Genomic DNA, 45,248 nt, shown 5'->3' on the forward strand with positions numbered 1-45,248 from the left:
TTCAGGTAAGAGTGAAAGATGCGAAATGTAGCACTTCAATATCTTTCTTTACTTTCGTTGTTATCAATGCCATTACTCCGAATTCTGACGGTAAAAACGATATTGTAGATTTTACGGGAATCAGCACATATAATAATTTTGCAGCCTCTATTTTCGACAGATACGGACAGGAAGTATTTAAAGCATCCAAAAACCAGACTTTCTGGAACGGAATGTTGCGGGGAAGTTTAGTGTTGCCAACTGCTACTTACTGGTACAGAGTACAATGGGAAAATCCCGCCAGTAAAAAACTCGAGCAGAGAAGCGGATGGATTTTACTGAAAAACAGAAATTAAAAGATATTAAAATTGAAAACCTTTCTTATGAAAGGTTTTTTTGCTTTTTTAGCATAAAAATGCCAAATAAATGTGTGGTATATTCAAAAAAAAATTAAATTTGTTAAAACAAAAATATTATGAAGAGATATCTACTATTGTTTTCTTTATTCGCGGTCTCCTCATCGAGTCTCTTTTATTCACAAAAAAATACAAACAGAAAGCCTCAGCAAGAAAAGGCTTCCTCTCTTACAATGAAAGCGGGTGCTTTTATTGATGTGAATACTCCTACATATCCTGCATCAGCTTATACCCCTTTGCAGCTGGTAAAAGATGTGTTGATTTCATCAGGAACCAATTCCTGTGTTACACCTAACGTTTCCAACGTGCAGGTGAGCCCGAATCTTCCGGCAACGAATGCAAACAGATCTTGGGGATATTTCAACAGAGGAACAACCAGTTTTCCTTTCAAGGATGGTATTGTTCTTTCTACGGGATATGCTCAGAAAGCCGGAAACAGCTATATTAGCTCTACTTTAGGAGATGATTTGCCGACGGGTAGTGATCCGGATCTTGTTGCGGCAACGAATCCTTCTGCAACACTTAATGATGCCGTTATTCTGGAGTTTGATTTCGTGCCTACTTCCAGTCAGGTGAAATTTAATTACCTTTTTGCTTCTGAAGAATATACAGGAACTTTCCCTTGTAGCTTCTCAGATGCATTTGCTTTATTATTAAAACCTGTAGCCGGCGGACCTTATGTTAACATGGCTGTATTACCGGCTCCGGGAACAGGACCGGTGAGTGTAACCAATATTCACCCGCAAAACAGTTTTGCGGGAACCAATATGGGATGCGGTGCTCCAAACGTTGCCTTTTTTGGAGGGTACAATACTGCTAATATAGAAACCAACTTTAACGGAAGAACTGTTCCTTTACAGGCAACCGCTACAGTAGTTCCAGGACAGGCATACCACTTTAAAATGGTTTTGGCAGATGCTATAGACAGCAGCTATGATTCTGCAGTATTTTTAGATGGTGGATCTTTCAATATTGGAGTAGAATTATTAGATCCTTCCGGAGCAACATTACCGGAGCAAATTAATGTATGCGACAATGTTCCTCAAGTAATTACTGCATCGGTTAGTGATCCGAATATGACGTATCAGTGGTTCTTCAACGGAGTTGCAATTCCGGGAGCTACCTCTCCTACGATTACAGCAACACAGCCGGGGAATTACGAAATTCAGGTTTCATTCCCTGGAAGTCCTTGTCCGGGTAAAGCCAATATCAAAATAAACGGAGGAACAACACCAGCCGCAGTAGATGCAACATTACTGCTCTGTACAACTCCGGATGTCACCTGGTTTGATCTTACCAATTCAATGGCGTCAATCAGTACAACGCCGGGTGCAGTATTCTATTTTTATGTAAATCAGGCAGATGCAATTGCCCAGAACAATAATTACATTCAGGATATTCTTCACTACAATGGTAATGATGGACAGATTCTTTATGTCGTGGTATCGAATGGAGGTTTCTGTAGTAAAATGGTAAAATTAACATTATCAAAAGAAGCAACTCCTGTTGCAAGTGTTGTGGCATCGAAAATTAAAGTCTGTCCGGGAACTGTAGTAGATCTTACGGCAACCGGCGGGGTAACTTATCAATGGGCAAACTTCTCAGGAACAGGCAATACCCAAAGTGCAACAGTATACAATACAACAACGTTCTCTGTATATGCATTGGGAACAAAAGGATGTAAATCTTTACAGCCTGCAAAAATCACCGTTGAGGTAGTTCCGGAAATCACTTCGACATTAATGGATGTAGAAATGTGTCAGGGAGACAGAGTAACTTTAGACGCAGGAGCAGGACCGAATTACACTTATCTGTGGAGTACAGGTGCGGTGACCAGAACAATAGAAGTAGACCAGTTGGGTATTTATTCTGTAACCATTAAGAACGGATTTTGTCAGGAAACTTTCACTGCAAAAGTGATGGCAGCAGCTTCTCCGTTTGTTTCTAATATTGATTACAGCAACAATACGTTAACAATTACTGCGCAGGTTCCTATGATCAATAATATTCCTCAGACAGCGGAATATTCTGTGGACGGTGGTATTTCATGGCAGCAGTCTAATGTATTTACAGGACTTTCCAACAATACCCACTACGACATTCAGGTAAGAACTGTAGGAACACATTGTGTAGGAGCTTTAGAATTCTTCACACTGAATATTGCAAATATGATTACTCCAAATCAGGATGGTGTTAATGATACATTGGATCTTACTGCTCTTGGAAACTTTAATAACTTCACAGGTTCTGTGTATGACAGATATGGCTCAGAATTATTCAGATTCTCCAAAGAAAACCCAATCTGGAACGGAACTTTAGGAGGCAAAAAGCTGCCAACTGCAACGTACTGGTATAAATTTAACTTCCAGTATCCGAAATCAAAAACAAGCATGAGCCAGTCTGGCTGGATTATGTTGAAAAACAGAGAATAAAAAATCAATCGATAATGCAAAATGAAAGCCCTTCAAGAAATTGAGGGGCTTTTTTAGGATTAATTAAGTTATATCTCTTCTGAACTTTTATTACTAAACACTTTCTTTCCAGAGCTGTGTAAATGAGATGAAATCTGCCACGCTGAGTTCTTCAGCTCTTTTATCCATAAACTCATGGGTTTTTAAAGCTTCCGGAATATTTAAAATTTTTAAGGCATTCGACAGCTTTTTTCTTCTCTGGTTAAAACCTGCCTTTACGATTTGTTTAAACAATACTTCATTTCCTGCCAAACCTTCTTTAGGATTTCTGGTGATTCTGATAACGCCGGATTTTACTTTTGGCGGCGGATTGAAGACGTTTTCATGAACGGTAAACAAATATGAAGTATCATAATAAGCCTGAATCAGGACAGAGAGAATTCCGTAATCTTTCGTTCTTGGAACGGCGGCTGTTCTTTCCGCTACTTCTTTCTGAAACATTCCCACCATTTCCGGGATTAGCTCATAATGATCGATAATCTGAAACAAAATCTGCGAAGATATGTTGTAAGGAAAATTTCCGATAATGGCAATCTGCTCTCCGTTGGTAAACTGAAAGTCCTGCTTCAGAAAATCTCCCACAAAAGTTTCTTCGGTTACTTTAGAATAGTTTTCCTTTAAATATTCTATGGATTCTTTATCGATTTCTGCAAGGTAAATCTGCTGTTCTTTTTCCAGCAGATATTTGGTGAGAACTCCCATTCCGGGACCCACTTCCATTACCTTATTGTAGCCCTCAAAACTCAGACTTTCTACGATTTTTCTTGCGATGTTTTCATCCGTCAGAAAGTGCTGACCAAGATGCTTTTTTGCTTTTACACTCAATGTTTTTTATGATTTTATTAACAGTGATTTTCTCTTTTTCGTTCCCAAATTTCGGAAGATTTTTTCTATTTTAGCCAAAAATTTTAATATTAATGGCTAAATCTGTAGATGAATTTAATAAGAAAAGGCTTAGGTCTAGCAATATTACAGTAGTAATAAGTATTGCCTTAGTGTTATTTTTGTTGGGATTAATGGGACTTATTTTAATCAATGCCCAGAAATATTCCGACTATATCAAGGAGCAACTTGTGGTAAATGCTTACTTTGATGAAAACTATGATGCAAAGGATTCTGTAAAAATTGCGAAAATGGAAGCTGAGGTTTTCAAAGAAATTCAGACACTGGCTCCGGTAAAGAAAGCAACGTATATTACCAGAGAAATGGCTTCCAAAGAAGCTAAAAAAGCAATGGGGATTGATACGGATGCGCTTTTCGAAGAAAATATTTTCCCTTCATCTGTAGAAATTGCCCTAAAACCGGAATATGTAGATCCGGCAAAGATCGATGAAGCCATTAAAGCCATTAAAGCCGTTCCGGGAATTATCGACGTAAAGAACGACAGTACTTTAATGGTAGATGTGTACAACAACCTGAGCAGAATTCTGAAATGGATCTTAGGATTTTCCATCCTGTTTTTAATTCTGGCGGTTGTATTAATTAACAACTCCATCCGTCTGAAAATATTCTCCAAGAGATTTATTATTAAAACCATGCAGCTTGTAGGAGCGAAGAGAAGATTCATCCTGAAACCTTTCATCATCGAAGCGGTAGTTTTAGGGGCAATTGGTTCTGCAATCGGACTTCTGGTTCTTTTCGGAGCATGGTATTACTTTACAAGCCAGATCGGATCTGCCTTTGTACAGGACAACAACCAATACTTCTGGCTGGTTCTGCTGGTATTCGGAGTAGGAATTTTTATTACGGTTTTAAGTACGATTGTAGCTACCTGGAGATTCTTAAGATCAAACGTTGACGACTTATATTACTCTTAAAAATGAGCAAAAAAACAAATAAATTTTCCGCAGATAACTTCGGGAAAGAAACAACCGAAGTTCCAAAGGAGAACACTTTTTACTTCGGAAAAGAAAACTTTAAATGGATGTTGATCGGCTTGGCATTCATCGTGGTAGGGTTTCTTCTGATGATGGGAGCCGATGCCAATACAGTAGACGGAAAATACGATCCGAACTCATGGAATGAAGATATTTTTTCTATCCGAAGAATCAGGATTGCGCCATTATTTGTGGTGATTGGTTTCGGAATCGAAGTTTACGCGATTTTAAAAAGAAAGTAGAAATAAATTTTATTTGAAGATTAAGAAATTCGGAAATTTAGATCAGTCTAAATCTCTTGGTTTCTTAATCTTTTAATTTTGGATAAATTATGGATTTAATCAAAGCAATTATTATTGCGATCATTGAAGGCTTAACAGAGTATCTGCCCATTTCGTCAACTGCACATATGGGTTTCACGGCAAATTTGCTGGGACTTGAAGAAACCGAATTTTTAAAAATGTTTCAGGTTTCCATACAGTTTGGGGCAATCCTTTCTGTGGTTGTGGCATACTGGAAAAAGTTTTTTGATCTGAAAAATTTACAGTTTTACTTTAAACTGGCTTTTGCAGTGGTTCCGGCTTTGGTTTTAGGGTATTTATTTGATGATAAAATTGAAGCGGTTTTAGGAAATCAGATCGCTATTTCTTCAGTTCTGGTTCTTGGAGGTGTTGTTTTACTGTTTGCCGATACATGGTTTAAAAATCCAAAAATTGATGATGAAAAAGGCATTACCATAAAAAAAGCAGTAACCATTGGTTTTTGGCAGTGTCTTGCAATGATGCCGGGAACGAGTAGGAGTGCAGCTTCCATCATCGGAGGTATGACACAGGGATTGACCAGAAAAGCAGCGGCAGAATTTTCATTCTTTTTGGCGGTTCCTACCATGTTGGCGGTAACGGTATATTCAGTTTTTGTAAAAACATGGGGTAAAGAAACACCTAATCCGCAGAAAGGTTATGAAATGATTATGGAATCTCAGGATCACATCATGATTTTCATCGTAGGAAATGTTGTTGCATTTATCGTTGCATTAATCGCCATCAAAGCATTCATCGGAGTTTTGAATAAATATGGTTTCAAACCTTGGGGTTGGTATCGTATTTTCGTTGGAATTGCTTTGCTGATTTATTTTTATTTCTTTAAATAAGAATGGACGAAAGAGTTTTTAGGAGTAAATTATTGCATATAGTTTCTATTGTTTTTTTTAATAACAACATTATTTCTAATTTTAGGAATGATGAATGAAATTAAAACTTTAAACTTGATTTATTTGTTAATTTTATCCATATTATCTCTAATTGTTTGCATTAAATTATTTAATAAGAAGCGAAATGTAATTGTTTTAATAAATACTTTTATATTGTTGCTTTTACCCTTTATATTATATTATTCATTTTCTGTGTACCCAACACACTTTATTTATGAGCCTGAAAATTTATTTTTTTGTTGTTTACTTATCATATACATGTTGTGGGTAAATAAAAATAAAATAGATAATAAAGGAATTGACGAAATTAATGAAATAGGAAAAAACAAATGACCGCTGAAGATCTACAATCTGGACATATATTTTTATTAGACAAACCCTTGGACTGGACTTCTTTTCAGGCGGTCAATAAAATGAAATATAAACTCAAAAGAGAGTTTGATTTACCCAAAAAATTCAAAATTGGTCACGCAGGAACTTTAGATCCGCGTGCAACGGGATTATTGATTGTCTGCTGTGGTAAATTCACCAAGAAAATTCCTGAAATTCAGGATGCCCCAAAAGAATACTGGACCGAAATAAAAATCGGCGCACAGACAGAATCGTACGATACCGAAAAGCCCGAAATTCTGCATCAGGATATTTCGCAGATTACAGAAGAGCAGATTAAAACCGCTTTAGAAAAATTTGTTGGAGAAATCGATCAGACTCCGCCTGTTTTTTCGGCAATAAAAATTGAAGGAAAAAGAGCATACGATCTTGCAAGAGCAGGAGCAGAAGTAGAAATGAAATCCCGTAAAACCACAATTTTTTATATTGATAATGTGAAAATTGATCTTCCGCTTGTAAGTTTTACAGTAGGCTGCTCAAAAGGAACCTATATTCGCAGCTTAGCTCACGATATCGGACAGGAATTGGGTGTGGGAGCTTATTTAACACAATTGAGACGGACAAAAATCGGAGAATATAAAATAGAAGATGCAACATCCGACTTTTTGGAAAATGATTTTAGATTTAACGAATCATAAAAAGAAATTTCTTTATTGATGAATACAGTCTGAAAAATAGTATGGAAAAAACAAGAATTAATAAATATTTATCTGAAGTAGGATACTGTTCGAGAAGAGCGGCAGACAAACTTTTGGAGGAAGGAAGAATCACCATTAACGGCAAAGTTCCGGAAATGGGAACAAAAGTTTCCGATGAAGATGTGATTGAAGTAGACGGAAAACCAATTCGTGAACCGGAAGAAAACCATGTTTATATTGCCTTTAATAAACCTGTAGGAATCGTTTGTACGACTGATACAAAACGTGAAAAAAATAACATCATTGATTATATTAATCATCCCAAAAGAATTTTCCCGATCGGAAGACTTGATAAGCCGAGTGAAGGTTTGATTCTTTTAACCAGCGATGGCGATATAGTAAATAAAATTCTGAGATCCCGAAACAACCACGGAAAAGAATATATTGTAAGAGTTGATAAACCGATTACGCCCAAATTTCTGGATAAAATGCGAAACGGAGTTCCGATTTTGGATACCGTCACTAAAAAATGCGAGGTCGAAAAAATTGATGAAATGAATTTCCGTATCGTCCTTACACAAGGTCTGAACCGACAGATCCGAAGAATGTGCGAATATTTAGGCTACGAAGTAAAGAAACTGAAACGAATCAGGGTTTTAAATATCAAACTGGATCTTCCCATCGGGAAATGGAGAGATCTTACAGAGGAAGAACTTTCTGCCTTACAAAAACTGGTTGAAGGTTCCAGTAAAACATATGACTAAACATAATAGAGATGCCGGATTGGACATCTCTTTTTTGTATACCTTAGACTTTTATCATATTCATATACAGTATTTTTGTTATTCTGACGAGAGAATAATCTCAAAAAGTTTTTTTATCTCCCGCAGATTTTACAGATTGCGCAGATTTTTTTCCAATTTAAAATTGTTTTTACTTTCTCAAAAGTATTTACAGCTTTTTGTCATCCTGAAAGGATCTAAGCAAATAACTTGAAAGAACAGCGAAGAGTAAAACGTTTAGAACCCTTCGACAAGCTCAGGGTGACATTGCGAATACTTCCTATAATACTTAAAACAATGAAGAATTGTTAAAAAAATATTTTGACAAAAAAAATTAACGCTGCATTGTCATTCTGACAGAGGAAGAATCTCAAAAAGTTTTATTTTATCTCGCGCAGATTGAGCGGATTAGGCAGATTTAATTAATAAATTTAAGTTGATTTATGTTGTTGATTTTAAATGTAATAATTTTATGTTCAGCTTCTTTTGCGATTCAATAAAAATGTAAAAATTGCATTCTACTTCAAATACCATTTCATTCTCATTTCATACTCCGGTTTCAGTTTCAGCATTTTCCAGATTTTCTTTTCATCTTTTTCGGAGATTCGGTAAAAAATAATTTTCTCTGCAGAATATTTAAAATAAGGATGATTTTTCAGCCATTCTTCCGGAGCATCCTGCAACGTATATTTCTGAACATTCGAAGTTGTAAGCGGTGCGGTTGAAAGTAATTTTTTCGTCAGTTCCGGATCAATATTGTACGTAGAGAGAATCTGTTCTTTATTTACAAATCCGCCAAGTTTATTTCGGAAACCGATCATCGAACCGGCTGCTTTTCCGTCAAATCCAAACTCCATAAGCTGTTTGTAGGTTATTGCGTTTAAATCTACCTTGGTAAAATCCGTTTTTTCCTGCTGCTTAGTTTCAGATTTGTCATTTTTACTCACCGCAATTGTTTCTGCATTGAATTTAATGAACGGCTTCATTTCCTCAAACTTCTCAGAAGAAATAACGAAACATTTCTGAATGTCTTCCAGACTTTTAAAACTTCCTTTTAAATTCCGGTCACGGTAATTGATGATAATTTGTGCCTGTTTATCGGAGAAGCCAAAAGATTTCCAGCCTTCAATATCCAATGCATTCGGATCGAAAGAATGATATTGAATTTTATTTTTATCGGCATTGAAATTTTTATCGGTTCTGTAATTTTCCGGTGTTTTCTCCGGCAGAATAAGATAAGGATCGATTTTCTGAAAATTCTCTTCACTGATGATAAAGCACTCCCTGAATTTCTCTTTGCTCACAAAACTTCCACCCAGATAACTTTTGTATTTTAAAATAGCTTCTGCCTGCTTTTCACTAAAGCCCATTTTAGTCCAGTCGTCTGCCGAATAAAGATCGGGGTTAAATTTCCCTCTCACCGTTATCGATTTTTTTTCAAAACTTTTGAATGCAACTGATTTTGCTTCTCTACTGGTTTCCGGAAGTAAAATATAGTGGTTCAGCTCAGAAAATTTTTCCTCAGAAATAGCAAAGCATTTTTTAAGCTGTTCCTTTGATGCAAACCTTCCTCCGACTACTTTCTTATAGTTGAGAATCGTCGCTGTTTGTTTCTCTGTAAAGCCTAGATTTTGCCATTGCTTTTCATCCAGTTCATTAGGGTCAAACTCTGTGAGATGGAGCACAGCGGATGGTTGTGTGATAAACTGAACATCAGGAAACTCTTCCTCTTTGTCCCTACTTGTATATTTTTGAAAAGCGAATAAAATGATCAGCAATATTCCCATGACTGCCAATCTCTGGTAATAGTTTTTTTTCATCGCTGTAAACTTAATTAATTTATTAAGCATTCGCAATGAGGGAATTGCAATTGGATTATTTTAGAATATAAATTTTAGGAATAGATTTAATAAATAAATGCCAACCGATATTGTTTAGGAAAATTTTAATAAAATAACTGTCTCACAAACAGTAATATTCTTTATATTATAGAAGTTTAGTAGTTTGTAAGACAGTTTTAAACACTTAAAATTAATTGCCAAATGGCAAACTGAACTTAACACCTACAATATTTTCTGAAGTTTTTTCATATCCTATATACTGTCTGTATTGATAAAAAGGGATGATATTTATAGAAGGAGCTCCTGTTTTATCTTTAAATGGCAGTACAATACCGGCTGAGAAATTATCAATATTACTTACATCATTGGTTGTATTGGGTTTGATGAATTTTACATAGTCATATTTTAGTTCCAATCCGATATTAAATTTTTTGTAGATAATAATTCCCTGTAAACCGTAATCGAATAAAAATAGATTGTAAAATTCATTATTGTCAAGCTCATAAACATTTTTTGCGCTTTCCGAGATATAGGTTTCGTTTGTAAGGGATCTTATCTTATTCCATTGTGAAGTCTGATTGATTTCTGAAAGATTATGTTTTCTTGTTCCCTTCAGGTATAAATTTCCATATAGTAAAACATTTTTTGTTTCCCGGTACGCATTGAAAGAGGTCTGTACGGAGAATAGATTAATTGTCTCTTTATAAGGATTTTTTAAACTGGCAGTATCCCCTTTAATCGTATAATAAAAATTGTCTTGTGCGATAGGATTTACATTAAATTTCACCCAGAACAGTGTTTTACCGGTCCATAATTTTTCTGCCAATAATGTTTCGTATTTCTGTACATATTTTGCTAATGAGTCTTTCTCATTATAATATACTTTAGTATTGAGGGTAATATCGTCAAGTTTAAGTTTAGTTTTTGCTGAATCTTTATTAGTAATTTCACCTTCCACTTTGTCATAAATACCTCCATACATAGCTTTATAATCATCCTTTGAAGGTTTTGTTTTGAAATTTTTAATAGGAGATAGAAGCCATGTAGCATTTAATCCGACTACTATGGTATTTCTGTTTTTCCAGTCGAAATATTCTCCTTCATTAGACAATGTGCCCGTAATATCTGCTGAAAAAAATATGTTACCCAATCTCTGCATGAATGGAGAAAAAGCAAAACTTTTATCTTTTGAATTAACATCTAATGCAGCATATCTTCCTGGTGCGTTTTTATTTTTATCACCAGTCTGTATATTTGCAAAATCTTTGAAGGCAAGTTCTCTGAAGGTTTCATCAGAAACAATTTTATTATTTTCTTTTATAACCTCATTAGTTCTTTCTTCTACCCATTTTTCCTTTGTTTCCTGTCCGGATACTATAATGCCAAATAATATCAGCAACAATGCTGATACATAAAATTTTGTTTTCATGGTGTATATTTTTAAAAAGTTTAGGTATAAAATTACGAGAGAATTGTAATTTTTACAATAACACTTTTGTGGTATAATTAATATTTTTTTGAGATGAAAATACAAAAAGCTGCCCGATCGGGCAGCTTCTATTATAATTAAAATTATTAAAGGTTCTAAATAATATTCTGTGATTTATGTAAAATAAAGATAGCCATCGAATATAACATTCAAATCTAAATAATGATGCACAGTAAAATATTTAGATTATTGATATTTCAACCGCCTAAAATTTATTCTCTACTTCGGCAGCTTTCAGCATCAGATAATGCAGATCTGTATTCTTTACAAAAGGTTTCAGCAATTCGCTTCCGGGCCCGTACATTGCCAGTTCCACATAATCCCCACTGTGATCCATGCTGATCCATCCCACGCTGTTGTGTTTTTTCTGAATCTCGGAATATGCTTTATATGGCAGTTTTTTATAATTGTACAATCCTTCCTCGTCTTTTTCCAAACCTTTGTAAAAATTAAGCAGATGATTCGCTTCTTCATCGGACACTGAAAAACGGTGGTTCGTAAATATCCAGTCTTTCACCTGCTGCAGATTAAAATCGGGACGAATAGTATTCAGCAGATATTCATTTGTAAACTGATAATTGGCAATGCTGTCGAAATTTTTTGTGGCATCTGCTCCGTAAATGGTTCCCGGATTGGCATTTCCGTGGTCTGTCGTTATGATAACCAGAGTGTTTCCGTCTTTTTCTGCAAAATCCATGACTATTTTTATGGCATCATCAAACGCAATCTGATCATGAATAAGCGCAGCCACATCATTGGCGTGAGCCGACCAGTCTACCTTTCCGCCTTCTATCTGTAAAACAAAACCCTCCTTATGATCTTTCAGATGATCGATGGCCGTTTTAGCCATTTCAGCAAGAGTCGGAGTAGTTTTTTGCAGCTCAGGCATATTTTTTCGGTCGATGGAATAGGGAAGAGCACCAGTGGTAAAAACACCCAGAATAGGTTTGTTCTTATCCGTATTTTGAAGATCCGATCGGTTTTTCAGGATTTGGTAGCCCTTATTTTTATAGGAAGAATAGACATCTTTTTTATCTTTTCTTTTTTCAGCATTGAAAAACTCATCACCACCTCCCATCATTACATCAAAACCCAGTTCTGCATACATCTCGGCGATTTCAGGCTCCGCGCTTCTTTTGGCAGAATTGATGCAAAATCCGGCGGGAGTGGCATGGGTAATGGTAACAGTGGTTACGCATCCCGCTTTTTTACCTTTCTTTTTAAATTTTTGCCAGATCGGAAGATATTGTTCTCCGTTCACGCCTACATTCAGAGAACCGTTGTTTACACGGAATCCGCCCCCGAAAGAAGAACTTGCTGCAGCAGAATCGGTAACGATAGAACTTGCAGAAGCAGTATCCATCAAAGCTCTCGAAACTCTGTTTTCCAGATAAAGATGCATCCAGTTGCTTTCCCGTCCCAAAATATTTTTGGAATAGAGATTTGCCATGGAAAGTGTTCCGTTGCTCATTCCGTCGCTGATCATGAAGATAATATTCTTTGCTTTTTTTCCTTTGAAGCTGAGTTTTTCTTCAGAATTTTTTCCGAATATATCGAATGGATTCAATGAGAATGCCCCTGTTAAAAGAGCAGAACCGCTCAGGAATTTCCGTCTGTTCATTGCTGGTATTTTGAGGTTAATTTAAAGCTTATCTTTCTGATTTATATGAATTTAACGTTAACCTGTTTGATAAAAAGGAATCGTTAAATTTTTTTTTAAATGAAGTTCAGACAAATTTATAGTAGATGTTTCTTTTCGTTTTTAAAAATTTTCCTGTACAAGCTGAAGATTCAGCATACTTCCCGAAACACTTCCTGTATAAACGGAGTGAGCTATCGAGCGCATGGGCGAAGAATTGTCTCCACACGCAAAAACACCGTCAACACTTGTTTTCTGAAAAGAATCGGTTTTAATATGTCCTGTCTCCGTATATTCGCAGTTTAGTTGTGCAGCAATATCCGAGTGCTGTTCAAAAGCCGGAGGTGCATAGAGTACATTCATCGGAAGAGAAGTTCCGTCCGCAAAAATAATTTCAGAAAGATTCCCTTCCCGATGAACGATTTCCGTTATTTTTTCTTCCACAATGGAAATATTTTTTTTCTTTAAATCAGATATTTGCTCTTCCGGGAACTCAGCCTTTCCGTTCGTCAGTAACATCAGATCCTGCGAAAGATTTCTTACCAGTCCTGCAAGGTGAAATCCTTTTTCACCGTTTGCCAAAATTGCCGTTTTCTGATTTCTGAATTCGTAGCCGTGACAGTAAGGGCAATGAATTACAGAGATACCCCAACATTCTTTAAATCCTTTTATATCCGGAAAAAGATCCCGAATTCCTGTAGCAAGAATGATTTTTTTGGATGAAAATATTTCCGTTTCTGTTTTTATTTCAAACCCAAAATCTGTTTTTTTCGCTTCTGTTGCTTTTTGCTGAAGGAAGGTTACCGTTTCGTATTTCAGAGCCTGTTCAAGGGCTGTTTTGGAAATTTCAGCAGGCTTTTTTCCGTCCTGTGTAATGAAATTATGCGAAAAAGGTGTCTGTGCATTGCAGGGATTTCCGCTGTCCAGAATCAGAACTTTTCTTAAAGACCTTCCTAAAGCCATTGCTGCAGATAATCCGGAGTAACTTCCGCCAATAATGATGGCATCGAAAGGCTGGTTTGATGAGTTTTTCATAATTAAATATTTTTAGGAAAAGGATCTTCAAATGATATATTCTGATCAAACATATACTTCTCATTGTCTTTCAGAAGACACCTTTCCAGATCCTTTATCATCTGTTCTCTGTTTAAATCCTGACCAATGAAGACCATTTCGTTCATCCGGTCTCCCCAGTCTTTATCCCATTTATTTTCGATAAAATCTCTGTTTTCGGAGAAAGACTGATACATTTCCCGCTGACTCATCGGCATACTGCACCACCATATTCCTGCCTTATCCATTCGGAAAGAGCCTCCTGCCTGAGAAAAATTAAGCGCATCGTCCGGTCTGGAAGCCAGCCAGAAGAGCCCTTTTGCACGCATAACACCTTCCGGATACTTTTTACCAAGATAATTCCAGAAGCGTTCCGGATGAAATGGTTTTTTGCTTCTGAAAACAAAAGAGCTCAATCCATATTCTTCAGTTTCCGGTGTATGATGTTCATTTTGAAGTTCTTTCTGCCATCCTGCAGAATTTTGAGCGGTTTCGAAGTCAAAAAGTCCTGTATTGAGAATTTCCTGAGGATTAATTTTTCCGAATTCGGAGTTAATAAATTTTGCATCCGGATTTAGTTTTTTAATGGCAGCTTTCAGAAAGTTCACTGTTTCTTCCGTTACGAGATCTGTTTTGTTAAGAACAATGATGTTGGCAAATTCTACCTGATCTGTAAGAAGGTTTACAATGGTTCTGTTATCGCCCTCAATATCAGTAAGATTCCTGTCAGTCAATAATTCGCTGGAACCGAAATCTTTGAAGAAATGAAGACAGTCTACAACCGTTACCATTGTATCAATATAGCTGAATCGGGAAAGATCGATACCGCTTTCTTCGTCCACATAAGAGAAAGTCTGGGCAATCGGAACAGGTTCCGCGATTCCGGTTCCTTCAATCAACAGATAATCGAAACGGTTTTCTTTTGCGAGACGTTCTACTTCAATAAGAAGGTCGTCACGAAGAGTGCAGCAAATGCATCCGTTGCTCATTTCCACAAGTTTTTCTTCGGTTCTGGATATTGTGTTTTCGTTTTTTATCAACTGTGCGTCAATGTTTACTTCGCTCATGTCATTTACAATCACTGCAACCTTCAGGTTTTCTTTATTGTGAAGAACGTGATTAAGAAGTGTTGTTTTTCCGGCACCCAAAAAGCCGCTTAAAACCGTTACAGGAATTCTTTTTTGCATGATATCTGAATGATTTTTTAATGTTTATGATTTTTGAAATTGATGAGGTGTGCAGTAATAAGTCCGGTTGCACCTGCATAAATCAATTCGGAATGAATATGGAAAATAAAATCCAGACTGATTGAAATTGCGATGAGTGCAACAGAAGCCCAGAAAAGCAATTTCAGAGCGGTTGAGCGGATATTTCTGGTTATTTTTGAAACCACGATAATTCCGGCGAGCAGAAATGCCAAATCAATATAGGGATTATGGGAAATACCCAGCGGAACGACCATCAGCAAAGGGAAAATAATGCAGTGGATCAGGCAGAGAACCGCCGCAGAAATACCGATAAGATCTAAGATTTTTGTTTTCATTATTCTTATTGTAACTTTGTTGCAAAAGTAGGAATTAAAATTTATTATCGCAACTTTGTTGCATTAATTATATGAAACAGACAAGAAGTACACAGGCAAAAACCGAGATTCTGAAGCTGATAACAGAATCTGATCATGCGTTGTCACATGCAGATATTCAACTGAAACTGGGCGATTTGTGCAATCGCGTTACGATTTACAGAGTGTTGGAAAGACTGGAAGAAGAGGGCATTGTCCACAGAATTGTAAATGTGGATGGTGTGGTAAATTTTGCGAAATGCAGAGGCTGTTCCGAGATACATCATCACAATCATCTGCATTTTAACTGCGAGAAATGCAAATCGGTTACCTGCATAGAGAATGTCGTTCCTGAAATTCGGCTTCCGGAGAATTTTATCATCAACCAGTATAACTTTCTGGTAAGCGGAATTTGTGAGGATTGCAGCAAAAAAGAGATGGAGAAAGGATTGTAGTTTTTTAATTTCAATTACAAAATCTGAGAACTTTCCTTAATACTGTTCATCACAAAAATACTTTTTGTCTGTCCGATTCCTTCAATTTCAGAAAGCTTGTTCACGAAAAATTCATGAAATTCATCCATATTCGGAGCGAGAATTTTCAGCATAAAATCAAAATCTCCGCTGATGTTGTAGAACTCAATCACTTCTTTCAGTTTTCCTACTTCCTCAATGAATTTTCCTGCGGTTTTTTTGTTATGGACATTCAGCGCGATCATGCAGATCACCATCATTCCTTTATTCACTTTTTTACGGTCAACAACGGTGGTGTATTCTTTAATGATTCCCAGTTTTTCCATTCGTTTAATTCTTTCGTGAGTGGGAGTTGGACTCAGATTAATTCTTGCCGCAATATCTCGGACGCTTAATTTCGCATCTTTCTGTAAAATTCTGAGAATGGAAAGGTCTTTTTCGTCGGGTGTATAATTTTCTGTTGCCATCTGTTCTGTTTTTGAAGAATTAATTTCAAATATAAGATTATTTGTTCTTTTTTAAATTGAATTAAATTAAATATGTTCTTAATTTTAGTCTTAATTTTTATATACGTTCTATTAATTTTAATTTTGCAGCATAATTGAACTATATGAAGAGAAAGAATTTGATTTTGATTTTAGCATCGGTAGGAACATTTGTAGAGGCTTTGGATATTGCCATTATCAATCTCACAATTCCTTCTATTCAACAGCAATTCGGGATTGGTGCAGAAACTGTACAATGGCTTCAGACTTTATATGTATTATTTTTTGGCGGCTTTCTGATTATCGGGGGAAAACTCTCCGATCAGCTCGGAAGAAAGAAAATTTTTCTTTTGGGATTATTCCTTTTTATGCTGACTTCTCTGGGAGCAGGTTTGTCTGAAAGTTTCGGAACTTTAGCTATTTTTCGTGCTTTGCAGGGATTGGGAGCGGCTTTTATTATGCCTTCGGCAATGTCGATTGTAACGAATACTTTTAAGGAAGATCAGGAGAGAAACCGTGCGATCGGGATTTTCAGTTCTTTTGCTGCGATTGGTTCCGGAAGCGGACTTTCTTTGGGGGGAATCATCAGTACATATCTGAGTTGGCATTGGGTTTTCTTAATCAATGTTCCGATTCTTTTCATCACGTTGATTTTCGCGTATCAGTATCTTCCTAAAGACGAGAAAGGGATGTCCCAAAAAACAGATCTTCTGTCGGGAATTCTACTGGTTTTAGGATTGTTGAGCTTAACATACGGAACGCATGAGCTGGTTCATATTGAAGAGCAGACTTTATTGGTTGCAGGTTCGTTTATTTTGGCGGTTATTTTACTGACTTCTGTCGTTTTCCGTTTAAAATCTGTTGCTCAGCCTTTGATTGATTTAAAATTATTAAGACATTCATCACTGGTAGTTTCTAATCTGGCTTTTGTGGCTTTAGGAGCATTTTTCATCGGATTTTTGTTTTTAATATCATTGATGTTGCAGAAAGATATGAATCACAGTGCGGCTTCGGCGGGACTGATGTTGGTTCCTTTCAGCATTATGTCGGCTTTGGTAGCTAAATTTATCCTTCCTCATGTTGCCAAAAGATTAAATTCTTCCCAGATGGGAATTTTGGGCTGGATTTTCATGTTAAGCGGAGCTTTGGCGTTGTTGGTTTCCATTTATTTCGGGCATCCTTTGTCAATGGTTTTATTAGGTGCAGCATGCATTTCAGGAATAGGAATGACGTTTTGTTTTACCGCTTTGTCTGTCTTGGGAATTCAGGATGTAAATCCTTCCTCTTACGGAGTGGCTTCGAGTCTCAGTTCGACAAGCTATTTTTTAGGCGCAGGAATCGGGTTGTCTTTTATGACGTTGATGAGTCAGGTTTTTCCTTCTGAACTTGCTGTTGGAAATTTAAGTCTGATTATTCTGATCGGCTATGCCGTTTTTGCACTGACAATGCTGTGCTATTTTATCTTTAAAAATATAAAAATCTCAGAATCTGAAATCGCTGTTTCGTAAACTGACCTACTTTAAACTAAATTATATATTGAAAGAATCGGCAAATTTTGTCGATTCTTTTGTTCATAATTAAATTAACAATAAGTTTATTTTTATATTAGCTTATAAAAGATAATAAATGAAAAAAATGTTCACTTTAAGAGGAGTAAGTAAAACAGGAAAAACAACAAAAGTTAAGCTAATAGCTGAATGGATTTCTAATAATTACCTCAATAAAGAATTTGATCTTAAGAAAGGTGATATATGTACTGTCTTCGAAGTTGATAATTTGTATATAGCTTTCGTCAGCGCGGGAGACGATATAAATCAAGTAAAAAAAATTAATAATTTATTAAAAGAATATGAAAATATTGATATTGTAATCAATGCTTGCAGAACTCGTGGGGCGGGGCGGAAATATCTTGAAGGAAATTTTAACAAAGAAAAAGGATGGTTGGTGAAAAATATTTTTGTGAAGAAGTTAGGAAAGGAAATGATTGAGGAACAAGAAATAAGAGATAGTAAGATCTTGGAAGAGCTTAAAACTTGGTTAACTGGAGTAAAGAAACTTGAAAAGTAAAGCATTTAACTTTATAAGTATATCAAAGTTAGTTAATAAAGTTTTTGTAAATTTTAATACATGTCATCTTTTTAGCACCATGAAAATACAAATCATCAGCAATCTGCATCAGGAATTCGGAATGTCGGAATTATCTTTTGATCATGCCGATGTCGTTGTTTTGGCGGGAGATGTTAATTTGGGAACGAAAGGAATTGAATGGATCAAAACAAAAATTCCCGACAAACCCGTGATTTATGTGTTGGGAAATCATGAATATTACAAAGGTTCTTATCCTAAAACGTTAAATAAAATAAAAGCTGCCGCAGAAAATTCCAATGTTTTTGTGCTGGAAGATGGTTTTGCAGATATTGATGGGATTCGTTTTCATGGTACAACGTTGTGGACGGATTTTTCTATTTTCGGGGATCCGAGATATTACGGATTCGTCTGTCAGCAAGGAATGAATGATTATAAGCAAATTAGAAGAGATCCTTCTTATTCCAAGATGAGGTCGATAGATATTTATAAAATTCATCAGTTTTCGAGATTGTGGTTAAAAAAAAGTCTTGAAAATTCAAAGGGCATGAAAAATATTGTAGTGACGCATCATGCCCCAAGTTTACAGTCGAGCCCGGAACATTTTAAAAATGATCCGTTAACTTCCGCATACGTTTCCAATCTGGAGGATTTTATTCTGGAATATCAACCGCTGTATTGGATTCACGGTCATATTCATACGCCGACAAGATACAAAATTGGCGAAACAGAGATTATCTGCAATCCGCATGGTTACATTTCGGAAAAGTATAATGGATTTGAGAGGGAGCTGATTGTGGAGGTTTAAGTTATTTAATTTCTTTCATGAATTTTTCTAACGCTTCAAAAGAGTCTGTTTCTTTAGAAAAAGCAGGATAAATTTCAACATGCGATGCTCCGGAATCTTTCAGCCATTTTGTCCAGATGATTTTCATGATCTCAAAATCTGTTGGCTGAATGGTTGTTGAACCATTTTTATCAAGCGATCTGTCTACCATTTCTAAAATTAAAATATTAATATCGTGAAGATTATTAGACGTTTTTTTTATTAAATATTCTGGTTTTGAACTGATAAATTTTTCGAGGTCAGTGGATTTACTATTCAAAAACTCGGTTCTTATTTTTTTGATTAATTGTTGGTTCAATGTATATCCCAAATCGTTATTGGTACTTTCTATATAGCCGTCTGTAAAAAGGACAACAATATTCTTTGTATTTTTAATCGTTTGTGCTGTGCTATCAATTTTATCGGGATTATTTATGATGGAACTTTTGATTGTCTCATTGAAGTAATTCCAGACATCGGAACCGGAAGAATTTTGTAAAGAATAATTGTAAATCTTTGAAACTCCGGATTTAAATTTCAACACATCAGATTTCAGACCTTTTCTTTTGTATTCAGAGGATGCCGATAAGTTATTCTCAAATTTTTTGAAATTAATTTCCAGATCTTTTGGATCTACTACATTCTTGTTCAGAATTCCCCGATTGATAAAATCCAGTTTATAGACATCAAGCTGATTCATTTGTCTGTTATTTGTCTGTAATAAAGGCTCAATGTTGCATATTATATTATTGATTAACAGCGTGTCGTTTACCGGTTTGGGATGGATATCTTTGTTGATTCTGTTAGATAAATCAGGCACAATTAGTACATTATAATCATGGATTTTTGTAAAAGACTTTATATCAACTTTATTTTTTTCACAAGAATTAAACAGAAGAAATGTGAGTGCTAAAATGCATAAGGTAAATTTTGTTTTCATAAAATATTTAAGTTTAATTTTGGGCGAAGTCGGTAGCGAAACTTTCATTAAAAGCAATCATATTTAGCCATTTTTCGCATTCTCTAATGGCTTCAGTTGTTTTTGCTTCAGCTTTCGGAACAGCATAAATTTCAAATAAATATTTGCTCCAACCTTCCATAAAGATGTTCACTCGGTTTTTCATTTCTAGTTTGGATATCGGAAGTCTGTCGTTATCAACCTGACTTTGATAAATATGAGCAAGATTTTCTACTTTTTCTTTAAAAGTCAGTAACATTTGCTTCAGATTATTGATCTTGGTGTTCGTCTGCATTGGTAAATCCTGAAGCTGCTTTGTAAAGTTTATTTTATTTCTTTCCGATGCGGAAATTTCACTGCTTACTCTGTTGTTTTCCTCTTTCAGGCTATTAATTTCTAATCGGTGCTCCAGCATTTCTTCTTCCAGTTTTTTAACGACGAATTCAGTTTTTTCCTGATGGTGCGTTTTAGTTCTTTTATGATAGGACTGATAGAATTTTTCTGTTACAATTCCGAATAAATATACTCCTAAAGTCCCTAAAATAAAGACCAGCCAAAAGTTTTCAGTCTGTAAAATATCTTTAAATTCTAACTGCTTATCGGTACGGTTGGTTAAATATTCTATAAAGTTGATATTTTTTGCCACCCGATAAGCGATAAAGCAATCAACCAGAAAAATTAAAAATATGCCTCCGTAATTGTTAAACAGTCTCTTCAATGTATTACTTACGCTGCCTTCTTTATCAATTGATTCTTCTTTATTGGGCATGATGAGTTTCATCATTCCTAATCCTAATGGAATACTGACGAAAAGGAACAGAAATAATATTCCGCCGGCTCCTTTGTTCCAAATTTGTGTGATGGCATCAGAATTAAAAACTTCCGGTGTTTCCGGAACCGTACCTCTGTTTAAAGCAGACAATGTTTCATTTTTCGAAAAAATAAATATATATGCAACAGAAGAATAAAATACGAATATATAAGATAAAAGCATGATGCCTATAAATCCTAAAGTAACCGTTAAAGGCCAGTTAACAGGTGGTTTTACAAAATCAACTTTCAATTCGTTTATTTTTTTCATCAGAACATCAATTTTATCCTGAATGAAAGGGATTTTGATGGAATTATTGGATTCTATAAGCTGTTTTTTATCCTCAATACTTCTCTCGGTTTCCCGAATATTATTTTCTGTGTTTTGTATTTCAGCATCCAGATTATAATTTAGTGTGTCAATCTCATTCTGAGTTTTCATTTCTACATTACTGATGCTGACTTTCAATTGCTCTTCAATTCTGTTTTTAAGTCTGGTTTTCTTCTCTGCAATCACTTCTATTTCGTTAATGAAATTCGAGTAAAGACTATCCATCGCTTGTGGAAGAACCTGATGATCGCCCTGATTTTCAAAAGCTCTTTGATAAGCGTTTTCTTTCAGAAGATTTTTATCGAATGAGCCGACTTCTGTCGCTATAATGCTATCCAGAACATCTTTAAAATCTTTCAGAGATTGCTCCTGGAAATTCAAGGGTTTATTTGGGGTTTCAGATTTTAAAGGATTCATTACCGGAAGAAATGATGCGTTTTCTTCTCTCTCAATTTCTTCAAGACTTAGTCCGTTGTTGAGTTTTTCCACTCGGTCTTTGATCTTGAAAAAACTTTCTGTAAGTTCATTTACTGTCTTAGGAAAATTCGTTACCAGTACCTGTTCATGATTATTTTTGGCATTATTTGACCAATTGTAGGAACCTGAAATTGCGATAGTACGGTCTATCACACAAAATTTCAGATTCATCATTCCGTAACCAATATTCCTAATTTTCGTAAAATGTAATCCCTGACTTACCAAAATATCAAAATCGAGTTTTTCATTATCGGGCTGATCAGAAAGAACCAGTAAGACTTTTACATTTTGCAGAAGTTTTTCTTTAATAATTTCATACAAATCCTGATTGGTGAACCAAGCCATAGCAATCAGAATTTCGGATTTTGCATTTCTCAGCTCAGATTTTATTCTCAGTAAAATATCATCCGTATTAGAAATAGAATCTTGAATCATTGTATTCATAATTATGGTTATAAAGTTTTAAAATGGAGAAAAAATTAAGCTATTATTTCTGTTTTAATTAATCAGTTTTATGACACAAATGTAAATACATGAAAAACAATTTTTTTACGGTTTTCCGTAATCCAAAATTTTTATACAAAAAAATGCCCGAATATAATATCCGGACATTTCGTTTTAGAAATATATAAGTAAGATTACTTTAACGTAAACTTCACCTTCGTTTTTATGGCATCGGAAGAATTACCGATCTGTGCTTCAAAATCTCCCGGTTCTGCAACCCAGTCATGTTTTTGGGGATCGAAGAAACTTAAAGCAGATTGATCAATGGTAAATGTTACTTCTTTTTCTTCTCCTGGATTCAGATATACTTTTTCAAAACCTTTTAATTCTTTAGCCGGTCTTTCAACAGACGATTTAAGGTCGGAAATATACAGTTGGGCAACTTCTGCTCCAGCTCTTTTCCCTGTATTTTTTACAGAAACCGTAAACGTGATTTTATCATCCTGAGACATCGTTATTTTATCAGCTTTGACTTTTCCGAATTCGAAAGTGGTGTAGCTTAAACCATGTCCGAAACTGAATAACGGCTTGATTTTTTTCGTATCATGCCATCTGTAGCCTACAAAAATTCCTTCGTTGTAGCTAATATTGATCGGGTTTTTCTGATCTTTTCCTTTATCCGCTGCCAATTCCGCTTTATTTCCGGGATATTCTCCCAACTGATGCGCAGAATTGTCTTCCAGTTTCACAGGGAAAGTGAAAGGCAGTTTTCCTGATGGGTTTGCATCACCTGCTAAAACCGAAGCAATAGAATTTCCTGCCTCAGAACCCAAATACCAAGCCTGAACAACAGTCGGAACTTCTTTAATCCACGGCATTGCCACCGCATTTCCGGAAACCAGAACAACCGCAAGATTTTTATTCACTTTTGCCAACGCAGCAATCACATTGTCCTGATTGTAAGGCAATCCGTAACTTTTTCTGTCGTTCCCTTCACTGTCCTGAAAATCAGCTTTGTTCAATCCGCCAACGAAAATAACGTAATCAGATTTTTTTGCCAGTTCTACGGCTTCGTTTAATAATTCGGCTTCAGAACGGTTATCTTTTAAATCCTGTCCGGATTTTACCCCGTTGTATTCTCCGCCGATGTCTCCCACATAACCTCTTGCGTATTGTACGTCTGATTGTTTCCCGAATCTCGCTTTAATTCCGTCTAAAGGAAGCGTTTCGTATTTCACTTTTAATGAAGAAGAACCACCGCCAACGGTCATGATTTTAATAGCATTTTCCCCGATTACAGCAATTTTTTTAGCTTTATTCAGATCAATCGGAAGAATATTTCCCTGATTTTTCAACAATACAATTCCTTCTTCCCCGATTTCTTTTGCAATAGCTTTATGCTCTTCAGAAGCGATATTTCCGAAAGGTTTGTTTCGGTTCATCGTCGTTTTATACGCAAGATTTAAAAGCCTTGAAACCTTATCATCCAGTTCTTTCGTTCCTACTTTTCCGGATTTAATTAAATCTAAATAAGGTTTTGCCAGATAATAATTGTCGTAAGCATTTTTTGTACCTGCTGAAAGTCCGTTTGTCCAGCTTCCGAACTCAAGATCCAGTCCGTTATGGATAGCCTGTTCGGTATTGTTAACAGCACCCCAGTCGGAAACCACGACCCCTTTATATTTCCATTCACCTTTTAAAATATCATTCAAAAGATATTGGTTCTGGCTCGCGTACTGATCTTTGTACATATCATAAGCTCCCATAATCGTCCACGAATCACCTTCTGTTACAGCCGCCTTAAAAGCCGGAAGATAAATTTCGTACAACGTTCTGTCGTCTACTTTTACATTGCTTGTATGACGGAACATTTCCTGATTGTTCAGGGCGAAATGCTTCACAGAAGTTGCCACACCGTTGGATTGAACGCCTTTGATGTAAGGAACTACCATTTTTGAAGTCAGATAAGGATCTTCACCCATGTATTCGAAGTTTCTTCCGTTGAGTGGAGTTCTGTAAATATTAACTCCCGGTCCCAGAAGAATATCTTTTTTTCGGTAACGGGCTTCTTCACCCAGTGCTTTACCGTAATTCCATGACATTTTTTTGTTCCATGTCGCGGAAAGTGCCGTTAAAGCAGGGTAGGCGATAATAGAGTCGTTTGTCCAGCCTGCCTGATTCCATTCGTCCCACATCACTTCAGGGCGAACTCCGTGAGGTCCGTCCGTCGTCCAGAATTCAGGAATTCCCAATCTCGGAACCCCCGGTGAACTGAATTTTGACTGCGCGTGAAGCATCGCCACTTTTTCTTCAAGAGTCATTCTGGAAAGGGCATCTTTTACCCGTAATTCCACAGGTTTGGATTCGTCTAAATAAACAGGAAGCGGTGTATTTTGAGCCATATAAGAAGCAGAAATAAATGTGAATAAACTTACAATGGCGGTTTTCTTAAACATAAAAAGCCTTTTTTGATTGGAAACAAAAATAGCAAAAAAATTTATTATCTCAAATTGAGAAAATGAATTTTAAATAAATAATTTTTAATAACCCGTGATTTGAAAATAAAAAGACATCATTTCAAAAAACTGAAACAATGTCCAAATATATAATAATAGACTTTTTCAAAATGTCAATGGTGAATTGTCAAGGATGAATTCTGCGGCATTATCAAAGAATTCACTATTAACCATTCACCAAATCAGTTCCAGCCTTTTACAGCACCGCCTTTGAAAATTTCCTCTGCCTTCTTCACTACTTCGTCAGACTCATAGGCTTTTACGAAATTTTTCACCTTTTCGGACGTCTTGTTATCTTCTCTGGAAACAATTACATTTACATAAGGAGAATCTTTATCTTCTTTAAAAATTCCTTGTTTATCGGCATCCAATCCCGCCTGCGCAGCAAAATTATTGTTGATAATGGCAATCACCACTTCTTTATCATCCAAAACTCTCGGCAGTTGCGGTGCTTCAATTTCAAGGATTTTTAACTGTTTAGGATTGGCAACAATATCCGTTACTTTCGGTAAAAGTCCGATGCCGTCTTTCAGTTTCAGCAATCCGTTTTTCTGTAAAAGAAGTAGGGAACGGCCGCCATTGGTGGGATCATTCGGAATTACAACTGTACTTCCGTTCTGAAGTTCATTTATGCTTTTAATTTTCTTTGAATACGCAACGATAGGGTAGACAAAAGTATTCCCGACAACCGCTAATTTATATCCTCTCTGTTTGGACTGTTCGGTTAAATATGGAACGTGCTGAAAAGCGTTGGCGTCAATATCGCCATTATTCAGAGCTTCATTGGGAACCACATAATCGTTAAAGGAAACCAGTTCTACTTCAAGATTGTATTTTTCCTTCGCTACTTTTTTCGCCACTTCGGCAATTTCCTGTTCCGGTCCTGAAGTGATTCCCACTTTTATAAAGTTCGGATCCTCTTTTTTGGATGAATTACAGCCGGTAAATGCTAACAAACCTGCTGCTAATAAACTTAAAATCTTTATTTTTTTCATTGTAAATTATTTTCTTTTAAAAAAAGGGCGAAAAGCAAAAAGGTTAGATTTTTTAAATTCTTTAATAAATAAAATATGGCTTTTACTCCTTTTTGCTGATTTTCGCCCGATTGATGGCTGAAATTTTCAAACCACCACACTATTTCACATTCACACTTATCACATGATTTTCAAAATACTCACACACACTCAAACTCACATACACTCTCTCTCAAACTCACATACATACTGTCTCAAACTCACATACATACTCTCTCAAACTCAAACACACTCTCACTCACACACACTCAAACCCTCCAACACAAAACCCTCCCACTCAAAAAACTCAACGATGATCAAACCTCTTCGCTAATCGGTCTCCCGAAAACTGGATGATGAAAACAATCGCAACCAGCAATCCCAACACAAGATTCATAATCACCGCATCATAACCGATGTAGCCGTACTGATAACCGATCTGTCCCAATCCTCCGGCTCCGACAGCACCTCCCATCGCAGAATAACCGACAAGCGTAATTAAGGTAATTGTTGCATTATTAATTAAGGAAGGAAGTGCTTCAGGCAACAGTATTTTTCTAATGATCTGAAACGGACTTGCTCCCAAAGCTCTTGCAGTTTCAATTAAACCATAAGGAACTTCCAGTAAGCTGTTTTCTACCAGTCTTGCAATAAAAGGAGCCGCTCCGATGCTTAAAGGAACCAAAGCTGCGTTTACTCCAATTGATGTTCCCACCAGACTTCTCGTGAAAGGAATCATCCACACAATTAAAATAATAAAAGGAATAGAACGGAAAATATTCACCAGAACAGATAAAATCCTGTTATAAATTACATTTTCCAAAAGCTGTCCTTTCCGCGTTAAAAACAATAGAATTCCGACAGGCAAACCCAGAACAAATCCGAAAAACCCCGAAACAAACGTCATAAAAACCGTCTCCCAAATTCCCTTTGATAAAAGAGAAATCACCGTATCACTAAGCATATCCTCTTACCGTATTTTGAATTTTATTCTGATTGAAATAATAAATGGCCTGCTGATTTTTCTCCTCTTCTCCCTGAAGCTGAAGCAATAGCTTTCCAAAATTGGAATCGCCTAAATATTCAACATCAGCTTTCAGCAGTTTGTATGGAATTTTATATTTATCGTAAACAATGGAAAGCAGTTCTTCCACCGATATATTTTCATTAAGCTCTACTTCCACCAATGGAAATAATCCGTCTTGTGGCTCTTGCTGTAGTTTTTTATTCAGTTCCTGTGGTATCGTCATAACACTAGAGTTTAAAAATTGTTTGATGATAGGATTTTCTTTGTTCGAGACAATCTCGCTTAAAGTTCCCTTAATTAATAGTTGACCTTTGTCGATTACCGCAACATGGTTACAAACCGTTTTGATGACTTCCATTTCGTGCGTAATCAGCAAAATCGTAATTCCAAGTCTCTGATTAATATCCCTCAACAATTGCAAAATCGATTGTGTGGTTGCAGGATCGAGCGCACTCGTCGCCTCATCACAGAGCAAGAGATAAGGATCATTTGCTAAAGCTCTTGCAATGGCAACCCTCTGTTTTTGTCCTCCCGAAAGACTTTTAGGATAATCATGAGCTTTCTCTTCCAGTCCTACGATTTTCAGCAGTTCATTCACTTTTTTATTAATTTCAGTTTTGCTGACATGATCCAGCTCTAACGGAAGCGCAATATTTTCAAAAACAGTTCTCGAAGAAAGCAGATTAAAATGCTGAAAAATCATCCCGATCTTTTTCCTTTCCTGTGCCAATTGTCTCGAATTTAATTTCGTAAAATCCTTTCCGTTAATCACGATTTCACCGCTGTCAGGTTTTTCAAGAAGATTCACCGTTCGGATTAAGGTACTTTTTCCCGCTCCCGAAAATCCGATGATTCCTACAATATCGCCCTGTTCAATCGTCAGACTTACATTATTCAGCGCCTTAAACGACTGTTTTTTCTGATGAAATGTTTTTGAAACATTCTTTATCTCTATCATTTTTTACTTAAATTTTATATTGGCTGATAAGGTCTTGCGTTTTTGTTCACGTGCCTTATCACTCTTCTTATTTTCACTTTAGACCGCTTGGAAAGCTTAAAATATTTAGTCACATTCGTTAAAAGAACTCCGGCAAGAATAACAATCAATCCGTAAAACTGGTTGATGTTAATGGTCTGATTCGCAACGATCCAACCCGCAATTACAGTAACAATAGGGTTGATGTAAGTATGCGTACTTACCAAAGCGGCAGGTTTTACAGACAAAAGCCAGATATACGAAAGGTAAGCGATAATTGATCCGAATACAATAAGGAAAAACAATCCTAACCAGGCGTTTAACGGTACTTTTACGATTGAAAAACCAGTCCATTCATTTCTGAAAAATGCAATAACCAATGAAGCAATACCCGCTGTTATAAGCTGTTGGGCAATATTCATAAAAGTTGAATGACCGGCCGGATTTTTCTTGGAATAAAGAGATCCTAAAACCCACGCTACGGAACTTAAGCCCAGAACAACAAATGCAATTACCCTGATTGAAGCATCTGCCGTTTGTATATGTGAGCCGGAAGTACTTACACTTCCGTTAAGAAATAAAATAAGCCCTGCAAACCCGATCACTAAACCTAAAGGAATAAACTTATCCGAAAAATAATAGCTCCAGTTTTTCTTATCAATGGCGATAAACCAGAATGGTCCGGTTGCAATAGCGATGGCTGCTTCAGAAGCGGTTACGTATTGTTCTCCCCACGCAACCAATCCCGTTCCTCCCGTAAGGATGAGAATTCCGGTGATGGCATTTTTTTTCCAGTTAATGGCAGAATTGGCTTTTTCACCTTTTACGAGCAGATATCCGATCATTATTATTCCTGCTCCCAAAAATCTGAACCCCGAAAGAATAAAAGGCGGAAATCCGTTTAACCCGAAAGAAATGGCGAGGAAAGTAATTCCCCATATTACATAAATATTGGTGAAGGCTATAGGAATCAGCCATTTGTTTTTATTAGTATTCATGATATTTTTTAATGTTGTTTTTAAAATAAAAAAGGCTCTACAACGTGGTAAAGCCTTTAGAAATATGTCATATAAAAGTAAGGTTAACCACAACAGGAATGAAGCATAGGCATACAGCAATACATCATCATAAAATGATTGATATGTTTTCTTACGCTGCTGTTCTTGAATTCTGCTTTCATTGTATTATTATATCCTGATTACGGTTGCAAATATAAAACATATTTTTTTATTAGTCCACTAAAAAAGTAGACTTTTTAGCAAATAAATTGATTTCTTGTTTTTAATATTTTGATTTTTAATGATTTAATTTTTGAAAATACTATCAATTTACCTGTGATTTCGCTCAAAAAAGCCAAATAATAGCTTTCAACTTCCTGTTGACGTTCCGAAAATCAAGCCTCCGCTGCGTGTAACACCTTCGCGAAAAAAAAATTTACAGCGATACAGGCAGAAAATTTATGTTTATCACGTTAAAAAAAATAATTCCCGGCTTCTTTCAGTTTAATCAAAATAAAGCCGATTTATTATCATACATCATGATCCGGCAAATTCAGGCTGCCTAATTTTACATCATCATTAAAAATCAAAATCATGGAAAGAACAGAAGTTGTTTTAGGAAATGTAAGAGGGGAGATTCAGCTTTTCTCAGACGAGAAAAAAGCAGGAAAAATGGACATCTCCGTCATTAAAGATAAACTAACGGTGTATCATACAGAAGTAAACGAAGAATTTGAAGGCAGAGGATTTGCAAAGATCCTGTTGGAAAAACTGGTGTCCTACGCAAGAGAAAATCAGCTCAAAATCGTACCGCTGTGTCCGTATGTTCACGCCCAGTTCAAACGCCGTCCCGACGAATACAGCGATGTATGGTTTAAAGAAGAACTGTAAAATTTTAAAATTGTAAACCATTAACTTTTAATTGAATCAAAATGAAAGCACTGAACTTTTTGGTAATCGGAAAGAATGTCGAAATTCTTGCAACCTTACAAAGAATTATCGAAAAAAATGATGGATGGAAGGCTGAAATTCTGAGTGATGAAAGCAAGAGTCAGGATTTTATCAAGAATAATCCCGTCGATATTGTTTTGCTGAGTTCCGGTCTGGAAGAACAGTTCGAAAAACAGATCAGTGTTTTTTGCAGAAATTTTGATGAAAATATAAAAGTAATACTACATTACGGTGGCGGAAGCGGATTGCTGTTCAACGAGGTGGAAAACAGTTTTGCAGCAGCAAAAAAGCCTGAAAACAGAGTCGTGCACCGCGCAGATTTAAGAGGAGTAACCAACGAACAGTGGCTGATCAGTAAAAAGACCTTCAGCTTCGGAGAATTTTATGATTCCGAAAAAATGCAGTTCGGCGCCTTAAGAGTATTGAATGATGATACCGTTGAAGCCGGAAAAGGCTTTGGAACGCATCCTCACGACAATATGGAAATTATCAGCATTGCACTGGAAGGAACCCTGATCCATCATGATAATCTGGGAAACCATAACGAAATAAAAGGCGGCGAAATTCAGGTGATGAGCGCCGGAACAGGATTAATGCACAGTGAATTCAGTAAAGATGAAGGCAATTTGGTTAAATTTCTGCAAATCTGGGTTTATCCCGATAAAAGAAATGTAAAGCCGAGATACGACCAGATGAAACTCGACAGAACGAAAAGCCAAAACAGATTTCAGCAGATCCTTTCACCCGATCCTCAAGACGACGGAATATGGATTCATCAGGAAGCATGGTTTCATCTCGGAGATTTTGAAAATACGGCTGAAACCCAATATCAGATAAAGAAAAAAGGAAACGGCGTCTACGTTTTCATCATCAAAGGAAGCGCAGAAATTGAAGGACAGAAACTGGAAGAAAGAGACGGCTTCGGAATTTGGGATATTTCCGAATTGAACATAAAATCTACATCAGAAGACACTGAGATTCTTCTCATGGAAGTTCCGATGGAAGTGTAGTGATATCGTGTGAATTGTTTTGAAGCTCTCTTTTTTAAGGGAGCTTTTTTAATTTCCGGGAAAGTTTGTCGCAGGGGTGCAGGAAGCTTTCGAGGTTCCCGGAAAGTCTCTTGCAGGGGTGAAACATACTTTCCCGGTTACCCGAAAAGCCGTTACAGTACTGTTTTGAATTTCTTCAGACAAATTTGTCTTTTAACTCTGAATTCTTTTCCGGCACATTTGTCATCCTGTAAGGATCTAAGCAAAATATTAGAAATACTGAAAAAATAAAATTTAAAATTCCAAAGCAAAGACAATGTAAAATTGTTCTATAAAAATAAACAAAGAAAAACAGATGCTAAAACACACGCTTCATCACAGATGAAATCTGCATAACTTTGCTTCCTCAAAATAAACACCATCATAAAAAAAAACTTTGCGTTTGAAAATGTCCAGCTTTCCGCCACATCTGTCATCGTGAAAAGATCTAAGCGAAGTATTAGAAATTCTGGAAAAAATAAAATTTAAAATTCCAAAGCAAAGACAATGTAAAATTGTTCTATAAAAAGAACCAAAGAAAAACGGATACTAAACACACGCTTCATCACAGATGAAATCTGCATAACTTTGCTTCCTCAAAATAAACACCATCATAAAAAAAAACTTTGCGTTTGAAAATACCCAACTTTCCTTCACATTTGTCATCGTGAAAAGATCTAAGCGAAGTAGTATAAATTCACACAAAATATTCGAGTATAGATTCCTCCGGAATGACAATCGATGACGTATCTATTTTCAAAAATTTAATTAATACCCTTCGTTTAAAAAAGTTCAGACAAGCTTATTTTCAACCAACAATTCGCAAATTAGCAAAATCCAAAAAAATTCCCGATTTTTGCCCTCTCCAAAAAATTCCGAGACATTCATGAAACTTTGTATTGCCGAAAAACCCAGTGTTGCCAGAGATATCGCCAAAGTATTGGGCGCCACCACGCCGAAACAGGGCTATATGGAAGGAAACGGCTATTGTGTAACATGGACTTTCGGGCATCTTTGTACCCTCAAAGAACCGCACGATTACGGTCCGCAGTACAAATCGTGGAATCTGTTTCTGCTGCCCATTATTCCCAATAATTTCGGGATCAAATTAATTCCCAACAAAGGCGTTGAAAATCAGTTTAAAGTTATTGAAAGATTAGTCGAAGAATGTGATGTGGTCATCAATTGCGGGGATGCCGGTCAGGAAGGAGAACTGATCCAGAGATGGGTTTTACAGAAAGCAAAATGCAACAAACCCATTCAGCGTTTGTGGATTTCATCCCTTACCGAAGAAGCGATTAAAGAAGGTTTTGCCAATCTAAAACCTGCCGAAGATTACAAAAATCTCTATCTCGCAGGAAACGCAAGAGCGATCGGAGATTGGTTGCTGGGAATTAATGCAACAAGACTTTTCACCAAAAAATTTGGCGGAAATAAAGCCGTTCTTTCCATCGGAAGAGTACAGACTCCCACTTTGGCAATGCTCGTTCAGCGTCAGAAAGAAATTGATGCTTTTAACACTGAAGAATATTGGGAACTGAAAACCAAATACCGCGAAGTTATTTTTAACGCCGCCATCGACCGTCTCAAAACATTGGAACGCGCAGAAAAAGGGCTGGAATATTTAAAACAGAATCCTTTCGAAATCGTTTCTTTTGAAATTAAAGAAGGAAAAGAAAAAAATCCGAGACTGTTTGATTTGACGGCACTTCAGGTGGAAGCCAACAAAAAATACGGCTATTCTGCGGAGAATACTTTAAATTATATTCAGAGTCTTTACGAGAAAAAGCACGTTACGTATCCGCGTGTGGATACAACCTATTTGTCTGAAAGTTTATATCCGAAAATCGAAGGAATTCTGAAGAAAATGTATTTCTATCAGGAACTTATCGCCCCTTTACTGGAAGCTCCGATTCCCAAATCGAAAGCGGTTTTTGATGATACCAAAGTAACAGATCACCACGCAATTATTCCGACGGAAGTTCCGCCTTCCCAGAATTTAAGCAGGGAAGAAAAGTTAGTTTATGATCTGGTTGCGAAACGTTTCATTGCCGTATTTTATCCCGAGTGTAAAATTTCCAATACTTTAGTAGAAGGAAAAGTAGGAACCATTCCTTTCAAAACCAGCGGAAGACAGGTTCTGGAACCGGGATGGAGAGCCGTTTATGCCAAAGAACCGAAAGAAGAACCCAACGATAAAGAAAAAGAAAAGGAAGAAGAACAGACCATTCCCGAATTTACGGTAGGAGAAACCGGACCGCATGATCCGATGATCCATCAGGGAAAAACGACTCCGCCAAAACCTTACACGGAAGCAACTCTGCTGAGAGCTATGGAAACCGCCGGAAAGCAGGTGGAAGATGATGAACTGCGCGAACTCCTGAAAAACAACGGTATCGGAAGACCTTCAACCCGCGCCAATATTATCGAAACCCTTTTCAAGCGGAAATATATCGAGAAGAAAAGAAAAAATCTCATCGCCACCCAAACCGGAATTCAACTGATTGACACCATTGAAGATGAATTGCTGAAAAGTCCCGAATTAACTGGAGAATGGGAACTGAAACTCCGAAAAATTGAAAAAGGAGAATATGAAGCCAATCATTTTAAGGAAGAACTGATCCAGATGGTGACGGAGCTTACTAAAAAAGTAGTCGACGGAAAAGGGAAAGTGATTTCTTTAGAAGAAGAGAAAGTGGAAGAGGTAAAAGAAAAGAAAAAACGCGAACCTGCCGTTAAAAAAGAACTTCAGTCGTGGGAAGAAACTAAATGCCCGAAATGCAAAGATCATCATTTAATGAAAGGAAAAACCGCTGTCGGATGTTCCGATTTTAAAAACTGCGGCTTTAAAGTTTCCTTTGAGATCTTCGGAAAAAAATTGTCGGACAAACAGCTAATGGATTTGGTCTTAAAAGGAAAAACCTCAAAATTAAAAGGCTTTACCACCCATCCCGAAAATGTGGCAGAAGGTGTTTTAGCGATGGATGAACAATTTCAGATTGTTTTAAACTAAGATTAAACACAAATACCACAAATTTTTCACGATTACCACAACGAAACATCAATAGGAGCGGACTTTAGTCCGCTTTCAAATTTTATCCAAAACAACGGCTTCAGCCAAAACATAATAATTCTTAACTACTTAAATATCCTTCATGGTTAAAATATTTGCGCCATTTGTGAAATCTATTCGTGTCATTTGTGTTTAAATAACTTCAGCCAAAACATAATAATTCTTAACCCCAAAAATATTCTTAATGGTTAAAATATTTGCGCCATTTGTGAAATCTATCCGTGCCATTTGTGTTTAAATAACTTCAGCCAAAACTCAATAATTCTTAACCTCTCAAACATCCTTCATGGTTAAAATATTTTCGCCATTTGTGAAATCTATCTGTGCCATTTGTGTTTAAATCAAAAGCAAACATAATATTTTCGCATTTATAAAAAAAATTGTGCAACTTGTATTCAAATTATAAACAAAAAATGACTCCCCATAAAAAACAGCTCATCACCGACAGTTTCAACCGCTCCGAAACATTAAAATTCTACAAAGCCGAACTTCTGGAAGTAGAAACCGACTTCATTTCCATGAAAATTCCGAAAATGGAACTCATGACAAGAAAAGCGGGAATGTTCAACGGAGCCATGATTGCTTCTTTGGTGGATGTTTCTTCCGGTTATGCTGCAGTAAGTCATTACGAAGAAGACTGTTATGTCGTAACCGTTGAATTGAAAGTCAATTATTTAAGACCAGCCATCGGAGACGCTTTAATTTCGAAATCTTATGTGATAAAAGGAGGTTCAAAGATCAGCGTGATCCGTACCGAAATTTATGTGGTAGATGAAGACGGAGCTTCCGAAAGTCACGTTGCCACGTCTTTGGTTACGATGATGAAGATCAGATAATTTTTTATAACAAGTGGAATAGCTTTTGCACAGGAACACGCATCAACAACATTAAAAAAATCATACTATGAACTTAATTATTCGACTTTTGGTAACGGCCATTGTTGCTTATCTTTTAACATGGATTTTACCGGGAGTACACTTTACAGGATTTGGCGGAGCGATCATTTTTGCCATCGTTTTAGGACTTTTAAACTTAATTGTGAAACCTGTTCTTAATATTTTAGGATTACCTTTAACGATCATTACATTGGGACTGTTCACTTTAGTAATCAATGCAATTATTATCCTGATCGCCGATTATTTTATAGACAGCATGATGGTAGACGGATTTTTATGGGCACTTATTTTCAGCATCCTGCTTTCCATCGTCAGCTCACTGGCAAACTCAATGTTTTCGGACGGAGATTAATTTAAAATTTAAAATGACATAAAAATCGCCTGTTAAAACGACAGGCGATTTTTTGTGCGCGTTTGTGTTTTAAAAATAGTTAACTTTGGCAATCTTTGAATTAAATAAAGACTTTATGATTGGATTGAATGATAAAGTCATAAAAAATGAATTAATATGAAACTTAAGTACAGTCTGCTGGCTTTGGCAGCTCCGCTCTTAATGAATGCACAACAACTAATGACGCCTGAAATTTTATGGACTTTGAAAAAAGTTGGGGTACAGGCAGTTTCTCCCGATCAGTCTTCGTTAATCTACAAAATAGGACAGACCGATCTTAAAACCGAAAAAACAAAAAGCGAGAACTATTTCCTGAATGTTCTGAACAATCAGTCCGTGAAAGTTGATTTAGGCAAAAAAGCACTGATTCAGTGGGATAAAAACGGATTGTATGCGCAGGAAGGTGATAAGATTTTCCTTTCAAAAGACAATGGTAAAACATGGACGGAGTTTTATACCATCGGTGAAGCAGACAACATTGTTATTTCTCCCGACGGTAAAAAAATAGCCTTCAGTAAGCAGGTTTTGGTGGAAAAAGTAATGGGAAAAGACAAATATTCCGATACTCCGAAAACCACGGCACAAGTTTATACAGATCTGAATCACAGACACTGGGATTATTTCAATGAAGGAAAGTATAATCACGTTTTCGTAGTAAATGTTTCAGATAAAGCAGATTCTGCAAAAGATTTACTGGAAGGGAAGATGTGGGATTCTCCGCAAAGACCTTTTGGCGGAGCAGAAGATTTCATCTGGAGCCCGGATTCTGCACAGCTTTTATATGTAACTAAACCGAAAAGCGGCAAAGAATACTCTACAAGCACAAACACAGATATTTTTGCATACGATCTTGCTTCAGGAACAACAAAAAATTTAACTGAATTTAATAAAGGATACGACGTTAATCCGAAATTCAGTCCGGATGGAAAATCACTTTTGTGGCAGAGTATGTCAAGAGACGGTTATGAAGCCGATAAAAATGATGTAAAAATCATGGATTGGAAATCCGGAAAAACAACAAACCTCACCGCAGGTTGGGACGAAAGTGTTTCCGGAGACGTTTTCTGGAGCGGAGATTCAAAAATGATCTATTTCACGGCAGCTTTCAGAGGAACAAAGCAGTTATTCTCTTTAGATCCTAAAAATGCTAAAGTGCAACAGATCACAAAAGGTGATTTTGATGTGAACGAAATTTTTGCCGATCAGAAAACTTCACTTTTGGTAGGAAGAACCGATATCAATCACGCCACAGATATTTTCTCTGTCAACCTTAAAAACGGAGAAATGAAGCAGGTTACGGAAGCCAATAAAGAAATGTATGCACAGTTAGCTCAGGGAAAATCTGAACTGAAAATGGTAAAAACTTCAGACGGAAAAGAAATGGGAGTGTGGTTCCATTATCCGCCAAACTTTGATCCGAACAAAAAATATCCAACCCTTGTTTATTGTCAGGGAGGTCCGCAATCTGCCTTAACGCAGTTCTTCAGCACAAGATGGAATTTTGCTCTAATGGCAGCTAACGGATACATCGTTGTTGCACCAAACAGAAGAGGAATGCCGGGTTGGGGAACAAAATGGAATGAAGAAATCTCAAGAGACTGGGGAGGACAACCAATGAGAGATTATTTGGCCGCAACAGATTACGCAAAAACTTTACCTTACGTTGACGGAAGCAGAGTTGCTGCTGTCGGAGCAAGTTATGGAGGATACAGCGTATTTATGTTAGCCGGAATTCACGAAAACAGATTCAAAACGTTCATCGCGCACGATGGATTATTTGATATGAAATCTTGGTATTTAACAACGGAAGAACTTTGGTTTGCGAACTGGGATTTAGGTTCACCATGGGAAAAACCACAGCCAAAAGCTTATACGGAATTCAACCCAAGCAATTTTGTTGATAAATGGAACAAACCGATCATGATCGTTCAGGGTGGAATCGACTTCAGAGTGCCTTACGAACAGGGACAGGAAGCATTTCAGGCAGCAAAACTGAGAGGTTTAAAATCTAAACTGGTTTATTTCCCGAATGAAAATCACTGGGTGCTGCATCCCCAAAACGGATTGGTTTGGCAGAGAGAATTCTTCGACTGGCTAAAAGAAACTTTATAAATATAATCTTCCCTTCCGAATTCCTCTCCTTTGGAGGGGTGGCAAAAATTCATAGAATTTTTGACGGGGTGGTTTAAACAGATACAAAAATCAACAGAAAACGGGCTTTTAGTCCGTTTTTTGTTTTTCGAAAATATGCTCATTGGCTGAGTGAAACGCCAGTGTGAACAAAAAATATTCGGTTTTATTTAAACTCATTTTAAATTTAACCGCAAAAGGGACAAACGACTATATTGTATTTATGTAAAGTATTCCAAAAGTCTGCAAAGAGAAAAAATCGTTGATTTTTTTTTAAACTTATGTACTCTTTTTTTCCATTTAAGTAGTAAACTTAAACAACTAAAATGTGATAATCTTTTGCATCTTTTGCGGTAAAGAAGTTTAGACAAGTTTTAAAAGAAGACCTTAGCGTTAAAAAAATAAAAAACTATAAATTTGATTTATGCAAAACAGAATATCCTCCTTTCCGCCAATCATCGACAACAATTCTAAAATCATCATTCTGGGATCAATTCCCGGTGTAAAATCGTTAGAAAAACAACAATATTACGGACATCCCCAAAACAAATTCTGGAAAATTATTTTTGAATTGCTCAACGAAGAATTTACAGAAGATTATGCTGAAAGAATCAATATTTTAAAGAAACACAATCTCGCACTTTGGGACGTTATCGATTCCTGCGAAAGAAAAGGAAGCCTCGATTCTGAAATTAAAAATGAAGAAGCCAACCAGATTGAAGAGCTTCTGGAAGATCATCCGAATATTAAAGCCATATTTTGCAATGGCGGAAAATCGTATAAAAATTTGCAGAAAATTTTAGGGAAAAATTACAAAATACCTGTATTTTTACTGCCTTCTACAAGTCCGCTTCATACGGTTTCTTTTGAAAAGAAACTGGAGGAATGGAAGAAGATTGTAGAATTTCTGAATTAAAATAGCAGGAATAAAAACTATCCCTGCTAAGATTTATTTGAAAAAATACTTACTTCTCAATTCTGTAAACCTCCTCATAAGGCTGAATCAGAACCCATCCATTCCCCGAAAATTTCATCTGGAATTCCTCACCGCTTCCTCTTCCAATCAGACTTTTGAAAGAAACGTTGGTTTTCAGTTCAGGAGAAAGGTTTCCGGACCATGCAACGGTAGCATTCGGATCTGTGAAAACCGGCGCATCCGGAGTTACCAGTAACGTTAAAGGCTCACCGTGAGTGGTAATAGCAATGTGTCCTGTTCCTGAAAGCTTTACCTGAAAAAGTCCGCCCGACATTACCCCTGCAATACTTTTTAGCATGGTAATATCGCTTTTAATACTTTGTTCATGCGCTAAAACATCGTTTCCGTTTACGCAGACCGCTTCATTATTTAGATAAAGAATACGAACTTTTTTACCTGAATCCGCAACGTACAGTTTTCCGGTTCCTTCGGCTTTCATCAATTTTGCGCCTTCGCCGCTGATGGCTTTTTTCAATAAATTTCCGATTCCTCCGGAAAGCATTCCCTGTCTTTCGAAATTAACGTTTCCGATATAGCCGACCATGCTTCCTGCCTTCGTCCAGACAGACTGATTGTTGAGGTTGATCTCTAGAAGAGAGGGTTTTTCCAGCTCGAAATAATCTCTTTCCATTGGATTTTCTTTCGTTTCGTTCACAAAAGATTCAATCGAATATTTGCTCATAGTGTAAATTTTTAATGTTCTCAAAAATAGCTTTTTTATGGCTTAAAAAATATCGGAAAATCACGGTTTTTTATTTCAATTAAAACTGATTTAAATACTTTGAATCTTTGTATTTCGAAAATAAGTGAAACGCCCTTGTTTATCTTGATTTCAATAATTTAAAATAAATTCTCTGTTTAGCCTCGCGTTTGAATAATCGAAAGACTAAACAAAATTCTTAAATAAAACTTTTTAATTTAAAGGAATACAAACACATTTCATTTAAAAAAGCAAATCAAAAATAAATATACTGTTGATTATTAGTTGATTGCGCGTATTTGAAAAATGTAAAAATAGTTAATTTAACATCTGTGTAAATAATACTTGACAAAGGGGTGTTTCATGTCGTATATTTGCACTCCGAAAATTACACCTTGTAATTTCAATAATTTTTAAACCGTAATTTAAAAAATGAAAACATCAGATTTTAATTTTGATCTTCCTGCAGAATTATTGGCAGAACACCCATCAGAGCACAGAGACGAAGCCAGACTAATGGTACTTGATAGAAAAACACAGACTATCGAGCACAAATTATTCAAGGATGTTGTGGATTATTTTGAGGAAGATGATTTATTTATCTTTAACAATACTAAAGTTTTTCCTGCACGTTTATACGGAAACAAAGAAAAAACAGGAGCAAAGATTGAAGTTTTCTTGTTGAGAGAGCTTGATAAAGAGACCCGTGTTTGGGATGTTTTGGTAGATCCTGCGAGAAAAATCAGAATTGGTAACAAATTATTCTTCACAGAAGACGAGTCTTTGGTTGCTGAAGTTATCGATAACACGACTTCAAGAGGAAGAACGTTGAGATTCTTATTCGACGGTTCTTACGAAGAATTCAGAGCTAAGTTGAAAGAATTAGGAGAAACTCCGCTTCCAAAATACATCAAAAGAGACGTTGAGCCTGAAGATGCAGAAAGATATCAGACGATTTATGCAAAAGTAGAAGGTGCGGTTGCAGCTCCTACAGCGGGTCTTCACTTTTCAAAGCACTTAATGAAGAGATTGGAGATCAAAGGAATTAATTTTGCTGAAGTTACACTTCATGTTGGTTTAGGAACTTTCAACCCAATTGAGGTAGAAGATCTTTCTAAGCATAAAATGGAGTCTGAAGAGATCTTTATTGATGAGAAAAACGCTCAGATCATCAACAACGCTGTTGATGCGAACAGAAGAGTTTGTGCCGTTGGAACGACTACGATGAGAACACTTGAAACTTCTGTTTCTTCAAATAAAAAAATCTCTGCATTCCACGGCTGGACAAATAAATTCATTTATCCGCCACACGATTTCGGAGTAGCCAACTGTATGATTACGAACTTCCACACGCCAAAATCTACATTAATTATGATGATTGCAGCGTTTGCAGGAAGAGATTTTGTAATGCATGCCTACGAAGAAGCCGTAAAAGAGAAATACAAATTCTACTCTTACGGAGACGCAATGCTAATTTTATAAGAACGGAATCTGGAAGTTGGGTGTTGGAAGTTTACAATTCGGCGCCCAATTTTTCTTCCATCTTCTGACATCTAACTTCCAACAATATAATGAAAGACATCAGAACTTTATCACTGGACCAGCTCAAAGAATACTTTGTTTCTTTGGGAGAGAAGCCGTTTCGTGCGAAACAGGTATATGACTGGTTGTGGAGTAAAAATCTTCACTCGATTGATGAAATGACGAATCTTTCAAAAACTCTTCGTGAGAGAATCGCGGAAGAGTATACCATCAATCCTGTTTCTGTAGATCTGCTTCAGAAAAGTACAGACGGAACCATTAAAAACGGAGTGAAATTGCACGACGGCTTATTGGTGGAATCTGTTCTTATTCCTACAGAAACCAGAACCACCGCTTGTGTTTCTTCACAGGTCGGATGTTCATTAAACTGCGAATTCTGTGCAACCGCAAGACTCAAAAGAATGAGAAATCTTGAAGTTGCCGAGATCGTGGATCAGGTTGCTTTAATCGACAGCCAGAGTAAAATGTATTTCGACAGACCGCTTTCCAATATTGTTTTTATGGGAATGGGAGAGCCGATGATGAATTACAAAAATGTAGTAGAAGCAATCAGAAAAATTACCCAGCCGGAAGGTTTGGGAATGTCTCCGAGAAGAATTACCGTTTCTACTTCCGGAATTCCGAAGATGATCAAAATGCTTGCTGATGAAGAACTGAAAGTGAAATTAGCTTTATCACTCCATTCCGCAATCGAAGTAAAACGTAATGAGATCATGCCTTTTTCCGATAAATTTCCTTTAACGGAAATCATGGAGTCTCTCCAGTATTGGTATAAAAAGACGGGTTCTGTCATTACTTTTGAATATTGTGTATGGAAAGGAATTAATGATGGCGATGAAGATATTAAAGCTTTGATCAAATACTGCAAGCAGGTTCCTTCTAAAGTTAATTTAATTCAGTACAACCCTATTGGCGACGGAAAATATGACCAGTGCAACAAACAGGCAGAGGAAAATTATATCCGTCAGCTTGAAAATGCAGGAATTGTATGCATGGTAAGAAAAAGCCGTGGCGGAGACATCGATGCAGCCTGCGGACAGCTTGCCAATAAATCTGCGGATTAAAATTTTATTAAAAAAATCAATAATTTTTCTTAACGTTTTCCTAAAATCATAAATTTGTACCACAAATTTATAGGTGATGATGGAGTTCTTTACAGGTGAAAATGGATTGGAAAGCGTTTATGCTTGGTCAATTCCTGTTCATGCCACAATTATTTTAGCCGAAATAATTTACAGTCATGTTTCGGAGGCTAAATTATACGATAAAAAAGATGTGGCAACGAGCGTTTTTCTGGCATTAATGAATTTCGGACTGGATTTATTGATGAAGGCTTTTGCAATGGGAGTCATGTTCTTCTTTTACAATCTTAGATTTTTCTCGTGGGATTTTACGATCTGGTACTGGCTGATTTGCTTTGTGGTAACGGATTTTGCATATTACGTTCTCCATTATGTAGATCATCATTCCAGAGCATTCTGGGCGGTTCATATTACGCACCACAACTCAGAATATTTCAATTTAACAACAGGTTTCAGAAGTCCGGTTTTACAGCCGCTTTACCGATATTTATACTTTTCGCCACTGGCATTTTTAGGATTCAATCCATGGCACATTATGGTGGTGTATGCAATCGGTCAGGTATATGGAACGTGGGTTCACACCCAGACTGTGAAAAGTATGGGCTTCCTTGAGTATATTTTGGTAACGCCTTCTCATCACCGTGTTCATCATGCGTGCAACATCAAATATCTTGACAGAAATATGGGAATGTGTCTTATTATCTGGGATAAAATTTTCGGAACTTTTGAAAAAGAAGACCCCAATGTTCCTGTGAAATATGGAATTTATCCAAAAATGCCCGATAATAAACCCGATACGGTTCTTCTGTACGAATGGAGAAAAATCTGGAAAGATATTAAACAGCCTGGATTAAAATTTTCCGATCGAATCAATTATATCTTCAATTCTCCCGGTTGGCGACACGATGGAACCGGAAAAACTGTGAGACAATATCAAAAAGATTACTGGGCAAGAAAGAATAAAAATAAAGATCAGGTTCAGAAAAAATCTGCTTAGTTTTTAAACGCAGACAACACAAATTTTACACGTATTTCACAAATATTTTAATTATTTGGATTTAAATATAATCTTAAGTCTGTTTAAACTTTTTATTTAACCGCAAAGATGAACTAAACGGTTATTTAGATTTTGATGATTATAAATAAGAAGGCCACAATAGTTTTTAAAAATCTTTGATTTTTATTCTTTTGAACGCTTTGATCATTTTAGAAATTCACTTTATCATTATCTTTTGCATCTTTTGTGGTGAATTCTGAAATTAGTTTAAATAAGTTGCGTTCGAAATTAAAAGCATAAAGTATTTAAATAAAACTTTTGCGATCTATCTGTTAAAAATAGATTCTTCCTTCGTCAGAATGATAGAGGAACCTCTAATTTTGTATAAAAAACTAGTATCATTTGTGTTTAAATAAATATTTTTACCTCATGAAAAAGCTTTTCCTCATACTTACCCTTACGATTTCTACCTTCTCATTTTCCCAGCAGGCTGATCTTTTTAAAATAAAAAAATACAGAATCACTTATCTGGATGATAAAATAAAAGAAACTTCCGGTTTAAGTTTAATGAACGGAAAACTGTATACTTTTAATGACAGCGGAAATTCTCCCGAACTTTTTGAGTTGGATAAATCGACAGGACAAATCATCGGCACGATACAAATCAACGGAAAAAATAAAGATTGGGAAGCACTTACAAACGATAGTAAAAACTTCTATATCGGAGATTTCGGAAACAACGGCGGAACAAGAAAAGACCTCGAAATTTATAAAGTTCCTTTTGAAAATAATTCATCAAAAAACGATTCGGTTAAATTAATTTCTTTTGAATATCCTGAACAGCAGAAATTTATTCCCAAATATTCCGAAACGGATTTCGATGCGGAAGCGATGATTTATCTGAATGGTAAAATTCATCTTTTTACGAAAGAGTGGGGTTCAAAATCAACAACACATTACCTTATCGATCCTGAAATTTCAGAAAAGCAGAAAGCTCAAAAAATCGAAAATTACAAGACCGGTTTTATGGTAACAGATGCTTCTTATTTTAATAAAAAGCTCTATTTAATAGGCTATACCAAGAAGACAGAAGTGTTTTTAGATATTTTTGATGAAGCAGAGCCTGGAATTTTTTTTAAACAAAATCCCAAACATTATTATCTCGGAAGCGCTTTATCCATTGGACAAATTGAAGGAATTGCCGTTGATGAAACAGGAATTTATATTTCAGGGGAAAAGTTTCATTCTCCGATTGGCGGAGGAAAACAAAGCCTTTATTTTATTCCGATAGATAAACTCAAAGATTAATTTCCCTTAAAATTGCCCGAAAAAAATTATCTTTGTGGGAATTAATAATTTATCTCTTATTCAAGGATTGTGGCGAACACTGTTGAAGAAATCAAGCGACCGATCAATGAGGAAATGAAACTTTTCGAGCAGAAGTTTTATGAATCCATGCAGAGCAAAGTACCTTTACTAGATAAAGTCACTCGTTTTATTGTTACCACAAAAGGAAAGCAGATGCGTCCGATGTTTGTCTTTCTCTGTGCAAAATTAGTTGGCGACGTCAACGAAAAAACGTATCGCGGAGCCTCCATGATCGAGCTGATTCACACCGCAACTCTGGTTCATGATGATGTGGTGGATGAAAGTTTTAAACGTCGTAATTTCTTTTCAATCAATGCGTTGTGGAAGAATAAAATTGCGGTTTTGGTAGGGGATTATCTTTTGTCAAAATCCGTTTTATTATCAACAGATCACAAGGATTATGATTTATTGGGAGTAATTTCAAGAACCATCCGCGAAATGTCTGAAGGCGAACTTCTTCAGTTGGAAAAAGCTAGAAAACTGGATATTACAGAAGAGGTTTATTATGAAATCATCCGTCAGAAAACAGCGACTTTAATTGCTGCGTGCTGTGAAATCGGCGTTTTGTCGAATAATGCAGATGAAGTTCTGGCTAAAAAAATGATGGATTTCGGAACCTATACCGGAATGGCTTTCCAGATCAAAGACGACCTTTTTGATTATTTAACTTCAAACGTTATTGGAAAACCTGTAGGAATTGATATTAAGGAGCAGAAAATGACGCTGCCTCTGATCCATACTTTGAAAACAGCAAACGAGAAAGACCGAAAATACTATTTCAATACCATTAAACGTTACAATAACGATCAGAAACGCGTAAAAGAGCTGATTAATTTTGTTAAAAGTTCCGGAGGTCTGGAGTATGCCATTACCATAATGAAAGACTTTCAGCAGAAAGCAATTGATATTCTGAACGAATTTCCCGATTCTGAAGCAAAAAAGTCATTGCGAATCATGCTGGATTATGTCATCGAAAGAAAATTTTAAAACAGATTTTTCAAAATAAAAAAAATCGGAATGTGCAAAACGTTCCGATTTTTTATTGGTTATATTTTCTGAATCGTAATATTGGTAACATTACCACTTCCTGTACTTCCTGTTTCCGAAGCTAAAACCGTACAGTTTTGATTAGGAGCTGCCGTAAAACGCACCTGATATCCTGCACTCGGTACAACAAGCATCGTCGTGTAGTTCATGAGTTCCCCAATTCTGACAGTGGCAGTAAGTGTAGGAGTATCTGCTCCTGCATAATGGCTTCCTCTCGCAAGATAATTAACGTGAATTCGGAGAAAAACATGAGGTGCTTAATGTCTAAAATTAATATTTTAGAATTGCACAAATACTAAAAC

41 protein-coding genes (1 of these 41 only partly in view) are annotated in these 45,248 nt (G+C 36.3%); 23 read left to right on the top strand and 18 right to left on the bottom strand.

Annotation, left to right across the window (positions count from 1 at the left end; genetic code table 11):
* Both B0E34_RS06760 and B0E34_RS06765 read left to right on the top strand, forming a co-directional pair.
* Positions 1-335: the end of a choice-of-anchor L domain-containing protein gene (locus tag B0E34_RS06760; RefSeq protein WP_087708067.1), read on the top strand. Its footprint begins 3,271 nt before the window's first position; the window shows 335 of its 3,606 coding nt (coding positions 3,272-3,606); its start codon lies beyond the left edge, outside the window; its stop codon occupies positions 333-335.
* A gap of 119 nt (positions 336-454) precedes the next feature.
* Complete coding sequence (locus tag B0E34_RS06765; protein ID WP_087708069.1) at positions 455-2,827, top strand: choice-of-anchor L domain-containing protein; 2,373 nt, start codon at positions 455-457, stop codon at positions 2,825-2,827.
* A 93-nt stretch (positions 2,828-2,920) separates the two neighbouring features.
* Here B0E34_RS06765 and rsmA read toward each other — a convergent pair whose 3' ends face one another.
* Positions 2,921-3,691 (bottom strand): 16S rRNA (adenine(1518)-N(6)/adenine(1519)-N(6))-dimethyltransferase RsmA, encoded by a 771-nt coding sequence (rsmA, locus tag B0E34_RS06770; RefSeq protein WP_087708070.1) that lies wholly within the window; start codon positions 3,689-3,691, stop codon positions 2,921-2,923.
* Between the two features lie 92 nt (positions 3,692-3,783).
* Here rsmA and B0E34_RS06775 point away from each other — a divergent pair, with 92 nt between their 5' ends.
* From B0E34_RS06775 to rluF, 5 genes are all read left to right on the top strand, one after another.
* Positions 3,784-4,683, top strand: a complete 900-nt coding sequence (locus B0E34_RS06775) for a cell division protein FtsX (RefSeq protein ID WP_087708071.1) — start codon at positions 3,784-3,786, stop codon at positions 4,681-4,683.
* A 2-nt stretch (positions 4,684-4,685) separates the two neighbouring features.
* Positions 4,686-4,985, top strand: coding sequence for a DUF3098 domain-containing protein (locus B0E34_RS06780; protein ID WP_087708074.1), 300 nt, complete (start codon positions 4,686-4,688; stop codon positions 4,983-4,985).
* Between the two features lie 89 nt (positions 4,986-5,074).
* Positions 5,075-5,893 carry an undecaprenyl-diphosphate phosphatase gene (locus B0E34_RS06785; RefSeq protein ID WP_087708076.1) on the top strand — a complete coding sequence of 273 codons (819 nt, stop codon included), beginning with the start codon at positions 5,075-5,077 and terminating at the stop codon, positions 5,891-5,893.
* Positions 5,894-6,282: 389 nt separating this feature from the next.
* Positions 6,283-6,981, top strand: coding sequence for a tRNA pseudouridine(55) synthase TruB (truB, locus tag B0E34_RS06795; RefSeq protein WP_087708080.1), 699 nt, complete (start codon positions 6,283-6,285; stop codon positions 6,979-6,981).
* Between the two features lie 41 nt (positions 6,982-7,022).
* Entirely contained in the window at positions 7,023-7,745 is a 723-nt protein-coding gene (gene rluF, locus B0E34_RS06800) for a 23S rRNA pseudouridine(2604) synthase RluF (RefSeq protein WP_087708082.1), read from the top strand.
* A 536-nt stretch (positions 7,746-8,281) separates the two neighbouring features.
* Here rluF and B0E34_RS06805 read toward each other — a convergent pair.
* The 6 genes from B0E34_RS06805 to B0E34_RS06830 all read right to left on the bottom strand — a co-directional run bounded on the left by B0E34_RS06805 (position 8,282) and on the right by B0E34_RS06830 (position 15,328).
* On the bottom strand, positions 8,282-9,583 hold the full coding sequence (locus B0E34_RS06805; protein ID WP_087708145.1) for a helix-hairpin-helix domain-containing protein: 1,302 nt from the start codon (positions 9,581-9,583) through the stop codon (positions 8,282-8,284).
* A 211-nt stretch (positions 9,584-9,794) separates the two neighbouring features.
* The gene (locus B0E34_RS06810; RefSeq protein ID WP_087708084.1) at positions 9,795-11,033 is read right to left on the bottom strand and encodes a hypothetical protein; all 1,239 of its coding nucleotides are present in this window, start codon (positions 11,031-11,033) and stop codon (positions 9,795-9,797) included.
* 265 nt (positions 11,034-11,298) lie between these two features.
* Positions 11,299-12,714, bottom strand: coding sequence for an alkaline phosphatase (locus tag B0E34_RS06815; protein WP_087708086.1), 1,416 nt, complete (start codon positions 12,712-12,714; stop codon positions 11,299-11,301).
* A gap of 141 nt (positions 12,715-12,855) precedes the next feature.
* The gene (locus B0E34_RS06820; RefSeq protein WP_087708088.1) at positions 12,856-13,767 is read right to left on the bottom strand and encodes an NAD(P)/FAD-dependent oxidoreductase; all 912 of its coding nucleotides are present in this window, start codon (positions 13,765-13,767) and stop codon (positions 12,856-12,858) included.
* A 2-nt stretch (positions 13,768-13,769) separates the two neighbouring features.
* Positions 13,770-14,972: a GTP-binding protein gene (locus B0E34_RS06825; protein WP_087708090.1), complete on the bottom strand. Its 1,203-nt coding sequence runs from the start codon at positions 14,970-14,972 to the stop codon at positions 13,770-13,772.
* 17 nt (positions 14,973-14,989) lie between these two features.
* Entirely contained in the window at positions 14,990-15,328 is a 339-nt protein-coding gene (locus tag B0E34_RS06830; protein WP_087708092.1) for a MerC domain-containing protein, read from the bottom strand.
* Between the two features lie 71 nt (positions 15,329-15,399).
* On the opposite strand from B0E34_RS06830, the gene B0E34_RS06835 reads away from it, so the two are divergent.
* Positions 15,400-15,801 (top strand): Fur family transcriptional regulator, encoded by a 402-nt coding sequence (locus B0E34_RS06835; RefSeq protein ID WP_087708093.1) that lies wholly within the window; start codon positions 15,400-15,402, stop codon positions 15,799-15,801.
* A 14-nt stretch (positions 15,802-15,815) separates the two neighbouring features.
* Here the strand turns inward: B0E34_RS06835 and B0E34_RS06840 are convergent, their stop codons facing one another.
* Positions 15,816-16,286, bottom strand: coding sequence for an Lrp/AsnC family transcriptional regulator (locus B0E34_RS06840; protein WP_087708094.1), 471 nt, complete (start codon positions 16,284-16,286; stop codon positions 15,816-15,818).
* A 143-nt stretch (positions 16,287-16,429) separates the two neighbouring features.
* On the opposite strand from B0E34_RS06840, the gene B0E34_RS06845 reads away from it, so the two are divergent.
* The 3 genes from B0E34_RS06845 to B0E34_RS06855 all read left to right on the top strand — a co-directional run bounded on the left by B0E34_RS06845 (position 16,430) and on the right by B0E34_RS06855 (position 19,197).
* Positions 16,430-17,812 (top strand): MFS transporter, encoded by a 1,383-nt coding sequence (locus B0E34_RS06845; protein WP_087708096.1) that lies wholly within the window; start codon positions 16,430-16,432, stop codon positions 17,810-17,812.
* A gap of 118 nt (positions 17,813-17,930) precedes the next feature.
* Positions 17,931-18,371, top strand: coding sequence for a hypothetical protein (locus B0E34_RS06850; RefSeq protein WP_087708097.1), 441 nt, complete (start codon positions 17,931-17,933; stop codon positions 18,369-18,371).
* A 79-nt stretch (positions 18,372-18,450) separates the two neighbouring features.
* Positions 18,451-19,197 (top strand): metallophosphoesterase, encoded by a 747-nt coding sequence (locus B0E34_RS06855; protein WP_087708099.1) that lies wholly within the window; start codon positions 18,451-18,453, stop codon positions 19,195-19,197.
* Between the two features lies 1 nt (position 19,198).
* Here B0E34_RS06855 and B0E34_RS06860 read toward each other — a convergent pair whose 3' ends face one another.
* The 7 genes from B0E34_RS06860 to B0E34_RS06890 all read right to left on the bottom strand — a co-directional run bounded on the left by B0E34_RS06860 (position 19,199) and on the right by B0E34_RS06890 (position 28,765).
* Positions 19,199-20,035, bottom strand: coding sequence for a hypothetical protein (locus B0E34_RS06860; RefSeq protein ID WP_123956566.1), 837 nt, complete (start codon positions 20,033-20,035; stop codon positions 19,199-19,201).
* 133 nt (positions 20,036-20,168) lie between these two features.
* On the bottom strand, positions 20,169-22,235 hold the full coding sequence (locus B0E34_RS06865; protein WP_087708103.1) for a phospholipase D-like domain-containing protein: 2,067 nt from the start codon (positions 22,233-22,235) through the stop codon (positions 20,169-20,171).
* Positions 22,236-22,429: 194 nt separating this feature from the next.
* Positions 22,430-24,691: a glycoside hydrolase family 3 C-terminal domain-containing protein gene (locus B0E34_RS06870; RefSeq protein WP_087708105.1), complete on the bottom strand. Its 2,262-nt coding sequence runs from the start codon at positions 24,689-24,691 to the stop codon at positions 22,430-22,432.
* Positions 24,692-24,933: 242 nt separating this feature from the next.
* On the bottom strand, positions 24,934-25,746 hold the full coding sequence (gene metQ, locus B0E34_RS06875; RefSeq protein ID WP_087708107.1) for a methionine ABC transporter substrate-binding lipoprotein MetQ: 813 nt from the start codon (positions 25,744-25,746) through the stop codon (positions 24,934-24,936).
* 325 nt (positions 25,747-26,071) lie between these two features.
* Positions 26,072-26,728, bottom strand: a complete 657-nt coding sequence (metI, locus tag B0E34_RS06880) for a methionine ABC transporter permease MetI (RefSeq protein ID WP_087708108.1) — start codon at positions 26,726-26,728, stop codon at positions 26,072-26,074.
* Positions 26,721-27,749 (bottom strand): methionine ABC transporter ATP-binding protein, encoded by a 1,029-nt coding sequence (locus tag B0E34_RS06885; protein WP_087708110.1) that lies wholly within the window; start codon positions 27,747-27,749, stop codon positions 26,721-26,723. The genes metI and B0E34_RS06885 overlap by 8 nt, the downstream gene beginning before the upstream one ends.
* 14 nt (positions 27,750-27,763) lie before the next feature.
* The gene (locus tag B0E34_RS06890) at positions 27,764-28,765 is read right to left on the bottom strand and encodes an EamA family transporter (RefSeq protein WP_087708112.1); all 1,002 of its coding nucleotides are present in this window, start codon (positions 28,763-28,765) and stop codon (positions 27,764-27,766) included.
* Between the two features lie 594 nt (positions 28,766-29,359).
* Here B0E34_RS06890 and B0E34_RS06895 point away from each other — a divergent pair.
* Together B0E34_RS06895 and B0E34_RS06900 are read left to right on the top strand one after the other, a co-directional pair.
* The gene (locus tag B0E34_RS06895) at positions 29,360-29,656 is read left to right on the top strand and encodes a GNAT family N-acetyltransferase (protein WP_087708114.1); all 297 of its coding nucleotides are present in this window, start codon (positions 29,360-29,362) and stop codon (positions 29,654-29,656) included.
* Positions 29,657-29,697: 41 nt separating this feature from the next.
* On the top strand, positions 29,698-30,726 hold the full coding sequence (locus tag B0E34_RS06900; protein WP_087708116.1) for a pirin family protein: 1,029 nt from the start codon (positions 29,698-29,700) through the stop codon (positions 30,724-30,726).
* Positions 30,727-30,774: 48 nt separating this feature from the next.
* Here B0E34_RS06900 and B0E34_RS21715 read toward each other — a convergent pair whose 3' ends face one another.
* Positions 30,775-30,909, bottom strand: coding sequence for a hypothetical protein (locus B0E34_RS21715; protein ID WP_262484737.1), 135 nt, complete (start codon positions 30,907-30,909; stop codon positions 30,775-30,777).
* 721 nt (positions 30,910-31,630) lie between these two features.
* On the opposite strand from B0E34_RS21715, the gene B0E34_RS06905 reads away from it, so the two are divergent.
* The 5 genes from B0E34_RS06905 (at position 31,631) to B0E34_RS06925 (ending at position 38,150) form a co-directional block, all read left to right on the top strand.
* Positions 31,631-33,757, top strand: coding sequence for a type IA DNA topoisomerase (locus tag B0E34_RS06905; RefSeq protein WP_087708117.1), 2,127 nt, complete (start codon positions 31,631-31,633; stop codon positions 33,755-33,757).
* A gap of 473 nt (positions 33,758-34,230) precedes the next feature.
* On the top strand, positions 34,231-34,653 hold the full coding sequence (locus B0E34_RS06910; RefSeq protein ID WP_087708119.1) for a PaaI family thioesterase: 423 nt from the start codon (positions 34,231-34,233) through the stop codon (positions 34,651-34,653).
* Positions 34,654-34,720: 67 nt separating this feature from the next.
* Complete coding sequence (locus B0E34_RS06915) at positions 34,721-35,065, top strand: phage holin family protein (protein WP_076394950.1); 345 nt, start codon at positions 34,721-34,723, stop codon at positions 35,063-35,065.
* A gap of 156 nt (positions 35,066-35,221) precedes the next feature.
* The gene (locus B0E34_RS06920; protein ID WP_087708121.1) at positions 35,222-37,216 is read left to right on the top strand and encodes a S9 family peptidase; all 1,995 of its coding nucleotides are present in this window, start codon (positions 35,222-35,224) and stop codon (positions 37,214-37,216) included.
* Between the two features lie 442 nt (positions 37,217-37,658).
* The gene (locus B0E34_RS06925; protein ID WP_087708123.1) at positions 37,659-38,150 is read left to right on the top strand and encodes a DNA-deoxyinosine glycosylase; all 492 of its coding nucleotides are present in this window, start codon (positions 37,659-37,661) and stop codon (positions 38,148-38,150) included.
* Positions 38,151-38,199: 49 nt separating this feature from the next.
* Here B0E34_RS06925 and B0E34_RS06930 read toward each other — a convergent pair whose 3' ends face one another.
* Complete coding sequence (locus tag B0E34_RS06930) at positions 38,200-38,892, bottom strand: AIM24 family protein (protein ID WP_076394991.1); 693 nt, start codon at positions 38,890-38,892, stop codon at positions 38,200-38,202.
* 450 nt (positions 38,893-39,342) lie between these two features.
* Here B0E34_RS06930 and queA point away from each other — a divergent pair, with 450 nt between their 5' ends.
* From queA to B0E34_RS06955, 5 genes are all read left to right on the top strand, one after another.
* The gene (queA, locus tag B0E34_RS06935) at positions 39,343-40,392 is read left to right on the top strand and encodes a tRNA preQ1(34) S-adenosylmethionine ribosyltransferase-isomerase QueA (RefSeq protein ID WP_087708125.1); all 1,050 of its coding nucleotides are present in this window, start codon (positions 39,343-39,345) and stop codon (positions 40,390-40,392) included.
* Between the two features lie 89 nt (positions 40,393-40,481).
* Complete coding sequence (gene rlmN, locus B0E34_RS06940; RefSeq protein ID WP_087708127.1) at positions 40,482-41,516, top strand: dual-specificity RNA methyltransferase RlmN; 1,035 nt, start codon at positions 40,482-40,484, stop codon at positions 41,514-41,516.
* A 76-nt stretch (positions 41,517-41,592) separates the two neighbouring features.
* Positions 41,593-42,531 (top strand): sterol desaturase family protein, encoded by a 939-nt coding sequence (locus B0E34_RS06945; protein WP_087708128.1) that lies wholly within the window; start codon positions 41,593-41,595, stop codon positions 42,529-42,531.
* 429 nt (positions 42,532-42,960) lie between these two features.
* Entirely contained in the window at positions 42,961-43,839 is an 879-nt protein-coding gene (locus B0E34_RS06950) for a hypothetical protein (RefSeq protein WP_087708130.1), read from the top strand.
* Between the two features lie 69 nt (positions 43,840-43,908).
* Positions 43,909-44,886 (top strand): polyprenyl synthetase family protein, encoded by a 978-nt coding sequence (locus B0E34_RS06955; protein ID WP_087708132.1) that lies wholly within the window; start codon positions 43,909-43,911, stop codon positions 44,884-44,886.
* Positions 44,887-44,945: 59 nt separating this feature from the next.
* Here B0E34_RS06955 and B0E34_RS21285 read toward each other — a convergent pair whose 3' ends face one another.
* Positions 44,946-45,095, bottom strand: coding sequence for a hypothetical protein (locus tag B0E34_RS21285; protein ID WP_165762961.1), 150 nt, complete (start codon positions 45,093-45,095; stop codon positions 44,946-44,948).
* Positions 45,096-45,248 lie beyond the last annotated feature (153 nt).

Source organism: Chryseobacterium mucoviscidosis (assembly GCF_002177115.1).
Taxonomy (GTDB): Bacteria; Bacteroidota; Bacteroidia; order Flavobacteriales; family Weeksellaceae; genus Chryseobacterium; species Chryseobacterium mucoviscidosis.

What these genes read in the sequence shown, in the direction of transcription:
- B0E34_RS06830 (WP_087708092.1), bottom strand. Translation starts at nt 15,328, where the DNA reads ATGAAAACAAAAATCTTAGATCTTATCGGTATTTCTGCGGCGGTTCTC.
- B0E34_RS06805 (WP_087708145.1), bottom strand. Translation starts at nt 9,583, where the DNA reads ATGAAAAAAAACTATTACCAGAGATTGGCAGTCATGGGAATATTGCTG.
- B0E34_RS21285 (WP_165762961.1), bottom strand. Translation starts at nt 45,095, where the DNA reads ATGAACTACACGACGATGCTTGTTGTACCGAGTGCAGGATATCAGGTG.
- B0E34_RS06815 (WP_087708086.1), bottom strand. Translation starts at nt 12,714, where the DNA reads ATGAACAGACGGAAATTCCTGAGCGGTTCTGCTCTTTTAACAGGGGCA.
- B0E34_RS06865 (WP_087708103.1), bottom strand. Translation starts at nt 22,235, where the DNA reads ATGAATACAATGATTCAAGATTCTATTTCTAATACGGATGATATTTTA.
- B0E34_RS06900 (WP_087708116.1), top strand. Translation starts at nt 29,698, where the DNA reads ATGAAAGCACTGAACTTTTTGGTAATCGGAAAGAATGTCGAAATTCTT.
- B0E34_RS06925 (WP_087708123.1), top strand. Translation starts at nt 37,659, where the DNA reads ATGCAAAACAGAATATCCTCCTTTCCGCCAATCATCGACAACAATTCT.
- B0E34_RS06835 (WP_087708093.1), top strand. Translation starts at nt 15,400, where the DNA reads ATGAAACAGACAAGAAGTACACAGGCAAAAACCGAGATTCTGAAGCTG.
- B0E34_RS06820 (WP_087708088.1), bottom strand. Translation starts at nt 13,767, where the DNA reads ATGAAAAACTCATCAAACCAGCCTTTCGATGCCATCATTATTGGCGGA.
- rlmN (WP_087708127.1), top strand. Translation starts at nt 40,482, where the DNA reads ATGAAAGACATCAGAACTTTATCACTGGACCAGCTCAAAGAATACTTT.
- queA (WP_087708125.1), top strand. Translation starts at nt 39,343, where the DNA reads ATGAAAACATCAGATTTTAATTTTGATCTTCCTGCAGAATTATTGGCA.
- B0E34_RS06915 (WP_076394950.1), top strand. Translation starts at nt 34,721, where the DNA reads ATGAACTTAATTATTCGACTTTTGGTAACGGCCATTGTTGCTTATCTT.
- B0E34_RS06765 (WP_087708069.1), top strand. Translation starts at nt 455, where the DNA reads ATGAAGAGATATCTACTATTGTTTTCTTTATTCGCGGTCTCCTCATCG.
- B0E34_RS06895 (WP_087708114.1), top strand. Translation starts at nt 29,360, where the DNA reads ATGGAAAGAACAGAAGTTGTTTTAGGAAATGTAAGAGGGGAGATTCAG.
- B0E34_RS06825 (WP_087708090.1), bottom strand. Translation starts at nt 14,972, where the DNA reads ATGCAAAAAAGAATTCCTGTAACGGTTTTAAGCGGCTTTTTGGGTGCC.
- B0E34_RS06920 (WP_087708121.1), top strand. Translation starts at nt 35,222, where the DNA reads ATGAAACTTAAGTACAGTCTGCTGGCTTTGGCAGCTCCGCTCTTAATG.
- B0E34_RS06780 (WP_087708074.1), top strand. Translation starts at nt 4,686, where the DNA reads ATGAGCAAAAAAACAAATAAATTTTCCGCAGATAACTTCGGGAAAGAA.
- metI (WP_087708108.1), bottom strand. Translation starts at nt 26,728, where the DNA reads ATGCTTAGTGATACGGTGATTTCTCTTTTATCAAAGGGAATTTGGGAG.
- B0E34_RS06775 (WP_087708071.1), top strand. Translation starts at nt 3,784, where the DNA reads ATGGCTAAATCTGTAGATGAATTTAATAAGAAAAGGCTTAGGTCTAGC.
- truB (WP_087708080.1), top strand. Translation starts at nt 6,283, where the DNA reads ATGACCGCTGAAGATCTACAATCTGGACATATATTTTTATTAGACAAA.
- B0E34_RS06910 (WP_087708119.1), top strand. Translation starts at nt 34,231, where the DNA reads ATGACTCCCCATAAAAAACAGCTCATCACCGACAGTTTCAACCGCTCC.
- B0E34_RS06850 (WP_087708097.1), top strand. Translation starts at nt 17,931, where the DNA reads ATGAAAAAAATGTTCACTTTAAGAGGAGTAAGTAAAACAGGAAAAACA.
- B0E34_RS06950 (WP_087708130.1), top strand. Translation starts at nt 42,961, where the DNA reads ATGAAAAAGCTTTTCCTCATACTTACCCTTACGATTTCTACCTTCTCA.
- B0E34_RS06845 (WP_087708096.1), top strand. Translation starts at nt 16,430, where the DNA reads ATGAAGAGAAAGAATTTGATTTTGATTTTAGCATCGGTAGGAACATTT.
- metQ (WP_087708107.1), bottom strand. Translation starts at nt 25,746, where the DNA reads ATGAAAAAAATAAAGATTTTAAGTTTATTAGCAGCAGGTTTGTTAGCA.
- B0E34_RS06885 (WP_087708110.1), bottom strand. Translation starts at nt 27,749, where the DNA reads ATGATAGAGATAAAGAATGTTTCAAAAACATTTCATCAGAAAAAACAG.
- B0E34_RS06930 (WP_076394991.1), bottom strand. Translation starts at nt 38,892, where the DNA reads ATGAGCAAATATTCGATTGAATCTTTTGTGAACGAAACGAAAGAAAAT.
- rluF (WP_087708082.1), top strand. Translation starts at nt 7,023, where the DNA reads ATGGAAAAAACAAGAATTAATAAATATTTATCTGAAGTAGGATACTGT.
- B0E34_RS06840 (WP_087708094.1), bottom strand. Translation starts at nt 16,286, where the DNA reads ATGGCAACAGAAAATTATACACCCGACGAAAAAGACCTTTCCATTCTC.
- B0E34_RS06855 (WP_087708099.1), top strand. Translation starts at nt 18,451, where the DNA reads ATGAAAATACAAATCATCAGCAATCTGCATCAGGAATTCGGAATGTCG.
- B0E34_RS06785 (WP_087708076.1), top strand. Translation starts at nt 5,075, where the DNA reads ATGGATTTAATCAAAGCAATTATTATTGCGATCATTGAAGGCTTAACA.
- B0E34_RS06945 (WP_087708128.1), top strand. Translation starts at nt 41,593, where the DNA reads ATGATGGAGTTCTTTACAGGTGAAAATGGATTGGAAAGCGTTTATGCT.
- B0E34_RS06890 (WP_087708112.1), bottom strand. Translation starts at nt 28,765, where the DNA reads ATGAATACTAATAAAAACAAATGGCTGATTCCTATAGCCTTCACCAAT.
- B0E34_RS06810 (WP_087708084.1), bottom strand. Translation starts at nt 11,033, where the DNA reads ATGAAAACAAAATTTTATGTATCAGCATTGTTGCTGATATTATTTGGC.
- B0E34_RS06905 (WP_087708117.1), top strand. Translation starts at nt 31,631, where the DNA reads ATGAAACTTTGTATTGCCGAAAAACCCAGTGTTGCCAGAGATATCGCC.
- B0E34_RS06870 (WP_087708105.1), bottom strand. Translation starts at nt 24,691, where the DNA reads ATGTTTAAGAAAACCGCCATTGTAAGTTTATTCACATTTATTTCTGCT.